This window comes from Pseudomonas sp. GW822-FHT03F08, from assembly GCF_058801265.1.
This window is the reverse complement of record NZ_JBXANC010000006.1, coordinates 196,850-254,335: the sequence shown is the minus strand read 5'-3', so window position 1 is coordinate 254,335 and position 57,486 is coordinate 196,850. Positions and strand designations below refer to the sequence as shown.

The 57,486-nt window shown below is 60.3% G+C and carries 53 protein-coding genes, 1 tRNA gene and 1 pseudogene (2 of these 55 only partly in view); 30 read left to right on the top strand and 25 right to left on the bottom strand.

Going from position 1 to position 57,486, the window contains the following annotated elements; genetic code table 11:
• Both AC1RME_RS17080 and AC1RME_RS17075 read right to left on the bottom strand, forming a co-directional pair.
• On the bottom strand, positions 1–1,956 hold the 5' portion of the coding sequence (locus AC1RME_RS17080; protein ID WP_096818311.1) for a sensor histidine kinase. The gene continues 81 nt to the left of window position 1, outside the view; 1,956 of the gene's 2,037 nt are visible here — the first part of the coding sequence; its start codon is at positions 1,954–1,956; its stop codon lies beyond the left edge, outside the window.
• Between the two features lie 45 nt (positions 1,957–2,001).
• A complete protein-coding gene (locus AC1RME_RS17075) occupies positions 2,002–2,919 on the bottom strand; it encodes a putative 2-dehydropantoate 2-reductase (protein ID WP_096818309.1) in 918 nt (305 codons plus the stop codon).
• Positions 2,920–3,059: 140 nt separating this feature from the next.
• Here AC1RME_RS17075 and AC1RME_RS17070 point away from each other — a divergent pair, with 140 nt between their 5' ends.
• Both AC1RME_RS17070 and AC1RME_RS17065 read left to right on the top strand, forming a co-directional pair.
• Positions 3,060–3,545, top strand: a complete 486-nt coding sequence (locus AC1RME_RS17070) for a YajQ family cyclic di-GMP-binding protein (protein WP_007951218.1) — start codon at positions 3,060–3,062, stop codon at positions 3,543–3,545.
• Between the two features lie 138 nt (positions 3,546–3,683).
• A complete protein-coding gene (locus AC1RME_RS17065) occupies positions 3,684–4,523 on the top strand; it encodes a mechanosensitive ion channel family protein (protein ID WP_007951217.1) in 840 nt (279 codons plus the stop codon).
• A gap of 121 nt (positions 4,524–4,644) precedes the next feature.
• Here the strand turns inward: AC1RME_RS17065 and AC1RME_RS17060 are convergent, their stop codons facing one another.
• The gene (locus tag AC1RME_RS17060; RefSeq protein WP_096818306.1) at positions 4,645–5,991 is read right to left on the bottom strand and encodes an OprD family porin; all 1,347 of its coding nucleotides are present in this window, start codon (positions 5,989–5,991) and stop codon (positions 4,645–4,647) included.
• Positions 5,992–6,869: 878 nt separating this feature from the next.
• On the opposite strand from AC1RME_RS17060, the gene AC1RME_RS17055 reads away from it, so the two are divergent.
• Both AC1RME_RS17055 and AC1RME_RS17050 read left to right on the top strand, forming a co-directional pair.
• Entirely contained in the window at positions 6,870–7,295 is a 426-nt protein-coding gene (locus tag AC1RME_RS17055; protein ID WP_096818651.1) for an HIT family protein, read from the top strand.
• Positions 7,296–7,297: 2 nt separating this feature from the next.
• Positions 7,298–7,504: a SlyX family protein gene (locus tag AC1RME_RS17050; RefSeq protein ID WP_096818305.1), complete on the top strand. Its 207-nt coding sequence runs from the start codon at positions 7,298–7,300 to the stop codon at positions 7,502–7,504.
• A gap of 70 nt (positions 7,505–7,574) precedes the next feature.
• Here the strand turns inward: AC1RME_RS17050 and AC1RME_RS17045 are convergent, their stop codons facing one another.
• Entirely contained in the window at positions 7,575–8,177 is a 603-nt protein-coding gene (locus tag AC1RME_RS17045) for a cold-shock protein (protein WP_096818303.1), read from the bottom strand.
• Between the two features lie 309 nt (positions 8,178–8,486).
• On the opposite strand from AC1RME_RS17045, the gene AC1RME_RS17040 reads away from it, so the two are divergent.
• From AC1RME_RS17040 to nadA, 19 genes are all read left to right on the top strand, one after another.
• Positions 8,487–8,957, top strand: a complete 471-nt coding sequence (locus AC1RME_RS17040; RefSeq protein WP_039766007.1) for a Dps family protein — start codon at positions 8,487–8,489, stop codon at positions 8,955–8,957.
• 241 nt (positions 8,958–9,198) lie between these two features.
• Entirely contained in the window at positions 9,199–9,543 is a 345-nt protein-coding gene (locus AC1RME_RS17035) for a ribbon-helix-helix domain-containing protein (RefSeq protein ID WP_096818301.1), read from the top strand.
• A 113-nt stretch (positions 9,544–9,656) separates the two neighbouring features.
• A complete protein-coding gene (locus tag AC1RME_RS17030) occupies positions 9,657–9,878 on the top strand; it encodes an FmdB family zinc ribbon protein (RefSeq protein ID WP_096818299.1) in 222 nt (73 codons plus the stop codon).
• Positions 9,879–9,986: 108 nt separating this feature from the next.
• Entirely contained in the window at positions 9,987–11,762 is a 1,776-nt protein-coding gene (gene aspS / locus AC1RME_RS17025) for an aspartate--tRNA ligase (RefSeq protein WP_096818297.1), read from the top strand.
• A gap of 134 nt (positions 11,763–11,896) precedes the next feature.
• Positions 11,897–12,643, top strand: coding sequence for a YebC/PmpR family DNA-binding transcriptional regulator (locus tag AC1RME_RS17020; protein ID WP_085709622.1), 747 nt, complete (start codon positions 11,897–11,899; stop codon positions 12,641–12,643).
• 98 nt (positions 12,644–12,741) lie between these two features.
• Positions 12,742–13,269 carry a crossover junction endodeoxyribonuclease RuvC gene (gene ruvC, locus AC1RME_RS17015; protein ID WP_007951206.1) on the top strand — a complete coding sequence of 176 codons (528 nt, stop codon included), beginning with the start codon at positions 12,742–12,744 and terminating at the stop codon, positions 13,267–13,269.
• Between the two features lie 115 nt (positions 13,270–13,384).
• Positions 13,385–13,993, top strand: a complete 609-nt coding sequence (gene ruvA, locus AC1RME_RS17010) for a Holliday junction branch migration protein RuvA (RefSeq protein ID WP_007951205.1) — start codon at positions 13,385–13,387, stop codon at positions 13,991–13,993.
• Positions 13,994–15,055, top strand: a complete 1,062-nt coding sequence (gene ruvB / locus AC1RME_RS17005) for a Holliday junction branch migration DNA helicase RuvB (RefSeq protein ID WP_096818296.1) — start codon at positions 13,994–13,996, stop codon at positions 15,053–15,055. It abuts the gene before it with no gap.
• A gap of 127 nt (positions 15,056–15,182) precedes the next feature.
• Positions 15,183–15,650, top strand: coding sequence for a tol-pal system-associated acyl-CoA thioesterase (gene ybgC, locus AC1RME_RS17000; RefSeq protein WP_096818294.1), 468 nt, complete (start codon positions 15,183–15,185; stop codon positions 15,648–15,650).
• Positions 15,640–16,335 carry a protein TolQ gene (gene tolQ / locus AC1RME_RS16995; RefSeq protein WP_039766018.1) on the top strand — a complete coding sequence of 232 codons (696 nt, stop codon included), beginning with the start codon at positions 15,640–15,642 and terminating at the stop codon, positions 16,333–16,335. Before ybgC ends, tolQ begins: the two co-directional genes overlap by 11 nt.
• Before the next feature lie 23 nt (positions 16,336–16,358).
• Complete coding sequence (gene tolR / locus AC1RME_RS16990) at positions 16,359–16,811, top strand: protein TolR (protein ID WP_162803534.1); 453 nt, start codon at positions 16,359–16,361, stop codon at positions 16,809–16,811.
• On the top strand, positions 16,811–17,839 hold the full coding sequence (gene tolA / locus AC1RME_RS16985) for a cell envelope integrity protein TolA (protein WP_493091563.1): 1,029 nt from the start codon (positions 16,811–16,813) through the stop codon (positions 17,837–17,839). Before tolR ends, tolA begins: the two co-directional genes overlap by 1 nt.
• A gap of 29 nt (positions 17,840–17,868) precedes the next feature.
• Positions 17,869–19,137 carry a Tol-Pal system beta propeller repeat protein TolB gene (gene tolB / locus AC1RME_RS16980; protein WP_217993298.1) on the top strand — a complete coding sequence of 423 codons (1,269 nt, stop codon included), beginning with the start codon at positions 17,869–17,871 and terminating at the stop codon, positions 19,135–19,137.
• A gap of 52 nt (positions 19,138–19,189) precedes the next feature.
• Complete coding sequence (gene pal, locus AC1RME_RS16975; protein WP_003178634.1) at positions 19,190–19,687, top strand: peptidoglycan-associated lipoprotein Pal; 498 nt, start codon at positions 19,190–19,192, stop codon at positions 19,685–19,687.
• A gap of 6 nt (positions 19,688–19,693) precedes the next feature.
• Entirely contained in the window at positions 19,694–20,533 is an 840-nt protein-coding gene (gene ybgF, locus AC1RME_RS16970) for a tol-pal system protein YbgF (protein WP_096818288.1), read from the top strand.
• A 165-nt stretch (positions 20,534–20,698) separates the two neighbouring features.
• Positions 20,699–21,346, top strand: coding sequence for a 7-carboxy-7-deazaguanine synthase QueE (gene queE / locus AC1RME_RS16965; protein WP_007951198.1), 648 nt, complete (start codon positions 20,699–20,701; stop codon positions 21,344–21,346).
• A 1-nt stretch (position 21,347) separates the two neighbouring features.
• Positions 21,348–22,040, top strand: a complete 693-nt coding sequence (gene queC, locus AC1RME_RS16960) for a 7-cyano-7-deazaguanine synthase QueC (RefSeq protein ID WP_085730268.1) — start codon at positions 21,348–21,350, stop codon at positions 22,038–22,040.
• A gap of 63 nt (positions 22,041–22,103) precedes the next feature.
• Positions 22,104–22,179 (top strand) — tRNA-Lys (locus tag AC1RME_RS16955).
• 270 nt (positions 22,180–22,449) lie between these two features.
• Positions 22,450–23,508: a quinolinate synthase NadA gene (gene nadA / locus AC1RME_RS16950; RefSeq protein ID WP_096818286.1), complete on the top strand. Its 1,059-nt coding sequence runs from the start codon at positions 22,450–22,452 to the stop codon at positions 23,506–23,508.
• Between the two features lie 58 nt (positions 23,509–23,566).
• On the opposite strand, the gene AC1RME_RS16945 is transcribed toward nadA, so the two are convergent.
• The 12 genes from AC1RME_RS16945 to arcD (AC1RME_RS16890) form a co-directional block, all read right to left on the bottom strand.
• Entirely contained in the window at positions 23,567–24,055 is a 489-nt protein-coding gene (locus AC1RME_RS16945) for an RDD family protein (RefSeq protein ID WP_096818284.1), read from the bottom strand.
• A gap of 97 nt (positions 24,056–24,152) precedes the next feature.
• Positions 24,153–24,365, bottom strand: coding sequence for a cold-shock protein (locus AC1RME_RS16940; protein ID WP_007934683.1), 213 nt, complete (start codon positions 24,363–24,365; stop codon positions 24,153–24,155).
• Positions 24,366–24,769: 404 nt separating this feature from the next.
• Positions 24,770–25,894, bottom strand: coding sequence for a glycine cleavage system aminomethyltransferase GcvT (gene gcvT, locus AC1RME_RS16935; protein ID WP_096818282.1), 1,125 nt, complete (start codon positions 25,892–25,894; stop codon positions 24,770–24,772).
• Positions 25,895–25,945: 51 nt separating this feature from the next.
• On the bottom strand, positions 25,946–27,322 hold the full coding sequence (locus AC1RME_RS16930; protein ID WP_085730271.1) for an L-serine ammonia-lyase: 1,377 nt from the start codon (positions 27,320–27,322) through the stop codon (positions 25,946–25,948).
• Positions 27,323–27,397: 75 nt separating this feature from the next.
• Entirely contained in the window at positions 27,398–30,250 is a 2,853-nt protein-coding gene (gene gcvP, locus AC1RME_RS16925) for an aminomethyl-transferring glycine dehydrogenase (protein ID WP_096818280.1), read from the bottom strand.
• Between the two features lie 10 nt (positions 30,251–30,260).
• Complete coding sequence (gene gcvH / locus AC1RME_RS16920; RefSeq protein WP_074688335.1) at positions 30,261–30,644, bottom strand: glycine cleavage system protein GcvH; 384 nt, start codon at positions 30,642–30,644, stop codon at positions 30,261–30,263.
• Positions 30,645–30,949: 305 nt separating this feature from the next.
• Positions 30,950–32,458 carry a transcriptional regulator GcsR gene (gene gcsR, locus AC1RME_RS16915; RefSeq protein ID WP_085730273.1) on the bottom strand — a complete coding sequence of 503 codons (1,509 nt, stop codon included), beginning with the start codon at positions 32,456–32,458 and terminating at the stop codon, positions 30,950–30,952.
• 152 nt (positions 32,459–32,610) lie between these two features.
• Positions 32,611–32,973: a DUF5064 family protein gene (locus AC1RME_RS16910; protein ID WP_096818279.1), complete on the bottom strand. Its 363-nt coding sequence runs from the start codon at positions 32,971–32,973 to the stop codon at positions 32,611–32,613.
• A gap of 64 nt (positions 32,974–33,037) precedes the next feature.
• A complete protein-coding gene (gene arcC / locus AC1RME_RS16905; RefSeq protein ID WP_096818277.1) occupies positions 33,038–33,967 on the bottom strand; it encodes a carbamate kinase in 930 nt (309 codons plus the stop codon).
• Between the two features lie 74 nt (positions 33,968–34,041).
• On the bottom strand, positions 34,042–35,052 hold the full coding sequence (locus tag AC1RME_RS16900) for an ornithine carbamoyltransferase (protein WP_096818276.1): 1,011 nt from the start codon (positions 35,050–35,052) through the stop codon (positions 34,042–34,044).
• 174 nt (positions 35,053–35,226) lie between these two features.
• A complete protein-coding gene (gene arcA, locus AC1RME_RS16895) occupies positions 35,227–36,483 on the bottom strand; it encodes an arginine deiminase (RefSeq protein WP_096818274.1) in 1,257 nt (418 codons plus the stop codon).
• A 35-nt stretch (positions 36,484–36,518) separates the two neighbouring features.
• Positions 36,519–37,946, bottom strand: coding sequence for an arginine-ornithine antiporter (gene arcD, locus AC1RME_RS16890; RefSeq protein ID WP_096818272.1), 1,428 nt, complete (start codon positions 37,944–37,946; stop codon positions 36,519–36,521).
• 437 nt (positions 37,947–38,383) lie between these two features.
• Here arcD (AC1RME_RS16890) and arcD (AC1RME_RS16885) point away from each other — a divergent pair, with 437 nt between their 5' ends.
• Both arcD (AC1RME_RS16885) and AC1RME_RS16880 read left to right on the top strand, forming a co-directional pair.
• The gene (gene arcD, locus AC1RME_RS16885) at positions 38,384–39,811 is read left to right on the top strand and encodes an arginine-ornithine antiporter (protein WP_096818270.1); all 1,428 of its coding nucleotides are present in this window, start codon (positions 38,384–38,386) and stop codon (positions 39,809–39,811) included.
• Positions 39,808–40,659 carry a DNA-3-methyladenine glycosylase family protein gene (locus AC1RME_RS16880; RefSeq protein WP_096818268.1) on the top strand — a complete coding sequence of 284 codons (852 nt, stop codon included), beginning with the start codon at positions 39,808–39,810 and terminating at the stop codon, positions 40,657–40,659. The genes arcD (AC1RME_RS16885) and AC1RME_RS16880 overlap by 4 nt, the downstream gene beginning before the upstream one ends.
• A 13-nt stretch (positions 40,660–40,672) precedes the next feature.
• Here AC1RME_RS16880 and AC1RME_RS16875 read toward each other — a convergent pair whose 3' ends face one another.
• The 9 genes and pseudogenes from AC1RME_RS16875 to gap all read right to left on the bottom strand — a co-directional run bounded on the left by AC1RME_RS16875 (position 40,673) and on the right by gap (position 51,038).
• Positions 40,673–42,022, bottom strand: a complete 1,350-nt coding sequence (locus tag AC1RME_RS16875) for a CoA transferase (protein WP_096818267.1) — start codon at positions 42,020–42,022, stop codon at positions 40,673–40,675.
• A gap of 55 nt (positions 42,023–42,077) precedes the next feature.
• The gene (locus AC1RME_RS16870; RefSeq protein WP_371320921.1) at positions 42,078–42,833 is read right to left on the bottom strand and encodes a methyl-accepting chemotaxis protein; all 756 of its coding nucleotides are present in this window, start codon (positions 42,831–42,833) and stop codon (positions 42,078–42,080) included.
• A 102-nt stretch (positions 42,834–42,935) separates the two neighbouring features.
• Positions 42,936–43,943: pseudogene (locus AC1RME_RS16865) on the bottom strand (methyl-accepting chemotaxis protein); the annotation flags it as partial.
• Positions 43,944–44,396: 453 nt separating this feature from the next.
• Positions 44,397–44,792 carry a YbaN family protein gene (locus AC1RME_RS16860; RefSeq protein ID WP_096818265.1) on the bottom strand — a complete coding sequence of 132 codons (396 nt, stop codon included), beginning with the start codon at positions 44,790–44,792 and terminating at the stop codon, positions 44,397–44,399.
• Between the two features lie 104 nt (positions 44,793–44,896).
• Entirely contained in the window at positions 44,897–45,493 is a 597-nt protein-coding gene (locus tag AC1RME_RS16855) for a biliverdin-producing heme oxygenase (RefSeq protein WP_096818263.1), read from the bottom strand.
• 111 nt (positions 45,494–45,604) lie between these two features.
• Positions 45,605–48,190, bottom strand: a complete 2,586-nt coding sequence (locus AC1RME_RS16850) for a TonB-dependent receptor (RefSeq protein ID WP_096818261.1) — start codon at positions 48,188–48,190, stop codon at positions 45,605–45,607.
• A gap of 122 nt (positions 48,191–48,312) precedes the next feature.
• The gene (locus AC1RME_RS16845) at positions 48,313–49,278 is read right to left on the bottom strand and encodes a FecR family protein (RefSeq protein ID WP_493091562.1); all 966 of its coding nucleotides are present in this window, start codon (positions 49,276–49,278) and stop codon (positions 48,313–48,315) included.
• Positions 49,279–49,398: 120 nt separating this feature from the next.
• Positions 49,399–49,917: an RNA polymerase sigma factor gene (locus AC1RME_RS16840; RefSeq protein WP_085709647.1), complete on the bottom strand. Its 519-nt coding sequence runs from the start codon at positions 49,915–49,917 to the stop codon at positions 49,399–49,401.
• A 119-nt stretch (positions 49,918–50,036) separates the two neighbouring features.
• Entirely contained in the window at positions 50,037–51,038 is a 1,002-nt protein-coding gene (gene gap, locus AC1RME_RS16835) for a type I glyceraldehyde-3-phosphate dehydrogenase (protein ID WP_096818258.1), read from the bottom strand.
• A 220-nt stretch (positions 51,039–51,258) separates the two neighbouring features.
• On the opposite strand from gap, the gene edd reads away from it, so the two are divergent.
• The 5 genes from edd to AC1RME_RS16810 all read left to right on the top strand — a co-directional run.
• The gene (gene edd, locus AC1RME_RS16830) at positions 51,259–53,085 is read left to right on the top strand and encodes a phosphogluconate dehydratase (RefSeq protein WP_085606582.1); all 1,827 of its coding nucleotides are present in this window, start codon (positions 51,259–51,261) and stop codon (positions 53,083–53,085) included.
• A complete protein-coding gene (locus tag AC1RME_RS16825; protein WP_096818256.1) occupies positions 53,082–54,038 on the top strand; it encodes a glucokinase in 957 nt (318 codons plus the stop codon). Before edd ends, AC1RME_RS16825 begins: the two co-directional genes overlap by 4 nt.
• A 79-nt stretch (positions 54,039–54,117) precedes the next feature.
• Positions 54,118–54,849, top strand: a complete 732-nt coding sequence (locus AC1RME_RS16820; RefSeq protein WP_025112821.1) for a response regulator — start codon at positions 54,118–54,120, stop codon at positions 54,847–54,849.
• Positions 54,850–54,880: 31 nt separating this feature from the next.
• A complete protein-coding gene (locus AC1RME_RS16815) occupies positions 54,881–56,308 on the top strand; it encodes an ATP-binding protein (protein WP_173861378.1) in 1,428 nt (475 codons plus the stop codon).
• 104 nt (positions 56,309–56,412) lie between these two features.
• A protein-coding gene (locus AC1RME_RS16810; protein ID WP_096818253.1) for a D-mannose isomerase crosses the window boundary here: on the top strand, positions 56,413–57,486 show its 5' portion. Its footprint extends 186 nt past the window's final position; the window shows 1,074 of its 1,260 coding nt (coding positions 1–1,074); its start codon is at positions 56,413–56,415; its stop codon lies off the right edge, out of view.

The window sequence follows — 57,486 nt, the reverse complement described above, 5'->3', positions numbered from 1 at the left end:
TCCCGGTGCCGACTGCACTTCCATCTGCCCTTTGTGGTTGTTGGTGATGATGAAATACGACACCGACAGCCCGAGCCCCGTGCCCTGGCCGATTTCCTTGGTGGTGAAGAACGGCTCGAAGGTACGTTTGCGCACGTTCTCGCTCATGCCGATGCCGTTGTCTTCGACCTGGATCTCGGCCCACGGCGGATTGAGTTTGGTGCGCAAGATGATCCGCCCCGGCTCGCTGTCGTCTTCGCGCAGGTGGATCGCCTGCGCAGCGTTTTTCAGCAGGTTGAGCAGCACCTGTTCCAGCTCGTTGGCGGTGCCCGGAACCGGACCCAGCGCCGGGTCGAACTGACGGATGATCGCCTGACCCTTGAAGTCGAAGCCGATCGCCAGGTCGAAGTCGTTGCCAGCGATATCCACGGCTTGATCGATCAGCGCCGGCAGGTCGCACGGGGCCATCTGCCGGGTGCTGCGGCGACTGAAACTGAGCATGTGGGTAACGATTTTTGCCGCCCGGGCACCGGCCTGCTGAATGCCGTCGAGCAATTGCGGGACTTCCCGGCCTTGCAGGTAGCGGTTCACGGTATCCAGTTCGATGCCCAGTTGTTCGGCCTGCTCGAGGTTTTTCGGCAGGTCGGGCGACAGACGCCGGCGAATGTTCTGCACGTTGTGCAGGATCGCGCCCAGCGGGTTGTTGATCTCGTGGGCCATGCCGGCGGCGAGGCCGCCGACCGAGAGCATTTTTTCCGACTGCACCATCATGTCCTCCAGCGACAGGCGCTGGGTGATGTCGTCGATCCGGATCACCACGCCGCGTCCGGCACCGCCCATCAGTGGATAAAACGTCAGGGCGTAATGCTTGGGCTCGTCGTCCTTGAACCAGGTCACCCGCTCGATTTTCGCCACGGTGTGCTGTTCGACGGTCTGCTTGAGCTGCGGCAGGAAAGGCTTGAGCGGTTCGAACGCGAGGAAGATCGGCTGATTCAGCGCTTCGTCCAGCCGGGTGCCGGAGAGGGCGCTGGCCTCCTGGTTCCATTGCGTGACATAGAGCTGCTCGTCGAGGGCGATCAGCGCCGAGGGCATGGAGTCGATGATGCTGTTGAGGTAGTTCTGAAAACCCGTGAGCTTCTTCTCGATCTTGCTCCGCACCTGGACTTCCAGCTCCAGTTTGCGGTTGGTGTGGCGGGTTTCTTCGGCCAGCCCCTGCGCCTGATCGTAGGCGGCTTGCGAGTCATCGCGGGCGCGCTTGAGTTGCTGCTCCCGGGCCTCGATGCGTGAAAGCATGGTGTTGAAGGCCTCGGCCAGACTGCCGATTTCGTCATGGTTGCCGCGTGAGGCGCGCAGGGCGTAGTTCTCCTCGCGGGTCACCTGGCGGGACAGCTCTTCGAGTTGATGGATCGGCCGGGTGATCAGGCGTTTGATCTGCCGGGCAATTACCAGCCACAACAGCACGCTGAAGATCAGGATCCCGAGGCTCGCCGTCAGGGTGCCGGTGTAGAACGCCATCGGCAGTTCGCTGCTGGCCACCAGCAACAGATGACCTGGCGCAGTGTCGGGACGGGGCAGGGTGATCAGTTGGTTGCTGCGAAACTCGGTGAGTTGCCAGGCTTCGATATGCCGGTAGCGCTCCGGCAGGTTGAGCTTGTCGCCACGTTGCACCTGCGCAATGCGATCGCCCTTGCCGTCATACAGGGCGGCAGCGCGCAGCGGCGAGTAACTGTCGAGTTCCTTGAGCAGGCGCTCGGCACTTTGCGGTGACTGCAACGCTTCGGCGACCAGGCTCGGGTTCGATACCAGTCGGCCAATGGTCTGCAACGCCTGGGGCGCCATGCTTTCCTGGGAAATGTAATAGGCCGCGCTGATGAAGGTCAGGTTCGCGACCAGTAACACGGTGGTCAACAGCACCAGCAGGGCGGCCAGCAGTTTCTGGCCGACCGGCAGGTTTTCGAGGCGCTGGCGCAATGGCATCAGGTTTATCGCAGCAAAGGAACAAGTGGGCAGCGTAGCCGCTGCTCAGTCGACGGGCAATCCGAGACTGTGCAGATGCGCGGTCAGGCGCTGCTGCAATTGCTTCAGATGCGGCAGGTTGAGCTGGTGCCGCTGCGCAACCTTGCAGGCATGGCCCAGCAGGTAGCTGATCTCGGTACGGCGTTTGCTGGCCACGTCCTGATACATGGAGGAGAAATTGGCTGCGGTGGCCGAAATCACCCGTTCGACTTCCTGTTGCAGGTTGTCCGCCGCCGCTGGCTGGCCGCAACGCTCCAGCAATTCGGTCAACTCGGCGCACAGCGTGGCGACTTCGCAGTGATGTTCCTGCAATCCCCCGTTACGGCAGTCGTGTAACACCGTCAGCGGATTGATCGCACAGTTGAGCGCCAGTTTTCGCCACAGCCGGGTGAGGATGTCGGCGCTCCATTCATGAGGAATCTTTGCCGCTTCAAGATCATCCAGCCAGAACGGTGCCACGGGATGACCGGCATCGCCGAGCCAGGTGTAACCGTGGCCGGCAAAGACCACGCGCCAGTCGCCATCGCGAAACGCGCCTTCGGTGCTGGAGGCGCTGATGCAGCGGGCCTGCGGGACTTGCGCGGCGACCGCTTCCTGACTGCCGAGGCCGTTCTGCAGAAGAATCAGTTCTGCATCCGGCGCCAGGCGATGAGCTACACCGGCCACGGCGCTTTCGGCGTCATAGGCCTTGCACGCCACCAGCAGGCGACGGATCGGTTCGGGACTGTCCGGCGTTTCGCCGGGGATGGCGTAGCTGCTGGCCACGCCTTGTTCCACGAGGGTCAGGCCGCCCGCCGTCGCATAGTCATGCAAACGATCGATATTGCGCAGGATCAACCGGACCGGCAATCCGGCCCGGGCCAGGCGCGTGGCCCAGAGTGTGCCGAGACTTCCGGCGCCGAGGATGTGCCAGGGGGTGGACATCAGTTTTTCACTCGGTAAGGTACAGGCATGCAAGGCTCGCCGTGTCGGTGGGAAAAGACCCGTTATAATGAGCCCGATTTTAACCGCAAGCCAAGCGCGCCGCGTCCTGAACGAGCGCGCCTTTTTATTGGAGAGATTACATGCCGTCGTTCGACGTGGTATCCGAACTGGACAAACACGAACTCACCAACGCGGTCGAGAACGCCGTGAAGGAACTCGATCGTCGTTATGACCTGAAAGGCAAGGGCAGCTTCGAATTCAAGGAAAAGGACCTGACCGTCCACCTGACCGCTGAAGCCGATTTCCAGCTGGAAGCGATGATCGAGATCCTCAAGCTGGCCCTGGTCAAGCGCAAGATCGACGTACAGTGCCTCGAAGTCAAAGACTCCTTCGCATCGGGCAAACTGATGAAGCAGGACGCCGTGCTGAAGGAAGGCATCGACAAGGAACTGGCGAAGAAGATCGTCGGCCACATCAAGGAAGCCAAACTCAAGGTGCAGGCCGCCATTCAGGGCGAGCAGGTGCGTGTGACCGGCAAGAAGCGTGACGACCTGCAGGAAGCCATCGCTGCCCTGCGCGCCAAGGAATTCGGCATGCCACTGCAATTCAACAACTTCCGCGACTGAGCCATCCGAGTCGGGAACCTCTCGGCGTTTTCAGCGTCCGAGGCCCAAGCAGCGGCAGAAACGATTGAGCCCCCACAGGGCCGGTCGTTCTGCCGCTGATTTTTTCAGCCCGGGAAGCCGGCAATCAGGAGATAAAAGATGGATTTGAATGCTGAGGTAGACAACCTGGTCAAGGCGTCCCAGGCGTGGATTCCGATGATCATGGAATACGGCAGTCGTGTGCTGTTGGCGGTGATTACCCTGGCGATTGGCTGGTGGCTGATCAACAAGGTCACGCAAAAACTGGGCGGCCTGCTGGCTCTGCGCAATGCCGACCTGGCTTTGCAAGGTTTCATCAGCAGCCTGGCCAACATCATTCTCAAGGTGCTGTTGATCGTCAGTGTGGCCTCGATGATCGGCGTCGAGACCACTTCGTTCGTGGCGGCAATCGGTGCGGCCGGCCTGGCCATCGGCCTGGCATTGCAGGGCAGCCTGGCGAACTTCGCCGGTGGCGTGCTGATTCTGCTGTTCCGTCCGTTCCGCATCGGTGACTGGATCGAAGCGCAAGGTGTGGCGGGTACTGTCGACAGCATCCAGATTTTCCACACCGTGCTGCGTACCGGCGACAACAAGACCATCATCGTGCCGAACGGCAATCTGTCGAATGGCATCATTACCAACACCAACCGTCAGCCAACCCGCAAGGTTGTGTTTGATGTGGGTGTCGATTACGAAGCCGATCTGCAAAAGGCCCGTCAGGTGCTGCTGGATCTGGCCAAGGATGATCGCGTTCTGCAGGATCCGGCGCCGCAGGCTGTCATTTCTACCTTGGGCGATAGTTCGATCACTGTTTCCCTGCGGGTCTGGGTTAAAACTGCAGATTATTGGGATGTGATGTTCATGTTTAACGAACAATCCCGTGATCGTTTAAAGACTGCCGGCATCGATATTCCGTTTCCACAGCGTGTGATTCGTGTGGTTCAGGAATCGGCGGTGTAATGATAGGTTGCTAATTAATTGCCTGACTTGTTGGTCAGGCATTTATTACAAGTGACAGATAACAAAAAAGGCCCATCCGAAGATGGGCCTTTTTTTATGCTACCAAACTAACCACTGACGATTACAAGATGTTCAGTGGGTACTCGGTGATCAGACGGAACTCTTTCACGTCGCCTTCTTTCTCGTCAGAGTTGGCAACGTGCCAAGCCTGGCGAATACGGAAGGACAGGTCTTTTGCTGGACCGCTTTGAACCACATATTTGGCTTCAAAGTTGGTTTCGTGGTGCTTGCCATCTTCACCGTAGAGACCGGCGTAAGAGCTACCCGCTGGAGTGTGGGTACCGTCGATATCCCAGCCTTTAACGTAACGAACCATGAAGCTCAGACCAGGAACGCCATACTCGGCCATTTTCAGGTCGTAACGGGCTTGCAGGGATTTCTCGCCTGCACCGTTAAAGTCGGAGTACTGGATGGAGTTGGCGAGGAAGATCGAGTCGCCACCACGGTTGTTCTTGCCCACGCCGATGTAGTCGAACGGGGTGTCGCCGTTGACCTTCTGGAAGGCCAGGGTGAAGGTGTGCGCTTTCAGGAACGACAGCGCGGTTGCCAGCGAGAAGGCGGTGTTGCTGATTTCGCCCGCTTTGGCGCTACCGGTGTCGGTGGTGCGGTAGATGTTGAAGTCAGTGTTCAACGAAGTGTCACCACCGAATGGAGTGGTGAGGTTCACGTTCGCGTAGTACTGGTTCCAGATGTCTTCCAGCTTGGCGCCGTACAGGGATGCAGTCAGGTTGTCAGTGATGCCGTATTTACCACCGAAGTAGTCGATGTTTTTGGCTTCTACGCCTGCGTAGGTGGCGTAAAGGCCGCCTTCACGAGCGTTTTTGTCCTGGCTGGTAGCCGAGTAGAAGTGACCGGCTTCGAGATCGAGGTCTTTGATTTCACTGCTCTGCAGCTGGAAGCCACTGGCAGTTTGCGGCAGAACGCGGGAACCACCGACAGCGAACACTGGAGCAGTGCTTGGCTGCTGGTCGCCGATTTTCAGCTCGGTTTTGGAGATGCGGAATTTGATGGCTGCGCCGGCTTTGCCTTGGCTCTCATCAACGTCATGGGCATAACCGTTGGCTTTGACAGTATTGCTGCGGCTCATGTTACCGGTACCGGAAGTACCGTCACCGCCGTCCAGTTTGACCGCCAGGTAACCGAATGCATCGATACCGACGCCTACGGTGCCTTGGGTGTAACCGGAAGTGAAGTTGCCGAGGAAACCCTGGGTCCAGTCTTTCTGGTCGTGGCCGCCGTTCTTGTTGTCACGGTTGAAGTAGTAGTTCTTCAACGTTTCGGTCAGTTTGGCGTCTTCAACAAAGCCTTTGGCTTCAGACTGGTCACTAACAAACGGTGCGGCCGTAGCCAACTGAGTACTGGCTGCTGTAACGGCCAGTGCGATCATGCTCCACTTCATCACGCGCATCGTGATTTGCTCCTTTGGTTTTAGAAGAGTACTGCCGTCCCACCTGTTTTATTATCTGGGCGGCTCTTTCTTTTTGTGTCGGCGCAAACTTATATCACGCCGACAATGTTGGCGATACTTGCGCATACAACCTTTCATGTTCTTTACGACGCTGTCGCAAATGGCTTGGTTGATGTCGCAAATTCACAGTACCAATGCAGCCGGACTGACAACTTTATCGCTGTTTCTGGGCCTTTTTGCATCGGTAAAAAAGAGTCCCTGGCAAAACACTTGAATCTCCATCGGGCAACCCTGCCACTGTTTTTTTCGGGCTTTGAGCAACCACTTCCCGTGGCGTGCTCATAGCTCATATGAGTACGAATGCAACAAGCGTGCACAAACCGCAAAATTGATGCGGTTATTTTTCCATGGCCCCGCTCGCTGCTGTAAAAACCTTGTAAATACGGGCCCGCGCGCCCCTTTTTGATGAGGGTTGACGCGCTTGCTCGCTTGGTGTTGTCTCGCGCGTTTTTGCGCATGACAACCAAAAACGTTACCGGTTCACCCTGTCAGTGAGTATTTGGCGGATGCCCGAGCCATTGAGCGTAGACGCACTGTACGGTTTTGGTGCAAATATTTTTTCTGGCTGTACTGAATTCAAACACTTGCACCCTGTCATGACCCTGAACGCGGTAGTGAGTCGCGGTCATTCCGGCGTGTTGCCTGGCTCGGTGGGTCTCGTGCTGGTGCGCGATCGCCAGAAATGTTCCATGTCGGGGCGCCGCTTCATCGTGAAGGGCAGGGCATTCGAAGGTATGCTGCCGTCCTGTCGTTTAGTGCGCCCTCCACCGGGCTGGCCCACTAAGCTGAATATTGTCGATCAGCCGGGAGTACACCCAGTGTTTGCTTTAGATTCACGACTTCAACAGGACACGCTGATCATCGGCGACTTCCCGCTCTGCCGGCTGCTGCTGTCCAACGACGCCAACTACCCCTGGTTCATCCTGGTACCTCGTCGCGACGATATCAGCGAGTTGTTTCAATTGGATGTCGCCGACCAGCAGTGTCTGTGGCAGGAAACCACAGCCCTGGCGGAGGTGCTCAAGGACTCGTTCGATGCCGACAAGATGAACGTTGCCACCTTGGGTAACGTTGTCAGCCAACTGCACATGCATGTGATCGTGCGCAAACGTGATGATGCCGCATGGCCGGCGCCGGTCTGGGGCAAGCACCCCGCCAAACCTTACAGCGCCGAGCAGGTAGCCGCGATCCGCGAGCGCCTGCGCCTGGTGCTGGACGACGATTTCAAGTTTCTGGAGGTTTGATCATGAGCCTGGAAGAACGCGTCAACGATCTGGAAAGCCGTCTGGCGTTTCAGGACGACACCATTCAGGCGTTGAACGACGTGCTGGTGGCGCAACAGAGAGTCGTGGAGCGTCTGCAATTGCAGATGGCCGCGCTGCTCAAGCGTCAGGAAGAAATGGTCGGCCAGTTCGGGTCCTTCGAAGAAGACGCACCGCCGCCGCACTACTGAGTTTCTGCATTTTATTTGGGCAATAAAAAACCGCGAACAGCCAGGCTGTTCGCGGTTTTTTCGTTTCAGATCAGCGACGCGGCAGGGCGGCGATCACGTCTTCGGCTTGCAGGCCTTTGTCACGGTTCATCACCGAGAACTCCACGCGCTGGCCTTCGACCAGAACGCGGTGGCCTTCGCCACGGATGGCGCGAAAGTGCACGAAAATATCATCGCCGGAATCCCGGGAGATAAAGCCGAAGCCTTTGGAGGTGTTGAACCACTTGACGGTGCCGGTATCGCGGTTGCTCATGTCGTAGCTTTGCGCGGCGGCGGCCGGTGAGGATTTATAGAAGCTGACGGCCAGGTGCACGGCCACGGCAACCAGAGCAATGACCAGGCTGAACAGCACAGCTGGCTGGCCGGCGATGACAGGCATCGGCGCGATCAGGGTCAGGGTTTGCAGGACGACGGTCAGTACCAGCAATGCGCTGACCAGATTTTGCAGATGCTGGCGCGGGCCTTTGTTCCAGTACGGGATCACTGGAGCGAGAACCAGGTTCAGCAGGCCGAAAAAGGCCAGGTAAAGTGCATCGGGTTGTTGCAGGTAAGGTACGGCTTCGGATCTCAAGCTAGGTATGAAGGACAGCAGCAAGGCTGCTGCGCCCATTAGCAGGTGGACGATTTTCAACATTTTTAATGACTCACGTTATGACGGCTCACAAGGAAGAGCTGAAGGCGCACGGTTCGCTTCGGAACAATAAGAGGCGTTGGACACGTGCCCGGCATCAGCCTATGCGCAACACCCGGAAAACAGGGCGTAGCGACACACTGCCTATTTAACAGTAAAGCCTGCAGCTACTCAAATAACGCCGGCCAGCGGCAGGGCGTGGGGCGATTTGTCGCCTCTATCGGGTCGATACGGGGGCTGCCATGGGAGGGAGGCCTTGCTACAGTGAACCGACACCTGCTGGATGAATTCAATCGCCGTTAGGGGGTAAGCATGGCAATCGATATCGGTATCAGTGAAGAAGACCGCAAATCCATCGTCGAAGGGCTTTCGCGTCTGCTGTCGGACACCTATGTGCTGTATCTGAAAACCCACAACTTCCACTGGAACGTCACCGGGCCGATGTTCCGCACCCTGCACCTGATGTTCGAAGAGCAATACAACGAACTGGCCCTGGCCGTGGACTCGATCGCCGAGCGCATCCGCGCCCTGGGTTTCCCTGCGCCTGGCGCCTATGCGACTTACGCGCGTCTTTCTTCTATTAAAGAAGAGGTGGGCGTGCCGAGTGCCGAAGACATGATCAAACAACTGGTCGAAGGCCAGGAAGCGGTCACCCGCACGGCCCGCGGTATTTTTCCGCTGCTGGACAAGGTCAGCGACGAGCCGACCGCCGACCTGTTGACCCAGCGCATGCAAGTCCACGAGAAAACTGCGTGGATGCTCAGGGCGCTGCTCGAAGCCTGATCGCCCGAGGCGCACGGACACAATTTGTGGGTCGTGCGCTCGTTTTGGCCGGGAAAAAGCGTTCGCTATTGTAGGAAGCGAAGTAAGCACTTCGCTGGTCCATGATCCTCCCTGTTGTGTTGGCTTATCCTACGTCGACGGTCAAAAAGTCGTCTGGATATACCTTTGCCCCTGCGCTTTTAATGAGGTCACAGGATGTTGCCTTGAAAACAAGCAGCGATGGCAAAGGAGTGTCAACGATATGGAAGGTGGAGACAGGCGAAGTGAAATCGCCATCGGCTCACAGCAGGACAGAGCCGTGGCGCCGTTTCTTGACGAATTCGACATGGCATTGATCCGGCCGTTGGCCCGGTCGGTGCGTTTGAACGGGTTTGCGACCTGCATGCGGCTGGAGCAGGTCTACTGGAATATTCTGGGTCGCATGGCCGAGGAGAATTGCTGTTCGGTCGGCACGCTGTTATCCCGTGTCGATCGCGAAGTGCACTTGCGTCATGGCGGCGTGAAGAACTTCAGCGGTCTGGTACGGGTGGTGTGTGTCGTACATGGCTTGCGCGATGCACCGGTGACCACCGGGGGTTGTCAATGACTGGGCGGCCTGTGCAGTCTTCCGGCTGCACAGGCCGCATTTAATGGATATAATCCCGCTCTTTCGCCACACCGCCCTGCGGGAGTTGGCAATCTGATCGCCGAGACAACGCCATGCCGATGTACGATTACCAATGTGCTTCCTGTGGTCATCAGTTGGAAGCCATTCAAAAGATCAGTGATGCACCGCTGATCGATTGCCCTGCCTGTCAGGCACCAGAGCTCAAGAAACAGCTGTCCATGCCAGGCTTTCGCCTCAGCGGCAGCGGTTGGTACGAAACCGATTTCAAGACCGGCGCGAAGAAGAATCTGGCCGGTGGCGACAAATCTGACTAGGGTTCAGACCCAGGTCGAACGACACGCGCGAGTATCCACCGGTCGCACATAGCTTGAGTGCGATGGATCTCCACCGAATTTCGAATTACGAGAAGCGAAACCACTACCATGATGCGCAGCCATTATTGCGGCCAACTGAACGAAAGCCTGGAAGGCCAGGAAATTACCCTTTGCGGATGGGTTCACCGTCGCCGCGACCACGGCGGGGTGATTTTCCTCGATATCCGTGATCGTGATGGTCTGGCCCAGGTGGTGTTTGACCCGGATCGCGCCGAGAGCTTCGCCGCCGCCGATCGCGTGCGCAGCGAATACGTCGTGAAGATCACCGGCAAGGTGCGTCTGCGTCCGGCCGGTGCCACCAACGCCAACATGGCGTCGGGCATGATCGAAGTCCTGGGCTACGAGCTGGAAGTGCTGAACGAGTCGGAAACCCCGCCGTTCCCACTGAACGAGTTCTCCGACGTGGGTGAAGAAACCCGTCTGCGCTATCGCTTCCTCGACCTGCGTCGTCCGGAAATGGCCGAGAAGTTGCGTCTGCGTTCGCGCATGACCACCAGCATCCGTCGCTTCCTGGACGAAAACGGCTTCCTCGACGTTGAAACGCCGATCCTGACCCGTGCAACGCCGGAAGGCGCGCGCGATTACCTCGTGCCGAGCCGTACCCACGCCGGTTCGTTCTTCGCGCTGCCGCAATCGCCACAGCTGTTCAAGCAACTGCTGATGGTCGCCGGCTTCGACCGTTACTACCAGATCGCCAAGTGCTTCCGTGACGAAGACCTGCGCGCTGACCGTCAGCCGGAATTCACCCAGATCGACATCGAGACCAGCTTCCTCGATGAAAAAGAGATCATGGGCCTGACCGAGCAAATGATCCGCAACCTGTTCAAGGAAGTGCTGGATCTGGAATTCGGCGAGTTCCCGCACATGACTTTCGAAGAAGCCATGCGCCGTTACGGTTCCGACAAGCCAGACCTGCGTATCCCGCTGGAACTGGTCGACGTTGCCGATCAACTGAAAGAAGTCGATTTCAAGGTGTTCAGCGGCCCGGCCAACGATCCGAAATGCCGTATCGCCGCACTGCGCGTTCCAGGCGGCGCGAGCATGCCGCGCAAGCAGATCGACGACTACACCAAGTTCGTCGGCATTTACGGTGCCAAGGGCCTGGCGTACATCAAGGTCAACGAGCGTGCTGCCGGTGTTGAAGGTCTGCAATCGCCGATCGTGAAAAACATCCCGGAAGCCAACCTGAACGTGATCCTCGATCGCGTCGGTGCAGTTGATGGCGATATCGTGTTCTTCGGCGCCGACAAGGCCAAGATCGTCAGCGAAGCCCTGGGCGCGCTGCGTATCAAGCTCGGTCACGACCTGAACCTGCTGACCTGCAAGTGGGCGCCGATGTGGGTCGTCGACTTCCCGATGTTCGAAGAGAACGATGACGGCAGCTTCTCTGCTCTGCATCACCCGTTCACTGCGCCGAAGTGCACCCCGGAAGAGCTCGAAGCCAACCCGGCGGGCGCTCTGTCTCGTGCCTACGACATGGTGCTGAACGGCACCGAGCTGGGTGGCGGTTCGATCCGTATCCACCGTAAAGAGATGCAGCAAGCGGTATTCCGCCTGTTGGGCATCAACGAAGCGGAACAGGAAGAGAAGTTCGGCTTCCTGCTCGACGCCCTGAAATACGGTGCGCCGCCGCACGGTGGTCTGGCTTTCGGTCTGGACCGTCTGGTAATGCTGATGACCGGCGCCCAGTCGATCCGTGAAGTGATCGCCTTCCCGAAAACCCAGAGTGCTGCCGACGTGATGACGCAGGCGCCGGGTGTTGTGGATGCCAAGGCATTGCGCGAATTGCACATTCGTTTGCGCGAAACGCCAAAGGCTGAGTAAGACGGGCCTGAAGGCGCATCTTCGGATGCGCCTTTTTTCTTTCTGTACCCCATGAAAGCAGGTCGCAATTTTGTGTTTGCCGGCCGATGCGCGAGCATGGCGGGCAACGTTTCAAAGAGAATTCGGAGCGAGATATGGCAGGTCATTCCAAGTGGGCGAACATCAAGCACCGCAAAGAACGTCAGGATGCCAAACGAGGCAAGATCTTCACCAAGTGGATCCGTGAACTGACCGTTGCGGCCCGTCAGGGCGGTGGCGATCCGGGTTCCAACCCGCGTCTGCGTCTGGCCCTGGACAAGGCGCTGGGCGCCAACATGAGCCGCGACATCATCGATCGTGCGGTGGCCCGTGGCGCCGGTGCGACCGAGGCGGACAACGTTGAAGAACTGACCTACGAAGGTTACGGCCCGGGTGGCGTGGCGGTGATGGTCGAGTGCATGACCGACAACCGCAACCGTACCGCTGCGGCCGTGCGTCATGCGTTCAGCAAGTGTGGCGGCAACCTCGGTACTGACGGCTCGGTGGCGTATCTGTTCGAGCGCAAGGGCCAGATCAGCTTTGCGCCGGGTGTCGACGAAGACGCGCTGACGGAAGCGGCGCTGGAAGCCGACGCCGATGACGTGGTCACTCATGAAGACGGCTCGATTGACGTGTTCACCTCGTTCACCAGCTTCTACGCCGTGCGAAACGCGCTGGAAGCGGCCGGTTTCAAAGGTGATGATGCGGAAATCGTCATGCAGCCGACCACCAGCGCCGAACTGGATCTGGAAGGGGCGGAGAAGGTGCTCAAGCTGATCGACATGCTGGAAGATCTGGATGATGTGCAGAACGTCTATTCCAATGCTGACATTCCGGAAGACGTGGCTGCTCAGCTCGGTTAAGAGCGACTAGGATTCAATGTGGGAGCGGACTTGCCTGTGTGATCGCGGGCAAGCCAGCTCCCACATTTGTTTTTGTGTTTTTTCGAACCTGCAGGCTTATGACTTTAATTCTTGGTATCGACCCCGGTTCGCGCATTACCGGTTACGGCATTGTTCGTGATACCGGACGCGGCGGTTGCATCTATGTCGCCTCGGGCTGCATCCGCACTGGCGCCGGTGAGCTGCACGAGCGCCTGCAAATCGTCTATCGCGGCGTACGCGAGATTATCCAGACCTATGGCCCGGTGACCATGGGCATCGAAAAAGTGTTCATGGCGAAAAACGCCGATTCGGCGCTGAAGCTTGGGCAGGCCCGTGGGGCCGCTATCGTTGCAGGCGCCGAAGAGAGCCTGGAGATCGCCGAGTACACGGCCACCCAGGTCAAACAGGCCGTGGTCGGCACCGGCGCCGCCAATAAAGAGCAGGTGCAGATGATGGTCATGCACATGCTCAAACTGACCAGCAAGCCGCAAATCGATGCCTCGGACGCCCTGGCCATTGCCATTTGCCATGCGCACACTCGCTCCAGTCTGCTGCCGCACGGTCTGGGAACCGCACGCAGTCGTGGCGGGCGCCTGCGTCTCTGATAGCATCAGCATCAAATTTACGGAATGTGGACTTGCGCGCCTGTGTTGTCGGCCGGAGTTTCTTCGTTCTGATTGTCGCCAGCCCACGGCTGGCCAACGCTCAAGGATCTGAAACGTGATTGGACGCTTGCGCGGCACCCTCGCTGAAAAACAGCCGCCGCACCTGATTCTGGATGTAAACGGCCTCGGGTATGAGCTGGAAGTGCCCATGACCACCTTGTATCGCCTGCCGTCGGTCGGTGAACCGCTGACCCTGCACACCCATCTGGTCGTGCGCGAAGACGCACAGTTACTCTATGGTTTTGCCGGCAAGCGTGAGCGAGACTTTTTTCGCGAGTTGATCCGTCTCAATGGTGTGGGGCCGAAACTGGCCCTGGCCTTGATGTCGAGCCTGGAAGTCGATGAGCTGATTCGTTGCGTGCAGTCCCAGGACACCTCGGCGCTGACCAAGGTGCCGGGTGTGGGCAAGAAAACCGCCGAGCGTCTGCTGGTGGAGCTCAAGGATCGCTTCAAGGCGTGGGAAACCTCGCCGGCCATGTTTGCGCTGGTGCCGAACCAGCCGGACGGCCCGGCGCCGGTCAACACCGCCGAGAACGACGCGGTCAGCGCGCTGATTTCCCTGGGCTACAAGCCGCAGGAAGCCAGCAAGGCGATTTCCGCGATCAAAGAGAAAGGCCTGAGCAGCGAAGACATGATCCGACGCGCCCTGAAGGGAATGATTTAAGTGATTGAAGCTGATCGTCTGATCGCCGCCACGCACAGTCCGCGTGAGCGCGAAGAAGTCCAGGATCGGGCGATACGTCCCGTCAGCCTGGCCGAATACATCGGCCAGCCGACCGTTCGCGAGCAGATGGAACTGTTTATCCAGGCCGCCCGTGGCCGTAGTGAATCCCTCGACCACACCTTGATCTTCGGCCCGCCGGGTTTGGGCAAGACCACGCTGGCTAACATCATTGCCCAGGAAATGGGCGTGTCGATCAAAAGTACTTCGGGCCCGGTGCTCGAACGGCCGGGAGATCTGGCGGCGCTGCTGACCAATCTTGAGCCGCACGACGTGCTGTTCATCGATGAAATCCATCGTCTGTCGCCAATCGTCGAAGAAGTGTTGTACCCGGCGATGGAAGATTTTCAGCTCGACATCATGATCGGTGAGGGACCGGCGGCGCGTTCGATCAAGCTCGATCTGCCGCCGTTCACCCTCGTTGGCGCGACGACGCGGGCGGGGATGCTGACCAACCCGTTGCGTGACCGTTTCGGTATCGTCCAGCGTCTTGAGTTCTACAGCACCGCCGACCTGGCGACGATCGTCAGCCGTTCGGCGAACATCCTCGGCCTGCCGCTGGACCCGGAAGGTGCCTTCGAGATTGCCCGTCGTGCTCGGGGTACGCCGCGGATCGCTAACCGGTTGTTGCGCCGGGTGCGGGATTTTGCCGAAGTCCGGGCCAAGGGCCACATCACCAAGTCCGTCGCCGACCTGGCGCTGAACCTGCTGGATGTCGACGAGCACGGCTTCGATCATCAGGACCGGCGTTTGCTGTTGACCATGATCGAGAAGTTCGATGGCGGCCCGGTCGGTATCGACAGCCTGGCGGCGGCGATCAGCGAAGAACGCCACACCATCGAAGATGTGCTGGAGCCATATTTGATTCAGCAGGGTTACATCATGCGTACGCCGCGGGGCAGGGTGGTGACCCGGCACGCATACCTGCATTTTGGTTTAAACATTCCGTCACGAATGGGCGAGATGCCTGTGGTAGACGAGTTTCTCGATGCCGTGGACGATTAATACACATTTATTGTCGATTTATTCAGCGTTTGTACTGTCTCAGGACGGTACTTTTGCGGTAAAGCCTTCGAACAATGAAAAACAGTTGCCTGGCTGGATTGGCAACCCGAGGAGTAAGCACTAGAGTATGCGCGCGCAAAACGGGCTTGAGTCGTTCGCACATCGTTGTCGCGTTTATTACGAGGACACCGATGCGGGCGGCATCGTGTATTACGTTAATTACCTCAAGTTTATGGAACGGGCTCGAACCGAGCGGCTCCGGGAGCTGGGCTTTGCCCAGTCGGCGCTGGCAGGGGAGGACCTGTTGTTCGTCGTGCACTCCAGCGAAGCGCGTTACCACGCGCCGGCGCGACTGGACGACGAGCTGCTGGTAAGCGCTGATGTAATCGAATTGAACCGTGCCAGCCTGCGCTTCAGACAGCAGGTCAGGCGGGCAACGGATAATGTGCTGCTCTGTGAGGGGCAGTTTCTGGTGGCCTGTGTGCGCACTAACAGTTTGAAACCCCGGGCCCTTCCCGAAGACTTGCGTGCGGCTTTCGCCGACGCGGTCGGCACGGGTACACACTTAAAGCAGGAGATAAAGCGTGGAAGCTAACGTCGTCGACCATTCCTCCATGTGGAGCCTGGTCAGCAATGCCAGCATCGTGGTGCAGTTGGTAATGTTGACTCTGGTGGCCGCATCGGTGACCTCATGGATCATGATCTTTCAGCGCAGCAATCTGATACGCGCCGGTCGACGTGCCCTGGAGAGCTTCGAGGAGCGCTTCTGGTCGGGTATCGACCTGTCCAAGCTCTATCGTCAGGCCGGCAGCAACCCGGATCCGGATTCGGGCGTCGAGCAGATCTTCCGTGCCGGCTTCAAAGAGTTCTCGCGCCTGCGCCAGCAGCCGGGTGTCGATCCTGAAGCAGTGATGGAAGGCGTGGCCCGTGCCATGCGTGTTGCCATCTCCCGCGAGGAAGAAAAACTCGAGCAGAGCCTGCCATTCCTCGCCACCGTAGGTTCGGTCAGCCCGTACATCGGTCTGTTCGGTACCGTCTGGGGGATCATGAACTCCTTCCGCGGCCTGGCCAGCGCACAGCAGGCCACTCTGGCCACTGTGGCTCCAGGTATCGCCGAAGCCCTGATCGCCACCGCGATCGGCCTGTTCGCCGCGATCCCGGCCGTTATCGCTTACAACCGTTTCTCTGCCCGCAGCGAAACCTTGCTGAGCCGCTACTACACCTTCGCCGATGAATTCCAGGCGATCCTGCACCGCAAAGTGCACACCAGCGAAGAATAAGCAGGTATTTCCCGATGGCTTTAATCACTCGAGCCCGACACAAGCGCAAGCCGGTCGCCGAGATGAACGTAGTGCCTTACATCGACGTGATGCTGGTGCTGCTGGTCATCTTCATGGTGACTGCGCCGATGCTCAATCAGGGCGTGAAAGTGGATCTGCCCAAGGTTTCCAGCGAAGCCTTGCCGCAGGACAACAACACCCAGGTGCTGACCATTTCGATCAAGGCTGACAAGACCTACTACTGGAACCTTGGCAGCGAAGTCGATACTGAAAAGCAACAGGACAGGGCCATGACCCTGCCGCAGATGACCGATGCGGTGACCAAGATCATTCGCGCCGGCACTGAAGGCGGCAAGCGTACCCAGGTCTTCATCCGTGGCGACAAGTCCGTCGATTATGGCTCCGTCATGGGCGCCATGGGCGGGTTGCAGAAAGCCGGGGTCGGTAATGTTGGCTTGATTACCGAGGCCCCCTGATGCAGCAACAGCGAGAGCCGTCCGCCTCGGAAAGCTACTTCTGGCCTAGTGTCTGGGCGATTGGCTTGCACGTGCTGGTGTTCGGCATGCTGTTCGTCAGTTTTGCCCTGACGCCTGAGCTGCCGGTGGCCAAGCCGATTGTCCAGGCGACCCTGTACCAGCTGAAATCGAAAAGTCAGGCGACCACCCAGACCAATCAGAAGATTGCGGGTGAGGCGAAGAAATCCGCCGCGCGTCAGACCGAAGTCGAGCAGATGGAGCAGAAAAAGGTCGAGCAGGAAGCGGTGAAGGCTGCGGAACAAAAGAAAGAAGAAGCGGCTCAAAAGGCCGAGGAAGCCAAGAAGGCCGACGAGGCGAAGAAAGCGGAACAGGCGAAGAAGGCTGACGAAGCCAAGAAAACCGAAGACGCGAAGAAAGCCGCCGACGCCAAGAAGGCAGAAGAGAAACAATTGGCTGATATAGCCAAGAAGAAAGCCGAAGAAGAGGCCAAGAAGGCTGCTGAAGAAGAGGCCAAGAAAGAGGCCGCTGAAGAAGCCAAGAAGAAAATAGTCGAAGACGCGAAGAAGAAAGCCGCCGAAGACGCCAAGAAGAAAGCTGCTGCCGATGCTGCGAAGAAGAAAGCGCAGGACGCGGCACGCAAATCGGTCGAGGACAAGAAGGCTCAGGCTCTGGCCGACCTGCTGTCTGACAAGACCGAGCGTCAGCAGGCTTTGGCAGATGAAGTGGGTGATGAAACCGCCGGCAACTTCGATGATCTGATTCGTTCGCGAGCATCTGAAGGTTGGGCGCAGCCTCCGTCGGCCCGTAAAGGCATGAAGGTGGTACTGCAAATCAACATGCTCCCTGACGGAACGATCTCCGGTGTTTCGGTTGCTCATTCCAGCGGTGACGCGCCGTTCGACAGCTCTGCCGTCGCGGCTGTAAAAAATATTGGTCGATTGACCGAAATGCAGGGTCTGAAGCCAGCGGATTTCGCACCCTATCGTTCATTCAAGATGACATTCACACCTGAGGATCTAGCCTTGTGAGAAACCTTCTTCGAGGACTGCTTGTAGTCATGTTCTGCTTTGCAGGACTGGCTTCGGCAGATGAAAAAAATATCCTGGTCAGCAGTGGCAGCTCCCAGGCAACGCCAATTGCCGTCGTGCCGTTCGGCTTCCAGGGCGGCGCCGTCCTGCCGGACGACATTGCTGAAATCGTTGGTAACGATCTGCGCAACTCGGGCTACTACGCTCCGATTCCAAAGCAGAACATGATCAGCCAGCCAAGCCAGCCGAGCGAAATCATCTTCCGTGACTGGAAGGCGGTAGGTGCTCAGTTCATCATGGTCGGCAACATCGTGCCGGCCGGTGGCCGCTTGCAAGTGCAGTGGGCTCTGTTCAACGTCGCTACCGAGCAGAAAGTGGCGGACGGCAGTGTTTCCGGCACGACCGAGCAACTGCGCGACATGGCGCACTTCATCTCTGACCAGTCGTTCCAGAAACTCACCGGTATCGACGGTGCGTTCTCGACTCGCCTGCTGTACGTGACGGCTGAACGCTTCTCCGAGAAGAACACCCGTTACACGCTGCAACGTTCGGACTATGACGGTGCCCGCGCCGTAACCCTGCTGCAATCGCGCGAGCCAATCCTGTCGCCGCGTTTCGCACCGGACGGCAAGCGTATTGCCTACGTGTCGTTCGAGCAGAAGCGTCCACGCATCTTCATGCAGAACATCGACACCGGTCGCCGTGAGCAGATCACCAACTTCGAAGGCCTGAACGGTGCTCCTGCCTGGTCGCCGAATGGTGATCGCCTGGCGTTCGTACTGTCGAAAGACGGCAACCCGGACATCTACGTGATGAACCTGGCTTCGCGTCAGATCACCCGCGTGACCGCAGGTCCTGGCATCAACACCGAACCGTACTGGGGCAAGGATGGTTCGACCATCTACTTCACCTCGGACCGTGGCGGCAAACCACAGATCTACAAAACCAGTGCAAGTGGCGGCGGTGCGGAGCGAGTGACCTTTATCGGTAACTACAACGCCAACCCGAAGCTTTCGGCTGATGAAAAGACCCTGGTAATGATCCATCGCCAGGACGGTTTCACCAATTTCAAGGTGGCAGCCCAGGATTTGCAGCGGGGAAGTGTAAAAATCCTCACTGATAGCACTCTGGACGAGTCGCCTACTGTTGCGCCCAACGGCACCATGGTAATCTACGCCACCCGCCAACAGGGCCGGGGAGTCTTGATGCTCGTGTCCATTAATGGACGCGTTAGGCTCCCGCTTCCTACCGCTCAAGGCGAAGTCAGAGAACCGTCCTGGTCCCCTTACCTGAAGTGAGCGGGCGCTACACGTTTTACTTAACACACTGGGGTTCATTAGGAGTTTCACGATGGAAATGCTGAAGTTTGGTAAATTTGCTGCGCTGGCTCTGGCCATGGCTGTAGCTGTAGGTTGCTCGTCCAAAGGCGGCGACAACGCCGGTGAAGGCGCTGTTGATCCAAACGCTGGTTACGGCGCAAACACTGGTGCCGTTGACGGTTCCCTGAGCGAAGAAGCTGCTCTGCGCGCAATCACCACCTTCTACTTCGAATACGACAGCTCGGACCTGAAGCCAGAAGCCATGCGCGCTCTGGACGTTCACGCCAAAGACCTGAAAGCAAACGGCGCTCGCGTTGTTCTGGAAGGCAACACCGACGAACGTGGTACTCGTGAGTACAACATGGCACTGGGCGAGCGTCGTGCGAAAGCCGTTCAGCGCTACCTGGTACTGCAAGGTGTTTCCCCAGCTCAGCTGGAACTGGTTTCCTACGGCGAAGAGCGTCCAGTTGCTACCGGCAACGACGAGCAGTCCTGGGCTCAAAACCGTCGCGTCGAACTGCGTAAGTAATTCGATATGCGAACGTGCCGTCGTGCTGTAACTGTTCTGGCTCTCAGCCTCGCGCCGCTTGCGGCGTGGGCTGCGGTTCCTGTGGTCGATGACAACTCCGGTTATAACAATAGCGGGAGCAGTTATCCGCCTGCAGGTTACGGTACGAACGGCGCCTATGCCGGGGGAGCGGCTTCGGCCCCTGCCTCGGCACAAGGCATGCTGTTCAACCAACTGCAACAAATGCAGGATCAGATATCGCGCCAGCAAGGCGTGATCGAAGAACTGCAGAATCAGGTTGCGCGCATGAAGCAAGAATCCCTGGAGCGATACCAGGATCTTGATCGGCGCATAGGATCCGGTGCTGCACCTGCCGCGACTCCTGAGAATTCTTCTGCCGGTGGCGATGCAAGTGCTGCTGCCGGTGCCGCCGCTGGAGCCGGGGCCGCTGCGGCCGCCCAGGCACCTGCCGCGGGTGGCGAACCGGCTGATCCGGCCAAGGAAAAGCTGTATTACGATGCAGCCTTCGACCTGATCAAGGCCAAGGATTTCGACAAGGCCAGCCAGGCTTTCGCCGCCTTCCTGCGTAAATACCCGAACAGCCAATACGCGGGCAATGCCCAGTACTGGTTGGGTGAAGTGAACCTGGCCAAAGGCGATCTGCAAGGTGCAGGTCAGGCTTTTGCCAAGGTTTCGCAGCTCTATCCCAAGCATGCCAAAGTGCCGGATTCGCTGTACAAGCTGGCTGACGTAGAGCGCCGCCTCGGTCACACCGACAAGGTCAAAGGCATTCTGCAACAGGTGGTGTCCCAGTATCCGGGTACCTCCGCTGCTCAGTTGGCCCAGCGCGATCTGCAGCGCATGTAATACTGTTTGACCCGTTTAGAAGAAACCCGCGCTTGTCGCGGGTTTTTTCGTTAGAATTCACGCCCTTTTATGAAACACGCTTCTGGTGATCTACGCGATGGCGGGGTTGCCTGAAGTGCCTGACGGAGGCGGACAGCCTGTTTAGCTGTTACGCCCGTGGCGACTATGCAAGACACATTGAGAATCACCGAAGTTTTCTACTCGTTGCAGGGGGAAACGCGGACTGCCGGGCTGCCCACGGTTTTTGTGCGCCTGACCGGTTGCCCATTGCGTTGCCAATACTGCGACAGTGCCTACGCGTTCAGCGGCGGCACCATTCGTACACTCGACGATATCCTCGAGCAGGTAGCCGGGTTTCGCCCGCGCTACGTCTGTGTCACTGGCGGTGAGCCGCTGGCACAGCCCAATGCCATTCCTTTGCTCAAGCAGTTGTGCGATGCCGGCTACGAAGTCTCGCTGGAAACCAGTGGCGCCCTCGATATTTCCGCGGTCGATCCACGGGTCAGTCGGGTTGTCGACCTGAAGACCCCCGATTCCAAAGAAGCCCATCGCAATCGTTACGAGAACATCGAGTTGCTGACGCCCAACGATCAGGTGAAGTTTGTCATCTGCTCGCGGGAAGACTATGACTGGGCGGTATCCAAGCTGATCCAGTACGGTCTTGAGCGGCGTGCCGGCGAAGTGCTGTTTTCCCCGAGCCACCATGACCTGAATGCTCGGGATCTGGCGGATTGGGTAGTGGCGGACAATTTGCCGGTACGCCTGCAATTGCAACTGCACAAGTATCTATGGAATGACGAGCCGGGGCGCTGAGATGACTGAACAACTGAACACCACTGAAAAGCGTGCGGTCATTTTGCTGTCCGGCGGCCTGGACTCGGCCACGGTCGTGGCGATGGCCCGCGCCGAAGGCTATCGCTGCTACACCATGAGCTTCGATTACGGCCAGCGTTCACACGCCGAACTGCACGCCGCCGCACGCGTCGCTCGCGATCTGGGCGTGGTCGAGCACAAGGTGATCGGTCTGAACCTGAACGGCATGGGCGGTTCGGCCCTGACCGACAGCAGCATCGATATCCCGGAGGAACTGGGTGAAGGCATTCCGGTGACTTATGTGCCGGCGCGCAACACGGTGTTCCTTTCTCTAGCGTTGGGTTGGGCTGAAGTATTGGGCGCTCGTGACATCTTTATTGGTGTCAACGCAGTGGACTACTCCGGCTACCCGGATTGCCGTCCCGAGTTCATCGAATCGTTCGAGCGCATGGCCAACCTGGCGACCAAGGCTGGTGTGGAAGGCAACGGTTTCCGCATCCAGGCCCCGTTGCAGAACCTGAGCAAGGCACAGATCGTCCAGGCCGGCGTGAAGCTTGGTGTTGACTACGGGCTGACGGTTTCCTGCTATCAGGCGGACGATAATGGCCGTGCGTGCGGCAAATGCGACAGCTGCCGACTGCGTGCAGAAGGCTTCGCAGCGGCCGGAATCAGCGACCCGACACCTTATTTTTGATTATTTTCAAATTAGGTGTTGAATAGTCCTTAAAAATCAGTATTATACGCGCCACCACACAGCGGGTCGTTAGCTCAGTTGGTAGAGCAGTTGGCTTTTAACCAATTGGTCGTAGGTTCGAATCCCACACGACCCACCATATTTGGCGGTTTAGAAAATCCGGAAGGCCCACGAAAGTGAGGATTTCCGGGTTTTTTTTTGCCTGCGATTCGGGCATGTCTCCTTTCGGCGCCGTTGCGCTGACATAGGTCAGAATCATCTTTTGCATCACCGGGATATTCTGTAGCCTTGCGCAGCTTCAACGCTGTCCTTGCCTGATAAAACTCACTCTCCCGGCGGTACCCTCAAGCGGTCCGGAGCCGGGTGTATACTCGACTTTCGCGCGAATGCGCCTGCAGGTCTTGCGAACATGACGCAGATTTCCGAACGCCTTCTGGTACAAGCCCACCTCGACGCCAAGCAGCCCAAACCGCTGACGGCCGAGGAAGAGGCTTATTACCGTTCCGCCATCGCCGCCGAGCTCAAGGCTCAGGACGCGGTGCTGGTTGCCCACTTTTATTGCGATCCGATCATCCAGGCCCTCGCCGAAGAAACCGGCGGTTGCGTTTCAGACTCGCTGGAAATGGCCCGCTTCGGCAACGCCCACCCGGCCAAGACCGTGGTGGTCGCCGGCGTGAAGTTCATGGGCGAAACCGCGAAGATTCTCAACCCGGAAAAACGTGTACTGATGCCCACCCTGGAGGCGACCTGCTCGCTGGACCTGGGTTGCCCGGTGGATGAGTTCTCGGCGTTCTGCGATCAGCATCCAGAGCGCACGGTCGTGGTGTATGCCAACACGTCGGCGGCGGTCAAAGCCCGGGCCGACTGGGTGGTGACATCGAGCTGCGCGCTGGAGATCGTCGAAAGCCTGATGGACAACGGCGAGACCATCATCTGGGGCCCGGACAAGCACCTGGGCACCTACATTCAGCGTCAGACCGGCGCCGACATGCTGCTCTGGGATGGTGCGTGCATCGTCCATGAAGAGTTCAAGTCCAAGCAGCTGGAAGACATGAAAGCGTTGTACCCGGACGCGGCCATTCTGGTGCACCCGGAGTCGCCGACGTCGGTGATCGAGCTGGCGGACGCCGTCGGTTCCACCAGCCAGTTGATCGCTGCCGCACAAACGCTGCCGAACAAGACCCTGATCGTCGCGACCGACCGCGGCATCTTCTACAAGATGCAGCAGCTGTGCCCGGACAAGGTCTTCATCGAGGCGCCAACGGCCGGTAACGGCGCGGCATGCCGCAGTTGCGCACATTGCCCGTGGATGGCCATGAACACCCTTGAGCGCACGCTGAAGTGCCTGAAGGAGGGTTCGAACGAGATCTTCGTCGACCCGGCGCTGATTCCCCAGGCGATTCGCCCACTCAAGCGCATGCTCGATTTCACTCAGGCTGCGCGGTTGAAGCTGGCCGGCAACGCCTGACCTTGAGCCACAAACAAAAACGCCCCGATTTGATCGGGGCGTTTTTGCATCTGCAGGATTATTTGGCTTTCTTCGGGATCCGCACCAGTTGCGTGTCCGAATAGATGTCATGCCAGGTACGCTTGCGTTTGTCGAACAGCGACCAGAAGAATCCCACGCCCAGGCACAGCCACGATGCGATCGACACCATGAACCGCAGCAGCGCCTGCCACAGGCTGATCGCGGTGCCATCGGCATTCTGTACGCGGATGCCCCACACCTGCATGCCCAGTGTCTGGCCAGCGTGAGTCCAGAACTTGGCGAAGAAGCCAAACAGCACCAGCAGCAACACGGTGGAGTAGAGCGGGTCGCCGTCCAGCTTGCCGGCGTCGGTCAGCACTCGCAGGCGCTCTTCGCCGATGATCGTGGCCTGGATCATCTTGTAGATCCCGCCGGTGACGATCAGCAGGGCGGTACACAGCAGAAAGTCATAGAACATCGCTGCCAGACGACGACCCAGGCCAACGGCGGGAAAATCGCCCTGGGGGATGAGCAAGTGTTTCGACATGGCAGCCTCTGGACGGAAAGTGAAGCGCCATTTTACGGATTCGCGCGCACAAAAAAGCCCCTGATATCAATATCAGGGGCTTTTTCGTAACAGAAGATCAGCCTTCGGCTTGTACTTCGTCAGCCTGCATGCCTTTCTGGCCCTGCACAGCCACGAAAGTCACTTTCTGGCCTTCTTTCAGGCTCTTGAAGCCGTTGCCCTGAATAGCGCGGAAATGCACGAACAGATCCGGACCGCTTTCTGGAGTGATAAAACCAAAACCTTTCTCGTCGTTAAACCACTTGACGGTACCGCTCTGACGTTGGGACATTTCTTATTTCCTTTGACGCAAAAATTGATGACAGTCTCTTCCTCATGAAAGAGTACTGGGGCTGGTTGCAGGAGAGTAAGAAGACGTCGAACGGGATGTAGCTAACTTGTAGGCTACTGCCCAGGTCACGATTCCAAGCTGACCCATGCAAACACAGTGGACAAACTCTACGCCAACTACAGGAGGAAAAACAAGCCCCGTGAGGGCCCCGGTTTTCCTGTGCTTGCTGGCAGTTAGTCAGTCCATTAGTCGGGCTTATACGATTAGCTTGTTCAATTGTTTTCGAACGTTATAAGCCAAGTTCATATTCGAATCGAATGTAAAGAAAGTGCACTGTTTTATGGCGATTGCGTTACACATTAGTGCACGCATAACGCAATCGCGTTACTTATAGAAACAGTCAATCAACCACGATAGTAGCGTTGTGGAACGAATGGCATTTTGCTTACAAGCATTTGCACCTTTTTCCCACGAACGATGGCCCAGACTGGCGTGTCGAGTGCGACATAGGCGCTGTCGAGGTAACCCATCGCCAATGGCCCACCCAGGGTCGGACCGAAACCGCCGCTGCACACGCTGCCGATGATCTCGCCGGCTTCGTTGACGATTTCTGCCCCTTCACGGACCGGCGTGCGCTCCTGCGGCAACAGGCCGACGCGTTTGCGCGCGACACCGTTCTGTTGCTGGCTGAAAACCTGTTCTGCACCCGGGAAACCACCTACACGTGCGCCATCAGCGCGGCGTGGCTTGGAGATGGCCCACAGCAGGCTCGCTTCGATCGGCGTGGTGTCGGTGTTCATGTCGTGGCCGTACAGGCACAGGCCGGCTTCCAGACGCAGCGAGTCACGGGCACCGAGGCCGATGGCGGCCACTTCCGGTTCGGCGAGCAGGGTGCGGGCGAGTTTTTCCGCATCGGCTGCCGGTACGGAGATTTCGAAACCGTCTTCACCGGTGTAGCCCGAACGGCTGACGAAGCAATCGACGCCCAGCAGTTTCACGCGGGCGAACTGCATGAAGGTCATCTTCGCCACTTCCGGCGCCAGGCGCGCCAGCACGGTCACGGCGGCCGGGCCTTGCAGGGCGAGCAGGGCGCGTTCTTCGAACAATGGCTCGATCTTGCATTGATCGCCGATGTGCTTCTGCAGATGAGCCAGGTCCTGGTCCTTGCACGCGGCGTTGACCACCAGGAACAGTTCGTCGTTGCCCAGATTGGCGACCATCAGGTCATCAAGGATGCCACCGGTTTCGTTGGTGAACATCGCATAGCGCTGCATGCCCACCGGCAGGTCGATGATGTCCACCGGCACCAGGGTTTCCAGGGCTTTGGCGGCATTGGCGCCGGTCAGGCGGATCTGACCCATGTGCGAGACATCGAACAGCCCGGCCTGCTCACGGGTGTGCTGGTGTTCTTTCATCACGCCCAGCGGGTATTGCACCGGCATGTCGTAGCCGGCGAACGGCACCATGCGGGCGCCGAGTTCGATGTGCAGAGCGTGCAGCGGGGTTTTCGACAGTTGTTCGGTGGACATGCGGGACTCCTTGATTCACACCAACCCTCTCCCGGAGGGAGAGGGGGCTAATTAACACTCGATAATGTTGACCGCCAGACCGCCGCGGGCGGTCTCCTTGTATTTGCTTTTCATGTCGGCGCCGGTCTGGCGCATGGTGCGGATGACCTTGTCGAGGGAGACGAAGTGCTGCCCGTCTCCGCGCATGGCCATGCGCACGGCGTTGATCGCCTTGACCGAGCCCATGGCGTTGCGCTCGATGCACGGCACCTGCACCAGCCCGCCAATCGGATCGCAGGTCAGGCCGAGGTTGTGTTCCATGCCGATTTCAGCGGCGTTTTCCACTTGCTGCACGCTGCCGCCGAGCACTTCGCACAACGCGCCGGCCGCCATCGAGCAGGCCACGCCGACCTCGCCCTGACAGCCGACTTCGGCGCCGGAAATCGAGGCGTTTTCCTTGTACAGAATGCCGATGGCCGCCGCGGTCAGCAGGAAACGCACCACGCCGTCATCGTTGGCGCCGGGAATGAAGCGCATGTAGTAATGCAATACGGCGGGAATAATCCCCGCCGCGCCGTTGGTCGGCGCTGTAACCACGCGCCCGCCATTGGCGTTTTCTTCGTTGACGGCGAGGGCGTAGAGGTTGACCCAGTCCAGCACCGACAACGGATCGCGCAGCGATGATTCCGGGTTCTTGCACAGTTGCCGGTGCAACGCCGCTGCCCGCCGCTTGACCTTCAGGCCACCCGGCAGAATGCCTTCGTTGCGACAGCCGGCGGCCACGCAGTCCTGCATCACTTGCCAGATTTTCAGCAGGCCGGCGCGGGTTTCCGCTTCCGGGCGCCAGGCGCTTTCGTTGGTCAGCATCACCTGACTGATCGACAGACCGTAGGTGGCGCAGTGACCGAGCAAGTCCTTGGCACTTTTGAACGGGAAGGTCAGCGGTGTGGCGTCTTCTACGATACGGTCGGCTCCGGCCGCATCTTCGTCGACCACAAAACCACCGCCGACCGAGTAGTACTCGCGGCTGCGGATCTGCAATCCCGCTGCATCGAAGGCACGGAAGATCATGCCGTTGGGGTGATAGGCCAACGGCTTGCGGATCATTGCCAGGTGTTCTTTCTCGTTGAACGCGATGCTGTGTTCACCGAGCAGGTTCAAACGCCCGCTGCCGCGAATTTGTGTGAGACGTGCAGCGACGGTTTCGGTATCCACGGTATCCGGGTGTTCACCTTCCAGGCCCAGCAACACAGCCTTGTCGCTGCCGTGACCCTTGCCGGTGGCGCCGAGGGATCCGTACAACTCGACCCTGACGCTGGTGGTGGCCGACAACAGGTTTTCCCGGCGCAGGCCTTCGACGAAGCGCGCGGCTGCGCGCATCGGGCCGACGGTGTGGGAGCTGGAGGGGCCGATGCCAATCTTGAACAGGTCGAACACGCTTAACGACATGGTTGTTCTCCGGTTTCTTGTTATAGGCACATCAGGCACGCATGAAAGGGGCGGGCGAACCCGCCCCCTCACAGGTCAAGCGTAGCTTTCGATCGACGGGCAGGCGCAGACCAGGTTGCGGTCGCCGAACACGTTGTCGACGCGACCGACCGGCGGCCAGTACTTGCCTTCGATCAACGACGCCACCGGGTACACCGCTTGTTCGCGGCTGTACGGGTGAGTCCACTCGCCAACCAGCTCTGCAGCGGTGTGCGGTGCGTTCTTCAGCGGGTTGTCGTCCTTGTCCAGCGTGCCGTTTTCCACTGCGCGGATTTCTTCGCGGATGCGGATCATGGCGTCGCAGAAGCGGTCCAGCTCTTCCTTGGATTCACTTTCGGTCGGCTCGATCATCAGCGTGCCGGCCACCGGGAACGACATGGTCGGGGCGTGGAAGCCGAAGTCGATCAGACGCTTGGCCACGTCATCGACGCTGATGCCGCTGCTGTCTTTCAGCGGACGCAGGTCGAGGATGCACTCGTGCGCCACCAGACCGTTGCTGCCGGTGTACAGCACTGGATAGTGCTCTTCCAGGCGACGGGAAATGTAGTTGGCATTGAGGATCGCCAGTTGCGAAGCGCGCTTCAGACCTGCGCCACCCATCATACGAATGTACATCCAGGTGATCGGCAGAATGCTCGCGCTGCCGAACGGTGCTGCGCAGACCGCGCCTTCCTTGCGTTCCATGTGGCCATGGCCCGGCAGGAACGGGGTCAGGTGCGATTTCACGCCGATCGGGCCGACGCCCGGGCCGCCACCGCCGTGGGGGATGCAGAAGGTCTTGTGCAGGTTCAGGTGCGAGACGTCGCCGCCGAATTTGCCCGGTGCGCAGAGGCCGACCATCGCGTTCATGTTGGCGCCGTCGATGTACACCTGGCCGCCGTTGTCATGAATGATGCCGCAGATTTCGCGGATGCCTTCTTCGAACACGCCGTGGGTCGACGGGTAGGTGATCATCAGCGCGGCGAGGTGTTCGCGGTGCTCGATGGCCTTGGCGCGCAGGTCTTCGATGTCCACGTTGCCACGGGCGTCGCAGGCGGTCACGACCACGCGCATGCCGGCCATGTTGGCGGTCGCCGGGTTGGTGCCGTGGGCGGACGACGGGATCAGGCAGATGTCGCGACGGTCTTCGCCACGGCTCTGGTGATAGGCGCGAATCGCCAGCAGACCTGCGTATTCACCCTGGGAACCGGCGTTCGGTTGCAGCGAGATCGCGTCGTAACCGGTGGCGGCGCAGAGCATCGCTTCCAGTTCGTCAGTCAGTTGTTGGTAACCGGCGCTTTGCTCGGCCGGGGCGAACGGGTGCAGGGCGCCGAATTCGGCCCAGGTCACCGGGATCATTTCGCTGGCAGCGTTGAGCTTCATGGTGCACGAGCCCAACGGGATCATGGTGCGATCCAGTGCCAGGTCCTTGTCCGCCAGTTTGCGCAGGTAGCGCATCAGCTCGGTTTCCGAGTGATAACGGTTGAACACCGGGTGGCTGAGGATCGGCGACTGACGTACCAGCGCGGCTGGAATGGTGCTTTGCGCGGCAGCGGCGAGGGTGGCGAAATCAGGCAAAGCCTTGCCGTCGGCGAACAGGCTCCACAGGGTTTCGATGTCGGCCTGGGTGGTGGTTTCGTCGACCGACAGGCCCAGACGCTGGGCGTCGATCACCCGCAGGTTGATCTGTTGGGCGCGAGCCTTGTCGTGCAGCGCGGCAGTTTGCGTGCCGGTGGCCAGGGTCAGGGTGTCGAAGAAGCTGCTTTGCTCGACGGTCACGCCCAGTGCGCTCAGGCCCTTGGCCAGAATCGCGGTCAGGTGATGCACGCGGTTGGCAATCTGGGTCAGGCCTTTCGGGCCGTGGTACACGGCGTACATGCTGGCGATGTTGGCCAGCAGCACTTGCGCGGTGCAGATGTTCGACGTGGCCTTCTCGCGGCGGATGTGTTGCTCGCGGGTCTGCATCGCCAGACGCAGGGCCGGCTTGCCGAAGCGGTCAACCGAGACACCGACCAGACGGCCCGGCATGTCGCGCTTGAACGCATCTTTAGTCGAGAAGTAAGCCGCGTGCGGGCCACCGAAGCCCAGCGGTACGCCGAAACGTTGGGCGCTGCCGATGGCCACGTCGGCGCCGAACTCGCCCGGCGGGGTCAGCAGGGTCAGGGCCAGCAGGTCAGCGGCCACGGCGACCAGTGCGTTGGCGGCGTGGAAGCGTTCGGTCAGTTCGCGGTAGTCGAACACATCACCGTTGCTCGCCGGGTATTGCAGCAATGCGCCGAAGAACGGCGTCACGTCCGTCAGTTCACGCTCGTCGCCGACCACCACTTCAATGCCCAGAGGCTCGGCACGGGTGCGCAGTACGTCGAGGGTTTGCGGGTGGCTGTGGATCGAGGCGAAGAACTGGTGGCTGCCCTTGTTCTTGCTCAGGCGTTTGCAGAAGGTCATGGCTTCGGCAGCGGCGGTGGCTTCGTCGAGCAGGGAAGCGTTGGCGATCGGCAGGCCGGTGAGGTCGCTGATCAGGGTCTGGAAGTTCAGCAGCGCTTCGAGACGGCCCTGGGAAATTTCTGGCTGGTACGGGGTGTAAGCGGTGTACCAGGCCGGGTTTTCCAGCAGGTTGCGCAGGATCGGCGACGGTGTGTGGCAGTTGTAGTAGCCCTGGCCGATGTAGGTCTTGAACAGTTGGTTCTTGCCGGCGATGCCTTTGATCATCGCCAGGGCATCGGCTTCGCTCAGGCCGTCATCGAGGCCGAGCACGCTGGTGCCCTTGATGCTTTCCGGGATGACGCTGGCGCTCAGGGCTTCCAGCGAGTCGAAGCCGAGGCTGTTGAGCATGGCCTGCTCGTCACCGGCGCGCGGGCCGATGTGACGGGCGATGAATTCATTGGCGGTGCCGAGATTTACTTGGGTCATGTCAGGTTCCTCAGGCTTCGGCTTGGGCTTTGATCAGACGGTCGTAGGCGTCCTGATCCAGCAACTTGGCGACGGCCGAAGCGTCGGCTGGCTTGAAGCGGAAGAACCAGCCTTCGCCCAGCGGATCTTCGTTGACCAGTTCAGGGCTGTCTTCCAGGGCCGGGTTGGTGGCCAGGACTTCACCGTCCAGCGGCATGTAAACGCCGCTCGCGGCTTTTACCGATTCCACGGTGGCGGCTTCGGCGCCTTTGTCGTAAGCCTGCAGTTCAGGCAGTTGCACGAACACCACGTCGCCCAAAGCGTTCTGCGCGAAAGCGGTGATGCCAACGGTGACAGAGCCATCGGCTTCGGCGCGCAGCCATTCGTGATCTTCAGTAAAACGCAACTCGCTCATGGAATCTCCTAGGGGCCAGACTCGTCTGGTGGACGCGGTGGAATACTCGGGCGGCAATGCCCTGATTTTATGAGCGGTTACTTAGCAAGAACGCGGCCAACGTAAAAATATCGTTATAAATCAATTAGTTGATCGATTTGTTGGCGGTCGTGATCGAGCACTCTGTAGCGAAATCGCTACAGCTTGGAGCGAAGAAAAAAGCTGAAGCGGATCAAAGCCTTGCACGGCGGTGGTCGAAGGAGGGTGTAGCGATATCGTTCCGCTGTAGCGCTTTCAGTACAGATGGAGGTCGCTTTTGGCGGGATTCAGGCTTTTCCCGGAATCCCGTACTTGCGCAGCCGATGGGCAATCGCGGTGTGCGAGGTCTGCAGGCGACTGGCCAGTTGGCGGGTCGAGGGGTAGCTGACGTAGAGTTTTTCCAGCAGCGATTTTTCGAACGCCTCCACGGCTTCTTCCAGGCTGTCGACATCGGTGTCGGTCTGGCGCGCCACCGAGGTGCCGGCGATGTCGAGGTCGCCGATGTCCACCAGACTGCTTTCGCAGATGGCGGCGGCGCGGAAGATCACGTTCTGCAATTGCCGCACGTTGCCCGGCCAGCGGTTGCCGAGCAGTGCCGGGTAAGTGCCCGGGGCGAGTCGGCAGACCGGGCGCTGGATCTGCGCGCAGGCCTGCTGCATGAAGTAACGCGCCAACAACAGAATGTCCTGGCCACGTTCGCGCAACGGCGGCACTTCGACGTTGAGCACGTTGAGGCGGTAGAACAGGTCTTCGCGGAACAGGCCTTCACTGACCATTTTTTCCAGGTCGCGGTGGGTCGCGCTGAGGATGCGCACGTTGACCTTCACTTCGCGATCACCGCCCACCCGACGGAAGCTGCCATCGTTGAGAAAGCGCAGCAGCTTGGCCTGCAAGTACGGTGACATTTCGCCGATCTCGTCGAGAAACACCGTGCCCTGGTTGGCCAGTTCCATCAGCCCCGGTTTGCCGCCCCGTTGTGCGCCGGTGAAGGCGCCGGGGGCGTAGCCGAACAGTTCGCTCTCGGCGAGGTTCTCCGGCAGGGCCGCGCAGTTCAGCGCCAGAAATGGCGCGCTGTGGCGGGTGCTGATGGCGTGGCAGGCGCGGGCCACCAATTCCTTGCCGGTGCCGGTTTCGCCCTGAATCAGCAGCGGTGCATCGAGGGCTGCCACCCGCTGTGCGCGGGCCTTGAGCGTGCGGATCGCCGGGGACTCGCCGAGCAGGGCATCGAAACCTTCGGCATGGTCGTGGTGCAGCGCCGAGAGTTGTTCGCCGATGCGGTTCGGTTGATACAGGGTCAGCAGGGCGCCGGCGTCGGTGATCGGCGTGGCGTCCAGCAACAGGGTCTGGCCGTTGACGGTGATTTCCCGCAGCGGCAGGCGGAAGCCTTGTTCCAGCAAGGTTTCGAGCAGGCCGGGATCGTTGAACAGTTCCGAGACGCTTTCACCGGCCGGCTCGCGACCGTACAAGGCGATCAGCGCCGGGTTGGCCAGCAGCACTTTGCCGGCGCTGTCCAGCGCCAGCACCGGGTCGGTCATTGCTGCGAGCAACGCGTCGAGCTGCAAGTGCCGGCGCTGACCGGGCAGGATGTCGACCACCACCACGGCCTCGACGCCGCGCACTCGAAACAGCGCATCTTTCAGTTCTTCGAGTACTTGCGGGCTGAGGGTCGGGGCGTCGATGTAGACGTTCGGCGGGACCATTTCCACCGCATCCAGATTGAGGTTGCGCCCACCGAGTATCGCCAGGACTTCCTGGGTGATGCCGACGCGGTCGATGAAGCTGACGTGGATACGCATGGGGTGGTTCTGGGTTCTGGGTTCTGGAGTGCGGAGGGGGGCAAGTATGCCTTGGGGCGGGGCTTCAGGTGAAATCCGACGTGAACTTGCGGCGGGTATGCACCTCCTGTGGGAGCGAGTTCGCTCCCACAATGGATCTGTGGTGTGCGGGGTTACTCAAAATGCTCGGGATTGACCGGATCCCCGGATTTCATATTCAACTGCACACGGATGTCTTCAAACATCAAATCGTAATGCTTGTGGACCGAGCCGATCTGGCTGTGGCTCTTGGGGATGCCGTATTTTTCGGCAATCTGCGTCACGTTGCGGGCGAAGTTGTAGGCCTCTTCCTTGGGCAGGAAGAACGGTTCGTTGACCTCTTTGCCCTGGATGGTTCCAACCAGCCGGAACTGTATCCCTTTGCCTTTTTGCGGATCCTGCGACACCTCGTATTCGAGGCGGATGTTGTAGTTGACGTCATCCTGGGTCAACGCGTGCCGTTCGATGTGCAAGTGACCGGGTTCGAACTGGGCCATGGTGTTCTCTCCTTTCAAGGCATGGGAGAAGGGCAGACCCTGGGTCTGCCCCCGGTATTTCTGGTTATCGGTAGGTGATGCCCGGCGCGGCGGTGCTGACCCGCGTACCGGCGGTGCCCTGGACGATGGCTTCGATGTCCGCGAGCGAACCGATCACCGCAACCTTGCCAGTATGGCGCGCAAATTCGCAAGCTGCCTGCACCTTCGGCCCCATGGAGCCGGCGGCGAAGCCCAGACGTTCGAGTTCGTCCGGGTGGGCCTGGGCGATGGCTTTCTCGGTTGGTTTTTTGAAGTCGATGTACGCCGCGTTGACGTCGGTGGCGATTACCAGCAAGTCCGCTTCCAGTTGTTCGGCGAGCAGCGACGAGCACAGGTCCTTGTCGATCACCGCCTCAATGCCTTTGAGGTTGCGCTTCTCGTCATACATGGTCGGGATGCCGCCACCGCCGGCGCAGATCACGATGCTGCCCTTGTCCAGCAGCCACTTGATCGGGCGGATTTCGAAAATGCGTTTCGGCCGTGGGCTGGCCACCACGCGGCGGAACTTGTCGCCGTCCGGGGCAATCGCCCAGCCTTTTTCGGCGGCGAGTTTTTCCGCTTCGGCTTTCTCGTAGACCGGGCCGATCGGTTTGGTCGGGTTCTTGAAGGCCGGGTCGTTGGCGTCGACTTCGACCTGGGTGAGCAGGGTGGCGAACGGGACTTCGAAGTCCAGCAGGTTGCCCAGTTCCTGTTCGATGATGTAGCCGATCATGCCTTCGGTTTCAGCACCGAGCACGTCCAGCGGGTAAGGAGTGACGGAGGTGTAGGCGGCTGCCTGCAACGACAGCAGACCGACTTGCGGGCCATTGCCGTGGGCGATGACCAGTTGGTTGCCGGGATGGATCTTGGCGATTTGCTCGGTGGCGATGCGGATGTTGGCGCGCTGGTTGTCAGCGGTCATCGGCTCACCACGACGGAGCAGGGCGTTACCGCCCAGAGCTACGACGATACGCATAATGCAGTCCTTTCAGAATTCGGTGAGCCTGCGGGTGCAGCCTTCGGCGGCGCCCGCAGGTCAAAGGTCAACGCTTACAGATCAGCCAGGGTCGACACCAGAATCGCCTTGATGGTGTGCATGCGGTTTTCCGCTTGCTCGAAGGCGATGCAGGCAGGCGACTCGAACACGTCGTCGGTCACTTCGATGCCGTTGGCCAGGTGCGGATACTGCTCGGCGATCTGTTTGCCGACCTTGGTATCGCTGTTGTGGAACGCCGGCAGGCAATGCATGAACTTGGTGCGTGGGTTGCCGGTGGCTTTCATCAGCTCTTTGTTGACCTGATATGGCAGCAGTTGCTGGATACGCTCGGCCCAGGCTTCAACCGGTTCGCCCATCGATACCCAGACGTCGGTGTGGATGAAGTCCACGCCTTTGACAGCGGCTTTCGGGTCGTCAGTCAGGGTGATGCGGGCACCGCTTTCCTCTGCGTATTTCTTGCAGCGATCGACCAGATCGTCGTGGGGCCACAGGGCTTTCGGCGCGCAGATGCGCACGTCCATGCCCAGTTTGGCGCCGACCAGCAGCAGCGAGTTGCCCATGTTGTTGCGGGCGTCGCCCAGGTAGGCGTAGCTGATTTCATGGATCGGCTTGTCGGCGTGCTCACGCATGGTCAGCACGTCGGCGATCATTTGCGTTGGGTGATATTCATCGGTCAGGCCGTTGAACACCGGTACGCCGGCGAACTTGGCCAGCTCTTCGACGATTTCCTGCTTGAAGCCACGGTACTCGATGGCGTCGTACATGCGACCCAGCACGCGGGCTGTGTCCTTCATGCTTTCCTTGTGGCCGATCTGCGAGGAATTCGGGTCGATGTAGGTGACGTTGGCGCCCTGGTCATACGCGGCGACTTCGAACGCGCAACGGGTGCGGGTCGAGGTTTTTTCGAAGATCAGGGCGATGTTGTTGCCCTTGAGGTGTTGTTGCTCGGTGCCGGTGTACTTGGCGCGCTTGAGGTCGCGGGACAGGTCGAGCAGGTAACGCAGCTCACGTGGGGTGTGGTGTTCCAGGCTGAGCAGGTTACGGTTGTGGATATTGAAAGCCATGATGGATCTCCTTGCCCGACACTGTGAAAGCTACTGCGCTCGGAAATACTGCGTTAAAAACAGGCTCGGAATGCTCATTTACAGCCAGTAAACTCCGCTTCCTCGCCTGTTTTTGCCTTGTCTTTCCTTCGCTCGCTACGCTTTCACAGCGCCGGGTCGTTTTAAGTCAAAAAGTTAGTAGTCGATTGGGTCGCGGACGATCGGGCAAGTCATGCAGTGGCCGCCGCCACGGCCACGGCCCAGTTCGCCGGCACTGATAGTGATGACCTCGACCCCGGCCTTGCGCAGCAGGGTGTTGGTGTAGGTGTTGCGGTCGTAGCCGATGACCACGCCCGGTTCCACGGCCACCACGTTGTTGCCGTCATCCCATTGCTCGCGTTCGGCGGCGAAGCTGTTGCCGCCGGTTTCCACGACGCGCAGTTCCTTGAGGCCCAATACGTCGGCCACCACCTGGATGAACGACTTGTTCTCCCGGCGCACGTCCAGCCCGTAAGGCTTGCTGCTGTCGGGGCGGATGATGAACGGCACGATTTCCTTGACCACTTCAGGGAAGACCGTGACCAGGTCGCGGTCGCAGAAGCTGAACACGGTGTCCAGGTGCATCGCCGCGCGGGATTTCGGCAGGCCGGCGACCACGACTTTTTCCACGGCGCCTTTGGCGAACAGCGATTGCGCCAGTTGGCCGATGGCCTGACGCGAAGTGCGCTCGCCCATGCCGATCAATACCACGCCATTGCCGATCGGCATGACGTCACCGCCCTCGAGGGTGGCCTGGCCGTGATCCTTGTCCGGGTCGCCGTACCAGACTTCGAAGTCGGCGTTGGTGAACTCGGGGTGGAATTTGTAGATGGCGGTGGTCAGCAGGGTTTCCTGACGACGGGCCGGCCAGTACATCGGGTTGAGCGTCACACCGCCGTAGATCCAGCAAGTGGTGTCGCGGGTGAACTGGGTGTTGGGCAGCGGTGGCAGCAGGAAGCTGGAGTGGCCCAGGTAATCGCGGTACATCTTGATTACGCTGGAGCCTTCGCTTTCCGGCAGGTCTTCACCGGCCACGCCGCCGATCAGGAACTCGGCGAGCTTGCGTGGCTCCAGGCCTTCGAGCCAGCTGCGCACTTCGTTGGTCAGGCCGACGCCGACGGTGTCGGGGGTGATCTTGCGGTCCAGAATCCATTTCAGCGCTTCGGGGTTGGAAACGATGTCGGTCAGCAGGTTGTGCATTTCCAGCACTTCGATCCCGCGTTCGCGCATCTTGGTCACGAAGTCGAAGTGGTCGCGCTTGGCCTGGTTGACCCAGATGACGTCGTCGAACAGCAGTTCATCGCAGTTGTTCGGGGTCAGCCGCTGATGGGCCAGACCTGGGGAGCAAACCATGACTTTGCGCAGTTTGCCGGCTTCGGAATGGACGCCGTACTTAACTTTTTCCGTGGTCATTTCAGTGATCCTCCAGATAACAAATCAGTCAGGGGTTACAGAGTCAGGAAGCCGTCGTAGAGACCGTAGGCTGCCACCAGGGCACCCACGACCACCGCGGCGAAAATCAGCTTCTCGACGTTGGTGAAAACCGGTTGTTTGAGTTCCAGCTTGGCCTTGGCGAACAGGATCGCGCCGGGCGCATAGAGCAGGGCTGACAGCAGCAGGTACTTCACGCCACCGGCGTAGAGCAGCCAGACCGCATAGATCAGGGCGATGCCGCCGATGATCAGGTCCTTGCGGCGTTCGGCCGCGAAGCCTTCGTAGCTTTCACCGCGCACCGCCAGCAGCAGGGCGTAGGCCGCCGACCACAGGTACGGCACCAGAATCATCGAAGTGGCGAGGTAGATCAGCGACAGGTAAGTGCTGGCCGAGAACAGGGTGATGATCAGGAACAACTGGACCATCGCGTTGGTCAGCCACAGGGCGTTGACCGGCACGTGATTGGCGTTCTCCTTGCGCAGGAACTCCGGCATGGTGTGGTCTTTGGCAGCGGCGAACATGATCTCCGCACACAGCAGCACCCACGACAGCAGCGCGCCCAACAGCGAGATGATCAGGCCGACGCTGATCAGCACCGCACCCCAGTGACCCACCACGTGCTCCAGCACGGCAGCCATCGACGGGTTTTGCAGTTTGGCCAGTTCCGGCTGGGTCATGATGCCCAGCGACAGCACGTTCACCAGCACCAGGAACAGCAGCACGGTGATGAAACCGATCACGGTAGCCTTGCCGACGTCCGAACGTTTTTCCGCCCGGGCCGAGAAGATGCTCGCGCCCTCGATGCCGATGAACACCCACACGGTGACCAGCATCATGTTGCGCACCTGGTTCATCACGCTGCCCAGATCCGGGTTTTTCACGCCCCAGATGTCGGCGGTGAAGATGTCCAGTTTGAAGGCGAAGATCGCGATCAGGACGAACAGCAGCAACGGCACGACCTTGGCGACGGTGGTCACCAGGTTGATGAACGCCGCTTCCTTGATCCCGCGCAGCACCAGGAAGTGCACCGCCCACAGCAAAACCGACGCACCGATCACCGCAGCAACGGTGTTGCCTTCACCGAAAATCGGAAAGAAGTAACCGAGGGTGCTGAACAGCAGAACGAAGTAACCGACGTTGCCCAGCCAGGCACTGATCCAGTAACCCCAGGCGGACGAGAAACCCATGTAGTCGCCGAAACCGGCCTTGGCGTAGGCGTAGACGCCGCCGTCCAGGTCAGGTTTGCGATTGGCGAGGGTCTGGAAGACAAAAGCGAGGGTGAGCATGCCGACAGCGGTGATGGCCCAACCGATCAGCACGGCACCGACGTCGGCGCTGGCTGCCATGTTTTGTGGCAAAGAGAATATCCCGCCACCGATCATTGATCCGACTACCAGGGCAACCAGTGCACCTAGCCGTAGTTTTCCGGGAGCTTCAGACATTGCATGACTCCATTGCAGGAGAGAAGAGTTCACAGCGTAGTTCTGTTGGCTTTTCAAACAGCTGACTTAGATCAGTGCATGCTCACATTCCATTGTTAATGAATGACTTATGAAATCACTGCAGGCATAAAGCTATTGTCTGGAAGGCCCGTCCCAGAGGCCTTAGGTCGATGTGGTTGGGAATGGATCCTATTACTTTCGAGTTATCACGCTAGTTGCTTTTCCACTTTTGGCAAATTTTTCACATCTGTTTTCAGTACAGAATTGATTTATTAGGATCAGCGCACAAAACTGTCTTAACGTGCTAGGCGTTAGCGTCATCGGCTATATATAACCGGACGTTTATCGGCATTACCTGATAAACGTCAGTCAGTTTTATCCGTTTAGTTAATAGTTGTTACAAATAAAAACCTCACCCATCTTTCAAGGAGATTTGAATGTCGCAACCGACGCAAAAGCTGCGCCTTGGCGCGCTGATCGCCCTGGTGGTGGGGTCGATGATTGGCGGGGGGATTTTCTCTTTGCCGCAGAACATGGCGGCTCGCGCCGACGCCGGGGCAATCCTGATCGGCTGGGGGATCACGGCCATCGGCATGCTCACCCTGGCCTTCGTGTTCCAGACCCTGGCCAACCGCAAACCGGAACTGGACTCCGGTGTCTACGCCTACGCCAAGGCCGGGTTTGGCGACTACATGGGGTTCTCGTCGGCGTGGGGCTACTGGATCAGCGCCTGGCTGGGTAACGTCGGGTATTTCGTGTTGCTGTTCAGCACCCTCGGCTACTTCTTTCCGGTGTTCGGTCAGGGCAACACGCCGATCGCAATTGGTTGCGCTTCGGTGTTGCTGTGGGCCGTGCATTTTCTGGTGATGCGCGGGATCAAGGAGGCGGCGTTTATCAACCAGCTGACGACCGTGGCCAAGATCGTGCCGTTGATCATGTTCATCGTCATCGCTGCCGTGGCGTTCAAGGCCGATATCTTTACCCGTGACATCTGGGGCCACGGCAACCCGAACTTCGGCGGGGTGATGGATCAGGTGCGCAACATGATGCTGGTGACGGTGTTCGTGTTCATCGGCATCGAAGGCGCCAGCGTGTATTCGGCGCGGGCCGAGAAACGGGCGGACGTCGGTCGGGCCACGGTGATCGGTTTCATTGGCGTGCTGGCGCTGCTGGTGCTGGTCAACGTGCTGTCGCTGGGGATCATGAGCCAGCCGGAACTGGCGACCCTGCAGAACCCTTCGCTGGCGGCGGTGCTGGAACACATCGTCGGGCCGTGGGGCGCGCTGGCGATCAGCATCGGCCTGGCGATTTCGTTGCTCGGTGCGTTGTTGTCCTGGGCGCTGTTGTGCGCCGAAATCCTCTTCGCTACCGCCAAGGACAAGACCATGCCGGCGTTCCTGAAAAAGGAAAACGCCAACCATGTGCCGGTCAACGCACTGTGGCTGACCAACGTGATGATCCAGATTTTCCTGCTGATCACGCTGTTTTCCGCCGGCACCTACACCAGTCTGATCTACCTCGCATCGTCGATGATTCTGGTGCCGTACCTGTGGTCGGCGGCCTATGCGGTGCTGTTGAGCGGGCGGGGAGAAACCTATGAACATGCCTCGGCCGAACGCACCAAGGACCTGCTGATCGGCGGCATCGCCCTGTGCTACGCGGTGTGGTTGCTGTACGCCGGCGGGGTGAAATATTTACTGCTGTCAGCGCTGTTGTATGCGCCGGGGGTGATTCTGTTCGCCAAGGCCAAGCATGAGCAGGGCGAGCCGCTGTTCACCACGATCGAGAAGGGGATTTTCACCTGTGTCATCGCCGGTGCCGGGCTTGCGGCCTACGGGTTGTACAGCGGTGTACTGTCGTTGTGAGGCTGCGGCTCGAATACCAGGCGCCCTACGACTGGCCGGCGATGCTCGAGTTTCTCGCGGCGCGGGCGGTGGTCGGGATGGAGACCGTGGTCGATGGCGTGTATTCGCGCAGCATCGGTTTGAACGGTGTGCATGGCACGGTTTCGGTCTGGCCCGGTGATGGCGATGCACTGGAGGTCGAGCTGGATTTTCCGGATGCGACGGCGGTGCCCGAGATCATCACGCGCTTGCGTCGGCTATTCGATCTGGACGCGGATCTGCCGACGATGCAGCGCCATCTGGCGGCGGATCCGCTGCTGGCGCCATTGATTGCCGAACGCCTGGGGTTGCGGGTGCCGGGCGCGTGGGATGGTTTGGAGCTGGCGTTTCGGGCAGTGCTGGGGCAGCAGATTACGGTGGTCGGGGCGATCCGGCTGGCGGGGAAAATGGTGGCGCAGTATGGCGAGCCGTTGCGTTCAGCGGTGCCGGGGCTGACCCATGTGTTTCCCGACGCAGCGGTCTTGGCGAACGCGGATCTGGCGACGCTGGGCATGCCGAAAAGTCGCGGACGCACTTTGTCCGGGGTCGCTCAGGCGTTGCTGGATGATCCGTTGCTGTTTGCCTCCGGGACCGCGCGGTTGCTGGCGCTGCACGGGATTGGCGACTGGACGGCGCAGTACATTGCCCTGCGACAGTTGCGGGACATGGACGGGTTTCCGACCGGCGATGTGGGGTTGCTGCGGGCGCTGGAGGTGCTGGAGGGGGCGCGGATGACGGCGCGGGAATTGACTGCCCGCGCCGAGGCCTGGCGACCGTTTCGGGGGTATGCGGCGCAGGTGTTGTGGACATCGTCGAGTCGTGCGGATTGATACCCGCACACATTCAAAACCATCGCGGTTGATGTGAACCCAACTCGGTGGCCGGCAATGCCCAGTGCAACGGCGTCCCGCTGATCTTCAGCGGGGCTTCAAGCCGATGTGCGGGGCCCCACGGCGTCTGTTCCACCCGCAAGCTCTGATCCTGCTCATCTTCCGGACGCAGCGCTTCGTCCGTCCCCGGCCCATGTTCAATCAACAACTTCGCCGTCCGCGCCAGCGACAATCGCGCCGATCCACCTCGACCACTGCGCAGCCTTTCAGCCAGTAACCGGATCGCACTCGCCGCCATCAGATACCCCGTCGCATGATCCAGTGCCTGCACCGGCAGCGGGGTCGGTTTGTCAGCCTGCTTCCAGCGCTGTCCGGCCTCGGCAATCCCGCTGCTCATCTGCACCAGACTGTCGAAGCCCCGGCGGTTCTGCCACGGACCGCTCCAGCCGTAGGCATTGAGGCAGACGTCGATCAGCCCCGGCGCCAGTTGTCGGCGACGTTCGGCGCCAAAACCGAGATGCTCAAGCGCATCGGCGCGATAGCCGTGCAGCAGAATGTCAGCATCCTTGAGCAGACTTTCAAACACCGCGCGATCTGCCGGCTCATGCAGATCCAGCCGCGCACAGCGTTTGCCGAGGGTCACTTCCGGCACTACGCCGGGCTCGTTCCAGGTCGGCGGGTCGATGCGCAGGACATTGGCGCCGAGCCCCGCGAGAGAGCGGCTGGCCGTCGGGCCGGCGAGGACGCGAGTCAGATCGAGCACCTTGAACCCGGCCAATGGCTGCGCCACCGAGCCTTGCCAGGGGTGATGACTTTCGTCTTTCCCATCACTGAAATGCACCAAGGGTTCGGCATTCACCGCCAGCCCTTGCGGATGCTTCTGCCACTGCGCCCAACTGCGCATTTCGGCGGCGCAGCCCTTGGCATCGACCACCGCTTGCTCCAGATCGGCACTGGCCCATTGCGCGACTTTCGCCGCCATCGCCGTGCGGTCGGCGCAGGCACCCAGCACGCTTTCGGCGGCGGCGCGGTGATGCGGGGCGTTGGTGTGCAGGCGGATCCAGCCGTCCTTCGTTGCGTAGTCGCCGGCGACCGGATCCCACAGCGGCGGCACTTCCCAGCCGATCGGCCGTAGCGAAGTGGCAAACCAGAACGAGGCGAGGCGTCGATCGACTTCAATACCGGGTAAGTCGCCGGTTTGCTGCTGGAGCAGTTCGGCGACTGCCTGCCCGGCAGCGGCAATGCTCGCGCAGGCAAGGTCAGTGACGGCAAACGCGGAGGGCAGGGCGCCCTCGGCGGTGAACGGAATCGGCGTGCGGGTCAAGCCAAGCGCGGCTTGAATGGACGTGAGCAGATCAGTCATCGAAGGCCCTCCGGGAGAGGGCCTGATCATAGAACAGATGACGATCGGTGGGAGGTCAGACGCGGAACTGATCCATCAATTTCATCTGCTGACTGGCCAGGGCATTCAGCTGGCTGCTGATCGCCGCCGATTCGGTAGCCTGTTCGGTCAGGGTCTCGGTGACGGTGCGGATCGCCGAGACGTTGCGGTTGACCTCTTCGGCCACGGCGCTTTGCTGTTCGGCGGCGCTGGCGATTTGCAGGTTCATGTCGCTGATCACGGTCACCGCATCGCTGATCTTGCCGAGGGCGTCCACGGCCTGACGGATCTGCCCGGCATTGTTGTGGGCCTGGGTCTGGCTCGAATGCATGGTCGCGACCACGCCACGGGTGCCGGTCTGGATGCGTTCGATCACCACGCGGATTTCTTCCACCGAATCCTGAGTGCGCTTGGCCAGGTTGCGCACTTCGTCGGCAACCACCGCGAATCCACGGCCGCTTTCACCGGCACGGGCCGCTTCGATTGCGGCGTTCAGCGCCAGCAGGTTGGTCTGTTCGGCGATGCTGCGGATCACTTCCAGCACCGAACCGATCTGCTCGCTGTTGACCGCCAGTTCCTCGACTTCGGTCACCGCTTTGCTGACTTCATCGGCCAGTTGGTTGATGTCGCGGGTGCTGCGCTCGATGATCGACATCCCGTCCTTGGCCGACTGATCGGCGCCTTTCGCAGCGTTGGCAGCGTTCGAAGCACTGTTGGCCACGTCGTGGGCGGTGGCGCTCATTTCGTTGGAGGCGGTGGCCACCTGATCGATTTCGCGGAACTGCACCTGCATGCCTTCGCTGGTCTGGCGGGCGATTTCCGACGATTGATCGGCGGTGCCACGGGCTTCGGTGATGCTCTGTTTGATCTGGGCGATGGTCGGTTGCAGCTTGTCGAGGAAGCGGTTGAACCAGTTCACCAGTTCGCCCAGTTCATCTTTCTTGGTGTAGTTCAGACGCTGGGTCAGGTCGCCTTCGCCGCTGGCGATGTTCTTCAGCATTTCGGCGACGCTGTTGATCGGACGGGTCACACCGGAGGCGGTGAGCCAGATCAGCAGCAGGCCGATCAGACCTGCGATCACGGCCACCGACAGCGCGGTAATCATGCCGGTTTGCTGAGCGTCGTCGAGCACCGCTTGCAGCTTGACCGAGTCGGCCAGGAGCACTTGTTTCGGCAGGTCGATGACCACGCCCCAGGCCCGGGAATTGCCGATCGGATCGACCGGGTACACGGCGCGGATCAGGTCGCCCTGTTCGAGAATCTTCGGTGTGCCGACGCTCAGCAGTTGCAGGATGTCCTTGCCTTCGGCGCCAAGGGTTTCGGCGATGCCTTTGCCGACCTTGGTGGCGTCGGTGCTGTAGGCGCCGAGCACGCCGCTGCCGGAGACGATCAGCATGTGCCCGGCACCGTTGAACAGTTCGCGCTGGGAACCCACGGCCGCTGCTTGCAGGGCGTCGAGGGCGATGTCGATGCCGACCACGCCGATGGCCTTGCCGTCCACCAGCAACGGCACGGAAATGGTGGTCATGAGCATTTCCTTGCCGCCCACGGTGTCGGCATACGGGTCGAGCAGGCAGGTGCGCTTATTGTCGCGAGGGCAGGTGTACCAACTGTTGTAGGGCGTACCGCTGACGCTGAGGGTGGTCTTGGTCATGTCTTCTTCGACCATGATCGTGTTCAGCGCAGAACCGGCAGCGCGGCTCCAGTAGGTGGCGAAGCGCCCGGCTTCGTTGGACTGGCGCGCCGCGTCGTTGACGAACTCGCTGTCCTTGCCGTCCAGGCCGTTGGGTTCGAAGGCCAGCCAGATGCCGAGCACCTTGCTGTTGCGCTCGAACGCGGTTTTCAGGCTCAGGTTCAACTCTTCGCGCAACGCCCCGGCGTCCAGCGAACGCTTGGCAGCCATGACGCGCATGTCCTTGATCTGGTCGGCCAGTGCGGTGATCACCAGCAGGCTTTCGCCGAAGGTCTTCTGCACCTGTACCGCCTGTTCGGCAGCCTTGGCCTGCAACAGGTTCTGCACGCTGGCGGTGAGCATCTTGCTGCTCGACTCGCTGACCAGTTCGTCGTTCTGGTTGGTCTGGTAGAGGTTGATGCCGACGATCAGCGCAACCACGCCGAGCAGGCACAGGCCGGACAGCAGGACGATTTTCAGGCGAATGGACAGAGAGTCGAACATGGGATGTTCTCGCGAATGAATGAACGGTTGGCTACGGGGCACGGAGTTGCCCGGTTCGCCAAATCCATTCAGCGCCATTCAATGCTCATCGGCGCGGGGCGAGGGTGCATGAGGTGCAAGCCGACGAACGGTCACGGCTAAACGTTTGCGCGGGCAAATGCCCTGAAAAGAAGGGAAAAATCAGGAAATCTTCGGCAACGCTTCCGGTCGAGACCAGATCCACAGATTGCCCATGGTCATGCCGGCAATCGCCAGATACACCGGCCAGCCGTGATCGAGCATCACCAACATCAGGGTCGCGCACAACAGCATGCTGACGGTGGCGCTGACCTTGGCCTTGCGGGCGATGATCTTGCCGTTGCGCCAGTTGCTCAGGATCGGCCCGAACAGCCGATGGTTTTCCAGCCAGGCGCTCAGGCGCGGCGAACTGCGGGTAGCAGCCCAGGCGGCAAGCAGAATGAACTCGGTGGTCGGCAGGCCGGGCACGACGATGGCGATCAGGCCGATGCCGAGGCTGACATAGGCGAGCAGGCCGAACAGCAGGCGGGCGAGTCGGGAGGAGGCGGGTTGGGGCATGGGCTCGAGGTGTGTGAGGCGAAACGGGGATTCTACAGGCTGGTGCCATTCCCATGTGGAAGCTGGTTGGCCAGCTCCCCCAGGGTTTTGTGTCGGGCTTGGGATCAGGCCAGCTCGGCTTCTGTGGCGTAAGCCTGTTCCAGCAGCACGGTGAAGCGGTTGAACGCGTCGATCGCGCCTTGCTCGACTTCGGCTTCTTCTTCGGCACTGAACTGCAGCGAGTCGAGGGTGCGCACGAAGCTCTTCCAGCCTTCGGCGCGACCGCCTTCAGGCTCGCCCAGGTGACGGGCGCCGAAGGTTTCGCTCAGTTCCAGCGCAACGGCGCGTTTGATCAGGAACGCAGCGCCGAGCTTGGAACCTTCGGACACGAAGATCCAGCCCAGGGCGCGGGCCTTGCTCGGGTTCTTCACCGCGCCGGTGACCGGGGCAGGCACTTCGGTGTCGAGATCGGCGAGGTCGGCCTTGGCCGCTTCGGCGCGGCAGCGGGCCGGCAGGTCAGGGACGATGGCGGTCAGTTCGGCATCGTTGTACAGCGAGACCAGTTCCGACTGGAACAGGTACTGCGCAACCACGAAACGGGCGAAATTGGCACGGGTCTCGAACGGCGCGTGCGCCTTGACCAGCGCATCGAGCTTGCTGTGCGGTTCGTGGGTGATCTGGTTCAGGCGTTGCGAACGCAGGGCTTTTTCCGGGGTGCTCATGAGATGTCCTTGAAAAGAAGAGGCGCTTGATAACGAGACGTACGGGCAAGCGCCGGACAGTAAAAAAACCTCACGGCGCGGCAATGCACACGCGCCGTGAGATCGGCCGGATCAGATATCCCAGACCAGGTTGATCGCGAAGTTGCGACCCGGCTGGGTCAGGCGATCAAGGTTGGCCGGTTGTGTCACCGAAGCTTCGCCGACGCTGTCGTAACCGCGCACGTCATCCCACAACCAGTACTTCTTGTCGGTCAGGTTGTAGATGCCGCCGCTGACGGTGACGTCGTCGGTGACCTTGTAATAACCGGCCAGATCGAGAATGCCGAAGCCCGGCGACTTGAACTGGCTGCTGACACCGTCCGGCGACTTGAAGTTGCTGTCGTCGACGCGATCCTTTTTCTTCACCACGGTCCAGCTCAGCAGGCCGCCGTAGTTGTTCTGGTCATAACCCAGACCGAATACGCCGGTCAGCGGATTGACGCTGTTCAACGGCTCGCCGTTGTCGTTGTTGCGTCCGTAGGCGTAGGAGATCGAACCCTGGGTATACAGGCCTTGCGGCGCGCCGAAGGAATCCAGGTTCAGGCGACCTTTGACTTCGGCACCCTTGATGGTGGCGTGCTTGATGTTGCTGGACTGGAAGGTCAGCTCGCTGTAGCCCGGGGTGACGGCGTCTTCGTTGATGAAGTCGCGGTACTTGTTATAGAACACCGCCACGTCGAACGAGCCTTGCTCGAAGTTGCCGCGCAGACCGGTTTCATAGCTTTTGCTTTTTTCCGGTTCCAGGTTCGGGTTCGGTGCCACGTTGTAGCCGGTGGTGCTGTTCTCGAAGCGGCCGTACAGCGCTTTCGCGGTCGGGGTGCGGAAGCCTTCGGCGTACTGACCGTACCAGGTGTAGTTTTCGGTCAGGGCGTAGGTCAGGCCGAATTTTGGCGAGACTTTATGCCAAGTCTTGTTCTCGTCGCTGACCGTACCTTTACCGTCGGCAGCCACGGTGTTGAGGAATTCCTGGGTGATGTGCGGCTTGAGCTGGGTGTAGTCGTAGCGCAGGCCTGGCAGGAAGGTCCAGTTGTTCCAGCTGATCTGATCCTGGGCGAACAGGCTGTAGGTGTTGATGGTCGGGTCCGGGAAGTCGCTGGACTTTTTCAGCACGTCGGCCGTACTGGTGGCGCCGATGGCGGTGCAGCCGCGACCGACTGCCAGGCACTTGCCGTCGCCGCTGCGCGAACCGGTGACTTTCTGCTGTTTGATCGTGGTGCCGTAGGTCAGCACGTGATCGGTGTCACCGATGGCGAATGCCTTGTCCAGTTGCGCATCGAACACCCATTGTTTTTCCTCGTAGATCGTGTCGCGGGTACGCAGCACTTTACGGGTCATCGGGTAGTAGAACTCTTCGGTGCTCTGGTCGGTCTTGGCGACCTGGTGGTTGAGGCTCCACTTCACGTTATCGGCCAGCAGGCTGTCGAGGGCGAAGCTGTGCTCCAGGCCGAAACGCTCGCGGGTGACGGTGTCGTTGCCGGTACGCCACTGATACATGCCGCCGGGCAGCATGCTGTTGGGGATCGTCGGAGCACCATTGAAGAACGGGCCGCCGTAGGCACTTTTCTGATCGGTATCGCGATCGTCCTTGTACTTTTCATAAGTCAGGCCCAGGCGTGAACCTTCGTTGTAGTTCCAGCCGACCTTGGCCAGCACGTTGGTGGCTTTCACGTCCTCCGGGTTGGCGGCAGTGCGCTCAAGACCGGTGCCGTTGTTGCTGCCGTAGGAATCGGTTTCATGACCGTCGCGCTGGCTGTAGTGCAGCAAGCCGTCGAATTGGTCGGCGCGACCGGCGACGGTGGCGGATTTCAGCCAGCTGTCGTCGGCGGAGCTGTAGCCGGTTTTCAGGCGGGCGCCGACGTCTTTGCCGGGCTTGATGATGTCGTCCGGGTCGAGGGTGTAGTAGCTGACGGCGCCGCCGATGGCGTTGCTGCCGTAGAGCACCGAGGCCGGACCACGGAGGATTTCGACGCGTTTGACGATTTCCGGGTCGACGTAGTTGCGCTGGGTCTTGGCGTACGGGCCGTTGAAGAAACCGTCGGGTACTTCGACACCGTCGACCTGAGTCAGGATGCGGTCACCGTCGATGCCGCGAATGTTGTAGCCGCTGATCCCGCCGCGCTGGCCGGCGCCGCCGACGGAGACGCCCGGCTCGTAGCGCACCAGATCCTTGATGGTGTTGACGTTGTTGCGGTCCAGGTCCTGACGGGTCTGCACGGTGACGGTGGCTGGCACGCTGCTCACCGACTGTTCCTGACGGGTGGCGCTGATAGTCACCTGATCGAGGTTGAGTGCGCCGCTGTTGTTGCGCTTTTCCAGCACGACGTTGTTGTTGCTCAGTTTGCGGAAGCTCAGGTTGGTCCCCACCAACAGTCGCTCCAGGGCTTTTTCCGGTGGCAGCGAACCGCGCACGCCCGGCGACGACACGCCTTGACCCAGTTCCGCCGGCAAGCCGACCTGCCAGCCCGTGACGGCGGTGAAGGCATTGAGCGCCGACACCAGCGATTGCTGGCCGATGGCGAACGAGTAATCGCCCATGTTGCGTGCCGGTTGCTCGGTGGCAGCCATCAGCGGCGCGGTGCCGGCCATCAGGATGGCGGCGGTCAGCAGCGACAGCACGCGGGAAGGGGAAGAAGTCTGGCGGGTAAGGCGTGAGGACATCGATAGCGCTCCGTGTCGCACGAATCTTTATAGGTGCTGATTGGTATCGCGAGATGCGAATCAATTGCATTGGCTATAACGAGACGAACGAGCTTCAACTATCGAGTAAAAATAATTCTCATTTAGTTCAAAATCACCAGCGCCGGGAATTCCTGAAGCTTGGCCGAGGTGATGTGAGCGAGCGAACGAACTACGTCCAGCGGTTGGTCGAGACGGTAATTGCCGGTGACGGCGACGTCGGCCAACTGCTCGTTGGTGTTGATGATGAAGCCCGGGTAGTAGCGGCGCAGTTCGGCCAGCACCTGGTTCAGCGGGCAGTTCTCGAAGATCAGCCGACCCTGCACCCACGCCAGATCGGTGGCGGCATCGACCTTGGCCGGGCGGTCGAAACCATTCGGGCCGATGCGGATGCTTTCCCCGGCGGACAGCCGCACCCGGGCATCGTCACGGGTCGCGCGCAGATCGACATCGCCGCGCTGCACCCGAACCTGCGCCACACCGTCCAGGTAACGCACGGCGAACGCGGTGTCGCGCACGCTGGCCTTCACCGGCCCCGCGTCGATTTCCAGCGGCTGACCACGGTTGGCCGGGACCTCGAAAAACGCTTCGCCCTGATACAGGCGCGCCACCCGCTGCCGATCGTTGATCGTGCTGGAGAAGGCGGAATTGGTGTTGAGCAGGACTTTCGAACCGTCCTCAAGCTGCAGGCGTTGCCGCTCGCCGACCACGGTCAGGTGATCGGCCTGCAAACGCATCGGCAGGTTGCTGAAACTGAACAGACCGAGCACCAGCACGGCGGCGGTGGCCAGCGGTTTCCAGTGCGGACGCAGACGTGTGAGGACGGTGACTTTCTTCGGTTGGGCCGCGAGGTTCTGCGCGCACTGGGCGATCTGCGGGCCGTCCCAGATCGCCTGGGCCTTGGCGAACGCCTGGCCGTTCAACGGATCGGCCGCCAGCCAGGCATGAAACTGCCGGGTCTGCTCCTCGTCCGGACTGCCGAGCACGATGAGCCAGTCCAGAGCCTGGTCCATTGCGTTGGCGGCGTCCTGCGCCGTGTCGGGCGAAGGAGGGCGGTGGGTGTCCGTCACGGTGTTTCCTCGGCAGTGTCTGTGCACGGCTGTTTTTTTAGTGAAGCGTAAAAGTCGGGCAAGGGTAACAAAGCCCGATGATCAGTGCAGTCGATCCTGTCGAATACGGACAAGGCCTGGTCAGTCGCCGTTCAGGCGCTCGGCGACACCGATGCAAATGGTCATGATCAGTTTGAGTTCTTTCTGCACCGTGCTGAGGGACACGCTGAGTTCTTCGGCGATCTCCTGATAGCTGTGCCCGTGCAGGCGGCTGAGAATGAAGATTTGCTGCTGACGGGGGCTGAGTTCACCGAGGCTCACGTTCAGGCGCTCCAGCAATTGTTCGGCGTGGGCGGCGTCTTCGGCGCTGCTGGCGGGGGCGGCGACGCTGTGCACCACGTCCTGCGGTACGTCGTCGACCATGGTGCGTGAATGAATCTTACGCGCACGCAAATGGTCCAGCGCCAGGTTGCGCGCGGTCTGGAAGACAAAGGGTTCAAGGTGATCGATGGCCCGTTCGCTCAGCGCCCGGGTGACGCGCAGGTAGGTTTCCTGCAACAGGTCTTCGGCGGTGCTGTGGTTGTTGACCATTCGTTCCAGCGTTCGCAGCAGTGAAGTGCGCTGGGCGAGGAAAACGTGATTGAACTGCGACTGACTCACGGGAGGACCTGATCCATTTCGAGCGAATGATAATGCTTATCATCCGCCCGAGTGGTCAAGTGTTGATTTGTCAAAGGTTGGTAAAGCTATTACCCGCTCTCAAATCGGCGGCAGCGGTTTTATTCCGCGTTGCACAGCGCCAGGCAGTTATCGAGCATGCGGTTGGAGAAGCCCCACTCGTTGTCGTACCAGGCCAGCACTTTCAGCAGTTTGCCGCTGGATTTGGTGTGGTTGGCGTCGAAGATCGACGACAGCGGGTTGTGGTTGAAGTCGCTCGATACCAGCGGCAGGGTGTTGTAGCCGAGGATTTTCGAATGCTGGCTCGCGGCTTTCATCAGTGCGTTCACTTCATCGGCCGAGGCTTCGCGCTTCAACTGCACGGTCAGGTCAACCAGCGACACATTGATCACCGGCACGCGCACGGCCATGCCGGTCAGCTTGCCTGCCAGTTCCGGCAACACCAGGCCCACGGCTTCGGCAGCACCGGTCTTGCTCGGGATCATGTTCTGGGTGGCGGAACGGGCGCGGTACGGGTCGGTGTGATAGACGTCGGTGAGGTTCTGGTCGTTGGTGTAGGCGTGAATCGTGGTCATCAGACCGCTTTCGATGCCCAGTTCGCGGTGCAGCACCTGGGCCACCGGGGCCAGGCAGTTGGTGGTGCACGATGCGTTGGAAATGATCTGGTGCGACTGGCGCAGGATGTCGTGGTTCACACCATAAACAACGGTGGCATCGGCGCCTTTGGCCGGGGCCGAGATGATGACTTTGCGCGCACCGGCAGTAATATGCGCGGCGGCTTTGGCCCGGTCGGTGAACAGACCGGTGCATTCGAATACCACATCAATCTTTTCCGCAGCCCACGGCAGTTCGGCAGGGTTGCGGATGGCGCTGACCGAAATGCGGTCACCGTTGACGGTCAGACTCTCGTTGTCATGCGCAACTTCAGCATCGAACGTGCCGTGAACGGTATCGTATTTGAGCAAGTGCGCATTCATCGCGCTGTCGCCCAGATCGTTGATGGCGACGATCTGCAAATCCTGACGATAGCCTTGGGTATACAGTGCGCGCAGGACATTACGGCCGATGCGGCCAAAACCATTGATTGCGATTCGAAGAGTCATTGAACAGCGCCGCCGTCGTTTTGTTGTTGGAATTACAAGATTATTCGCATAAAAATAGAAAACAAGCCTTTTTAGTGGCAATATTTTGTTTTATCTACAACGAGTGACCTGAATCAACTGGTCCGAATGATCAAGAAAACCGCTCGTCATCCCACGCGAACGGGCTTTTGATCAGCATAGACAATCAGGTCGCCACATCCGTTAGCCTGGAGTTCTACACATGCATCCCCGCGTTCTTGAGGTCACCGAACGGCTTATCGCCCGCAGCCGCGCCACACGCCAGGCTTACCTTGCGCTGATTCGCGGCGCTGCAACTGACGGGCCGATGCGCGGCAAGCTGCAATGCGCCAACTTCGCCCACGGCGTGGCCGGATGCGGCAGCGAAGACAAGCACAGCCTGCGGATGATGAACTCGGCGAACATCGCCATTGTTTCGTCGTATAACGACATGCTCTCGGCGCACCAGCCGTACGAAGTGTTCCCGGAACAGATCAAGAACGCCTTGCGCGAAATCGGCTCGGTCGGCCAGTTCGCCGGCGGCACGCCTGCCATGTGCGACGGCGTGACCCAGGGCGAACCGGGCATGGAGCTGAGCCTGCCGAGTCGCGAAGTGATCGCGATGTCGACGGCGGTGGCGCTGTCTCACAACATGTTCGACGGCGCTCTGATGCTCGGCATCTGCGACAAGATCGTGCCGGGTCTGATGATGGGCTCCCTGCGTTTCGGTCACCTGCCGACGATCTTCGTACCGGGCGGGCCGATGGTTTCGGGGATTTCCAACAAGGAAAAAGCCGACGTGCGGCAGAAGTACGCCGAAGGCAAGGCGACCCGCGAAGAGCTGCTGGAATCGGAAATGAAGTCCTATCACAGCCCGGGCACCTGCACCTTCTACGGCACCGCCAACACCAACCAGCTGCTGATGGAAGTCATGGGCCTGCACTTGCCGGGCGCGTCCTTCGTCAACCCGAACACGCCGCTGCGTGATGCCCTGACCCGCGAAGCCGCGCATCAGGTCACGCGCCTGACCAAACAGAACGGCAATTTCATGCCGATCGGCGAAATCGTCGACGAGAAGGCGTTGGTCAACTCGATCGTCGCGCTGCACGCCACCGGCGGCTCGACCAACCACACCCTGCACATGCCGGCCATTGCCATGGCGGCAGGTATTCAACTGACCTGGCAGGACATGGCCGACCTCTCCGAAGTCGTGCCGACCCTGAGCCACGTCTATCCGAACGGCAAGGCCGACATCAACCACTTCCAGGCCGCGGGCGGCATGTCGTTCCTGATCCGCGAGCTGCTCGAAGCCGGCCTGCTGCACGAAGACGTCAACACCGTGCTCGGCCACGGCTTGAGCCAGTACACCAAGGAGCCGTTCCTCGATAACGGCAAACTGGTGTGGCGCGAAGGCCCGACCGACAGCCTCGACGAAAACATCCTGCGCCCGGTGGCCCGTGCGTTCTCGGCAGAGGGCGGCCTGCGCGTGATGGAAGGCAACCTCGGTCGTGGCGTGATGAAAGTGTCCGCCGTGGCGCTGGAAAACCAGATCGTCGAAGCGCCGGCCATGGTGTTCCAGGATCAACAGGATCTGGCCGACGCCTTCAAGGCCGGTTTGCTGGAGAAGGACTTTGTCGCGGTGATGCGCTTCCAGGGCCCGCGTTCCAACGGCATGCCGGAACTGCACAAGATGACGCCGTTCCTCGGCGTGCTGCAGGATCGCGGCTTCAAGGTTGCGCTGGTGACGGACGGACGCATGTCCGGCGCGTCGGGGAAAATCCCGGCGGCGATCCACGTCAGCCCCGAAGCTTATGTCGGCGGCGCTTTGGCTCGCGTGCAAGAGGGCGATATCATCCGCGTCGATGGCGTCAAAGGCACCCTGGAACTCAAGGTGGACGCCGCCGAATTTGCAGCGCGCGAACCCGCCAAAGGCCTGTTGGGCAACAACATCGGCAGCGGCCGCGAACTGTTTGGCTTCATGCGTTTGGCCTTCAGCTCGGCAGAGCAGGGCGCCAGCGCCTTCACTTCTGCCCTGGAGACGCTTAATTGAAACTGGCTTTGGTCGGTGACATCGGAGGCACCAACGCGCGGTTTGCGTTGTGGAAAGATCAGCAGCTCGAATCGGTGCAGGTGCTGGCCACGGCCGACCATGCCAGCCCGGAAGAGGCGATCAGCCTCTACCTGAGCGGGCTCGGTCTGGCGCCGGGCGCCATCGGTTCGGTGTGCCTGTCGGTGGCAGGTCCTGTGAGCGGCGATGAATTCAAGTTCACCAACAACCACTGGCGCCTGAGCCGCAAGGCGTTCTGCCAGGCGTTGCAGGTCGAGCAGTTGTTGCTGATCAATGATTTCTCGGCGATGGCGCTGGGCATGACCCGTTTGCAGCCCGGCGAATTCCGCGTGGTCTGCGAAGGCACGCCGGAACCGTTGCGTCCGGCGGTGGTGATTGGTCCGGGCACTGGTCTGGGTGTCGGCACGTTGCTCGATCTGGGCGAAGGCCGGTTTGCCGCATTGCCGGGGGAGGGCGGCCACGTCGATCTGCCGCTGAGCAGCCCGCGTGAAACGCAACTGTGGCAGCACATCCACAACGAAATCGGCCACGTCAGCGCGGAAACCGCGTTGAGCGGCGGCGGTTTGCCTCGGGTGTACCGGGCGATCTGTGCGGTGGATGGTCATGAACCCAAACTCGACACGCCGGAAGCAATCACAGCGGCGGGCCTCGCAGGTGATCCGATTGCCCTGGAAGTGCTGGAGCAGTTCTGCTGCTGGCTCGGTCGCGTGGCCGGCAACAACGTGCTGACCACCGGCGGCCGAGGCGGGGTGTACATCGTTGGCGGCGTGATTCCGCGCTTTGCCGATTTCTTCCTCGAAAGCGGTTTTGCCCGCAGCTTCGCCGACAAGGGCTGCATGAGCGATTACTTCAAGGGGATTCCGGTGTGGCTGGTGACGGCGCCGTACTCGGGTCTCGTCGGTGCAGGAGTCGCGCTCGAACAATCCGGTCAATGATCATTCCCACGCCGAGCGTGGGAACCATCAGCACATCAGGCATAATCCGCCCAATTCCAACAACAAGGATGCCTTCGAAGTGAGTTCAGTCAACAAGTCGATTTTGTTGGTCGATGACGACCAGGAGATACGCGAGTTGCTGGAAACCTACCTGACCCGCGCGGGTTTTCAGGTACGGGCCACGGCCGACGGCGCCAGCTTCCGCCAGGCGCTGAACGAGGCGCCGAGCGATCTGGTGATTCTTGATGTGATGCTGCCCGATGAAGACGGCTTCAGCCTGTGCCGCTGGGTGCGCCAGCATCCGCGTCAGGCTCAGGTGCCGATCATCATGCTCACCGCCAGTTCCGACGAGGCCGATCGGGTGATCGGTCTGGAACTGGGCGCCGACGACTACCTCGGCAAGCCTTTCAGCCCCCGCGAACTGCAAGCCCGGATCAAAGCCCTGTTGCGCCGCGCCCAGTTCGGTCAGGAACGCAGCGGCAGTGAAGTGCTGGCGTTCGATGAGTGGCGGCTGGACATGGTCAGCCATCGGCTGTTTCACACCGACGGCGAGGAAGTGATTCTGTCCGGTGCCGACTTCGCCCTGTTGAAACTGTTCCTCGATCACCCCCAGGAAATCCTCGATCGCGACACCATCGGCAACGCCACCCGTGGCCGCGACCTGATGCCGCTTGATCGCATCGTCGACATGGCCGTCAGCCGCTTGCGTCAGCGTCTGCGCGACACCGAAAAACCGCCACGGCTGATCCGCACCGTGCGTGGCAGCGGCTACCAACTGGCAGCCAACGTGGTTGCCGGCAATGGTCACTGAGTTCCTGCGCAACACCGCACGCAAAGTGCCGATGCCCCGTTCGCTGCTTGGGCGGATGCTGCTGCTGACGTTGTTGGCGGTGTTATTTGCCCAGACCTTGTCCAGTGTGATCTGGGTGTCCCAATTGCGCGCGACACAGCTCGAAGGCCTGGTCACCAGTGCCCGCAGCCTCGCCCATTCGATGACCGCCAGCGTCAGCTATTTCCGCTCGTTGCCGGTGGCCTATCGGCCGCTGGTGCTCGATCAGTTGCGCAGCATGGGCGGCACGCGTTTTGTGGTGACGCTGAATGACAAACCGCTGGGCATGGACGTGTTGCCGGTGACGCCGCGCAAGGCGGCGGTGCTTCAGGCGGTGGATGAGGTGCTGCGTCAGTCGCTGGGCCAGGACACTGACATTCTGGTGACCTTCGTCAGCCCCGATGACCTGCGGATCTTCAATGCCGGGTTGAAACTCGATGAGTTGCCGCGCTCCTGGGCGCATTACGCGCTGACCCTGGAACCGGTGAATCCGCCGGTGCTGGTGACCCAGATCCAGTTGGCGCCGGGTGAATGGCTGTACATCGCCTCGCTGCTGCCCGAGCCCTACACCAGTCTCGAAGAGCAAGGCCTGCCGACCCAGCAGGTGTGGTTTATCGTGTTCACCAGCGGCTTTCTGCTGTTGTTCATCGGCCTGCTGGTGCATTGGCAGAGCCGGCCGCTCAAGCGTCTGGCGCGGGCCGCGCGGGACTTGTCGCTGGGCGCCGACGTTGAGCCGGTGGCCGAGGGCGGCGGTAGCGAAGTGGTGGAAGTGGGTCGCGCGTTCAACACCATGCGCGAGCGCATCAGCCGTTACCTGACCGAGCGCAGCCAGTTGTTCAGCGCGATTTCCCATGACCTGCGCACGCCGATCACCCGCCTGCGTCTGCGGGTCGAACTGCTGGAAGACGAACAGCTGCAAACCAAGTTCGGCCGCGACCTGGATGAGCTGGAGCTGTTGGTCAAAGGCGCGCTGCAATGCGTGAAAGACACCGATATCCACGAGAACATCGAGCCGGTGGATCTCAACCATGTGCTCGACTGCCTGGTGGAGCCGTATCTGGCGCCCAACGGCAATGGCCGCGTCACCCAGCAGGGGCGGGCGCTGGCGGCGTATCCGGGCAAGCCGTTGGCGCTCAAGCGCTGCATCGGCAACTTGATCGACAATGCGCTGAAGTACGGGCAGAACGCGCATCTGCATATCGATGACGACGAGAGTGCGTTCGTGCTGCATGTCGACGACGAAGGCCCGGGCGTGCCGGAGCAGCGGCTGGAGCAGGTGTTCGAACCGCACTTCCGGCTGGCGGGGCAGCAGCAGGGGTATGGGCTTGGATTGGGGATCGCCCGCAACATTGCTCATAGCCATGGCGGTGAAGTGACGTTGCAGAATTTGCGTGAGGGTGGATTGCGCGTGACCCTGCAATTGCCGCGTTCGGCGGATTGATCTGAATGTCACCGGTCGGTGACAAAACCCGTCCCCTTCGTTACAAGCCCACCCCGGCCCGTTGTTTAGACTGCCCGCAGTCATAACAACAAAAAAGGCCTTCCATGGATCACTTCAATCCGGGCTTCAGCAGTTGGCTGAACGCCCCTGCCCACCAGCAATGGCTCGCCGACGAAGGCCTGCGCCTGCTGGCATTTGCCAAGGCTTCGCGACTGCCCGAAGGCTTCGGCAATCTCGATGAGCGCGGCCAGCTTCAGGCCGGTGCGCAAGCCGAAACCATGAACACCGCCCGCATGACCCACAGCTTCGCCATGGCCCATATTCAGGGCCTGCCGGGGTTTGCCGAGCTGGTCGATCACGGCATTCAGGCGTTGCGCGGCCCGTTGCGCGATGCGCTGCATGGCGGCTGGTTTGCGGTTGCCGAACACCGTGATGGCAACACCGGCAAGAACGCCTATCTGCATGCTTTTGTGGCCCTCGCGGCCAGTTCCGCTGTGGTCGCCCAGCGTCCTGGCGCACAGGCGTTGCTGGATGACGCCATCGACATCATCGACACCTGGTTCTGGAGCGAAGAAGAGGGCGCCATGCGCGAATTCTTCAACCGTGACTGGAGCGAGGAAGAAGCCTATCGCGGCGCCAACAGCAACATGCACGCCACCGAAGCGTTCCTTGCGCTGGCCGATGTCACCGCAGACCCGCGCTGGCTGGTGCGTGCGCAGCGTATCGTCGAGCGGGTGATTCATGGTCACGCCGCCGCCAACGATTATCTGGTGATCGAGCATTTCGACCGAAACTGGCAGCCGCTGCGCGAATACAACCACGACAATCCCGCCGACGGTTTCCGCCCGTACGGCACCACGCCGGGTCACGGTTTCGAGTGGGCGCGGCTGTTGCTGCACCTCGAAGCGGCGCGGGTCCAGGCCGGGATGCTCACGCCGGGCTGGCTGGCCACCGATGCGCAAAAGCTGTTCGAGAACAACTGCCTTCACGGCTGGGACGTCGATGGCGCCCCGGGCATCGTCTACACCCTCGACTGGGACAACAAAGCGGTGGTGCGCCATCGCCTGCACTGGACCCACGCCGAGGCCAGCGCTGCTGCCAGTGCCTTGCTCAAACGTACCGGCGATGCGCAGTACGAAACCTGGTACCGACTGTTCTGGGAATTTTGCGAAGCGAAT

Bases quoted from the DNA above. Each gene is read 5' to 3' on its own strand.
- AC1RME_RS17075 (WP_096818309.1), bottom strand. From the start codon at position 2,919: ATGTCCACCCCCTGGCACATCCTCGGCGCCGGAAGTCTCGGCACACTC.
- AC1RME_RS17070 (WP_007951218.1), top strand. From the start codon at position 3,060: ATGCCGTCGTTCGACGTGGTATCCGAACTGGACAAACACGAACTCACC.
- AC1RME_RS17065 (WP_007951217.1), top strand. From the start codon at position 3,684: ATGGATTTGAATGCTGAGGTAGACAACCTGGTCAAGGCGTCCCAGGCG.
- AC1RME_RS17060 (WP_096818306.1), bottom strand. From the start codon at position 5,991: ATGCGCGTGATGAAGTGGAGCATGATCGCACTGGCCGTTACAGCAGCC.
- AC1RME_RS17050 (WP_096818305.1), top strand. From the start codon at position 7,298: ATGAGCCTGGAAGAACGCGTCAACGATCTGGAAAGCCGTCTGGCGTTT.
- AC1RME_RS17045 (WP_096818303.1), bottom strand. From the start codon at position 8,177: ATGTTGAAAATCGTCCACCTGCTAATGGGCGCAGCAGCCTTGCTGCTG.
- AC1RME_RS17040 (WP_039766007.1), top strand. From the start codon at position 8,487: ATGGCAATCGATATCGGTATCAGTGAAGAAGACCGCAAATCCATCGTC.
- AC1RME_RS17035 (WP_096818301.1), top strand. From the start codon at position 9,199: ATGGAAGGTGGAGACAGGCGAAGTGAAATCGCCATCGGCTCACAGCAG.
- AC1RME_RS17030 (WP_096818299.1), top strand. From the start codon at position 9,657: ATGCCGATGTACGATTACCAATGTGCTTCCTGTGGTCATCAGTTGGAA.
- aspS (WP_096818297.1), top strand. From the start codon at position 9,987: ATGATGCGCAGCCATTATTGCGGCCAACTGAACGAAAGCCTGGAAGGC.
- AC1RME_RS17020 (WP_085709622.1), top strand. From the start codon at position 11,897: ATGGCAGGTCATTCCAAGTGGGCGAACATCAAGCACCGCAAAGAACGT.
- ruvC (WP_007951206.1), top strand. From the start codon at position 12,742: ATGACTTTAATTCTTGGTATCGACCCCGGTTCGCGCATTACCGGTTAC.
- ybgC (WP_096818294.1), top strand. From the start codon at position 15,183: ATGCGCGCGCAAAACGGGCTTGAGTCGTTCGCACATCGTTGTCGCGTT.
- tolA (WP_493091563.1), top strand. From the start codon at position 16,811: ATGCAGCAACAGCGAGAGCCGTCCGCCTCGGAAAGCTACTTCTGGCCT.
- tolB (WP_217993298.1), top strand. From the start codon at position 17,869: ATGTTCTGCTTTGCAGGACTGGCTTCGGCAGATGAAAAAAATATCCTG.
- pal (WP_003178634.1), top strand. From the start codon at position 19,190: ATGGAAATGCTGAAGTTTGGTAAATTTGCTGCGCTGGCTCTGGCCATG.
- ybgF (WP_096818288.1), top strand. From the start codon at position 19,694: ATGCGAACGTGCCGTCGTGCTGTAACTGTTCTGGCTCTCAGCCTCGCG.
- queE (WP_007951198.1), top strand. From the start codon at position 20,699: ATGCAAGACACATTGAGAATCACCGAAGTTTTCTACTCGTTGCAGGGG.
- queC (WP_085730268.1), top strand. From the start codon at position 21,348: ATGACTGAACAACTGAACACCACTGAAAAGCGTGCGGTCATTTTGCTG.
- nadA (WP_096818286.1), top strand. From the start codon at position 22,450: ATGACGCAGATTTCCGAACGCCTTCTGGTACAAGCCCACCTCGACGCC.
- AC1RME_RS16945 (WP_096818284.1), bottom strand. From the start codon at position 24,055: ATGTCGAAACACTTGCTCATCCCCCAGGGCGATTTTCCCGCCGTTGGC.
- AC1RME_RS16940 (WP_007934683.1), bottom strand. From the start codon at position 24,365: ATGTCCCAACGTCAGAGCGGTACCGTCAAGTGGTTTAACGACGAGAAA.
- gcvT (WP_096818282.1), bottom strand. From the start codon at position 25,894: ATGTCCACCGAACAACTGTCGAAAACCCCGCTGCACGCTCTGCACATC.
- AC1RME_RS16930 (WP_085730271.1), bottom strand. From the start codon at position 27,322: ATGTCGTTAAGCGTGTTCGACCTGTTCAAGATTGGCATCGGCCCCTCC.
- gcvP (WP_096818280.1), bottom strand. From the start codon at position 30,250: ATGACCCAAGTAAATCTCGGCACCGCCAATGAATTCATCGCCCGTCAC.
- gcvH (WP_074688335.1), bottom strand. From the start codon at position 30,644: ATGAGCGAGTTGCGTTTTACTGAAGATCACGAATGGCTGCGCGCCGAA.
- gcsR (WP_085730273.1), bottom strand. From the start codon at position 32,458: ATGCGTATCCACGTCAGCTTCATCGACCGCGTCGGCATCACCCAGGAA.
- AC1RME_RS16910 (WP_096818279.1), bottom strand. From the start codon at position 32,973: ATGGCCCAGTTCGAACCCGGTCACTTGCACATCGAACGGCACGCGTTG.
- arcC (WP_096818277.1), bottom strand. From the start codon at position 33,967: ATGCGTATCGTCGTAGCTCTGGGCGGTAACGCCCTGCTCCGTCGTGGT.
- AC1RME_RS16900 (WP_096818276.1), bottom strand. From the start codon at position 35,052: ATGGCTTTCAATATCCACAACCGTAACCTGCTCAGCCTGGAACACCAC.
- arcA (WP_096818274.1), bottom strand. From the start codon at position 36,483: ATGACCACGGAAAAAGTTAAGTACGGCGTCCATTCCGAAGCCGGCAAA.
- arcD (WP_096818272.1), bottom strand. From the start codon at position 37,946: ATGTCTGAAGCTCCCGGAAAACTACGGCTAGGTGCACTGGTTGCCCTG.
- arcD (WP_096818270.1), top strand. From the start codon at position 38,384: ATGTCGCAACCGACGCAAAAGCTGCGCCTTGGCGCGCTGATCGCCCTG.
- AC1RME_RS16875 (WP_096818267.1), bottom strand. From the start codon at position 42,022: ATGACTGATCTGCTCACGTCCATTCAAGCCGCGCTTGGCTTGACCCGC.
- AC1RME_RS16870 (WP_371320921.1), bottom strand. From the start codon at position 42,833: ATGCAGGTGCAGTTCCGCGAAATCGATCAGGTGGCCACCGCCTCCAAC.
- AC1RME_RS16860 (WP_096818265.1), bottom strand. From the start codon at position 44,792: ATGCCCCAACCCGCCTCCTCCCGACTCGCCCGCCTGCTGTTCGGCCTG.
- AC1RME_RS16855 (WP_096818263.1), bottom strand. From the start codon at position 45,493: ATGAGCACCCCGGAAAAAGCCCTGCGTTCGCAACGCCTGAACCAGATC.
- AC1RME_RS16850 (WP_096818261.1), bottom strand. From the start codon at position 48,190: ATGTCCTCACGCCTTACCCGCCAGACTTCTTCCCCTTCCCGCGTGCTG.
- gap (WP_096818258.1), bottom strand. From the start codon at position 51,038: ATGACTCTTCGAATCGCAATCAATGGTTTTGGCCGCATCGGCCGTAAT.
- edd (WP_085606582.1), top strand. From the start codon at position 51,259: ATGCATCCCCGCGTTCTTGAGGTCACCGAACGGCTTATCGCCCGCAGC.
- AC1RME_RS16815 (WP_173861378.1), top strand. From the start codon at position 54,881: ATGCCCCGTTCGCTGCTTGGGCGGATGCTGCTGCTGACGTTGTTGGCG.